Source organism: Corynebacterium sp. L4757 (genome assembly GCF_043673995.1).
Classification (GTDB): Bacteria; Actinomycetota; Actinomycetes; order Mycobacteriales; family Mycobacteriaceae; genus Corynebacterium.
In genome coordinates this window covers 115,344-173,014 of sequence record NZ_JBIMEN010000004.1, presented here as the reverse complement: position 1 = coordinate 173,014, position 57,671 = coordinate 115,344, and the positions used below count along the sequence as shown (strand labels likewise).

Here is a 57,671-nt window from a genome sequence, read left to right as displayed (position 1 = left end):
GCTATTGTCGCCGTCCTGGCTGGAGGAATCCTCGTTGCCCTCGCGGGAATCATCCTGGTTATCGCCATGATCATTATGGCGGGCGCGGTTACGGCGAGCACGACGAGCCTGCGAACGGGTCTCGTAACGGTGGTCCTCGCTGCCATCCTTGCTTTGGGCCGAATCACCATTGCCAGATGCCTGTGCATCCTGGTCAGAAGCGTCGTTGGATTCTGGCTGCTCGGAGCGTGCAGTGGAATTTGAACGGACTACACGACGGGTACGACGAGCCGGAGCCTTCGCTGTATCTTCGCTGTTATCAGCGGATTTCTGCGCAGACTGAGCACCTTCGGTATTCGCGGATGCGGAATCAGCATTGTCCTGCTCTGCTTTAGGAGCAGCTTTGGTGGCACGCTTAGTCGCGCGTGCCTTTGGCTTATCTTCTGCGGCTGCGGCTGGAGCCTTGCCTGGAACCTGGCCGGTGGTAATCGCGGCAATCAGATCGCCCTTGCGCAGACCTGAAATTCCCCGCAATCCCTTCTGTGCTGCCATTGCGCGCAGCTCAGTTAGCTTCAGGGAGGCCAAATCCTTTGCGGAATTGTTGTCCGTATCGCTCACGGATGTCCTTTCGTTGCCTGCAACAGTCAGGGAGACAGCTTCGCTGAACTGCGCCATTTATTGAGCAGGCCTTAACGGTACTTTTAAGCTATTTATATTCTCGCCCGAAATAGTAATCTTGCGGCGAAAGTTTCTTTATTCCCCCATGTTGGGACCCATAGAGTGACTTAAAATGCCAGGGGCCAACCATCAGGTAGGGTGACTGCTTCCCACGCTTTAACTGCGCTGGTAAATGGGTTTTGGACTCGACTAAAAAGTGAGTTTTTAACCAGTCACGCAATAGTATAACGCATCACCACCTGCACCGCTAAAGTGGGACACATGCTTTCGACCATGATGGACATCCCACTCTCAGTTTCACGGATCTTGACCTATGGCTCAACGGTCCACGCCAACACCAAAGTCACCACGTGGCACGGCGGCCCTAATGGTGAAGCTTCAGGTGAAAATCCCGCGGAAGAAACCACTTTTGCCGATATCGCCGCGCGTGCCGCCGCGTTTGCGCATGCGCTTCATGAAGACCTCGGCGTCACGGGCGATGAGCGCGTGGGCACCCTGATGTGGAATTGCGCTGAGCACCTAGAAGTCATGTTCGCTACCGCGTCTAAGGGTGCAGTATTTACCCCCTTAAATAAGCAGCTGATGAATGACCAAATTCGGCACATCGTCAATCACGCCGAGATTGAAGTAGTGGTTGCGGATCCGCGCTTGGCAGAACAGTTGGGAAAGGTACTTGCTGGCGCAGACACAGTGCGCGCAGTGGTATTCACAGGCATGGACGATCCACGGAAATTTACCCAGTATTTCGGCCGCAATGTGGAGGTCTACTCCTATGAATCACTGCTGGATGGCAAATCTTCTGTCTATGACTGGCCGGTCTTGGATGAACACACTGCCGCAGCGCTGTGCTATTCCACCGGTACCACTGGCGCGCCGAAAGGCGTGGTTTATTCCCACCGCTCTATCTATCTAGAAGCCATGATGCTGCGCACCACAGATAGCTTGGCCATCACCCACGGTGAGTCTTTCTTGTGCTGCATTCCGATTTATCACGTCTTGTCCTGGGGCGTCCCTTTCGCCGCTTGGATGACGGGCACTCCGTTGATCTTGCCGGATTCCAATGTGTCAGCGCCTACTTTGGCCAAGATTATCGCTGCCACCCACCCACGTGTTGCCCATGGCGTGCCTACACTGTGGATCCAGCTGATGGTTCATTACCTCAATAATCCTCCGGAGCGCATGTCCCTGGTGGAGATCTACGCCGGCGGCTCACCTGTTCCAGAACAGCTCATCAAGGTCTGGGAAGAACAATACGGCGTGGATGTCGTTCACGTCTGGGGCATGGTTGAAGTGTCCACCGTCGGCACAGTGGCACGCCCACCGCAGGGTGCATCAGGTGACGCCCGTTGGGCTTATCGCGTTTCACAAGGCCGCTTCCCTACTTCTCTGGAATACCGCGTGGTCAATGATGGCCAGGTTGTTGCCACCACGGACCGCAACGCAGGTGAAATTCAAGTGCGCGGCAACATGGTGACTAAGCACTACTATGATGCACCTTCCGGCCATGATGACGGTGCGGCGGCAGAATTCCGCGGCAAGCCAACTGATACGGCCAACGATAAATTTACTGCCGATGGTTGGTTGCGCACCGGCGATGTCGGCTACGTCAACGAGGACGGCTTCCTCAACGTCTCTGACCGCGCGCGGGATGTTATTCGCTCCGGTGGCGAGTGGATTTATTCCGTCCAGCTGGAAAACCTCATCATGAATGATGAGGATGTCGTAGAAGCTGCCGTCATTGGCTACCCCGACAAAAAGTGGGTGGAGCGTCCCTTGGCCATCACGGTTCTACGCCCGGGTGTTGCCCCCACTATCGAAACAGCCGAACGCCTCCGCGAAGGCCTGCGTAAAGAGCTACCAAAATGGATGCTGCCAGAGTACTGGACCTTTGTTAAAGCCCTAGATAAAACTTCTGTCGGCAAATTCGACAAGAAAGACATGCGCTCCCATCTTGCCGAGGGCGAGTACAACATCATCCAACTAGAAGGCCCCGGCTCCAATAAGCCCGAGGACCCCAAGGCCGTTACAGATGTCGAATCGGATATTCGTTAGCTCGGATCTTCGTTAGCACGGAGGTTAACGCCCTAGCGCGGTAGCCGCAGTTGCTTTCTCTGTGGAGCATTCCCGGAAGATATCGCTAATGAGCGGCAGGACAACGTCAAGGGTGTCACTCACCGCGCCACGAGAGCCAGCGGAGTTGATGATCAGCTTGGTCGGGTGACCAAAGTGAGTCACGCCGATGATTCCGCGACACAGGCCTGCTTTGGGGGATGACTGCAGGCCTTTAAGCAACACCTGGGTTTCCAAGCCATGCAGCCGTGCGGCAATTCGTTGCTCGGTAACTTCGGGGACCACATTGCCTAACCGGGTGCCCGTACCACCGAGGGTAATAATGATGTCTGCCCCAACACTTCCCTGGTCAAGCTGCGTATCCAGAGCGCTAGTAATCGCGCATTCCTCTTCCCGCACTACCTCGCGGTGAATGAGAGCAATATTCGCTTCACTTAAGAGTTTCGCAGCGGTATCTGCCGCACAATTTTCCTTGGTTCCATCCACAATTCGGTCTGAAACCACGATGAGGGCCGCTGTCGGGGGTGATGTTGTGGGGGACATTTTCCTACTTTTCCTTAGTTTAAGAACAAAGTGACCAAGCCAACACTTAACAGTACGAAAGTACTGCTTTTGCCCTGCGTAACCACTAGCTGCAGCGATACTTTTGGCCGGTGAATTACGCAATATTAGTGTTGTTTAATTAAACGGGTTTTTTCGTGTTTAACCGTTTAAACACGAGCTTAGCAAGCTAATCTCAGAAATAGGTACCCCGACCGTCTACTCCTTTCTAAGCGAGGATTCATGTCACAAACCAACACCTCCGGTACTCAATTGGATACGTCCGGAAGAATTCTTCATGGCTGGGATCCAGAGGATCCAGCCAAGTGGGACAAGGCAATAGCCTGGCGCACCTTAATCATCACTACCGCCACGATGGCCGTAGGTTTCAGTGCCTGGTACTTGGTCTCCGCTATCGCGCCATTGTTGAATCAAATCGGATTCGATCTCAGTGATAGCCAGCTCTACGCACTGACCGCAATCGCAGGTCTATCCGCCGGCCTCTTCCGCTTGGTGTTCATGTTCCTGCCTCCGATAGTTGGCACCCGCAAGCTGGTAACCTTCTCAGCAATTCTCTTCCTGCTTCCCATGCTCGGCTGGTTCTCAGTCGTACAACGCCCTGATAACACCCCATTCTGGGAATTGCTTGCAATCTCTTTCGCCTCCGGATTTGGCGGCGGCGTCTTCGCGGGATTCATGCCTTCGACTGGCTACTTCTTCCCCAAGCGCCTACAAGGCACCGCCTTGGGACTGCAAGCGGGTATCGGCAACTTCGGTATTTCCTTCATCCAGTTAGTCGCCCCATGGTTGATGGGTTTCACCCTTTTCGGTGTTGGCCTGGTCGCTCCACAGCGTCTGCCTGATGGTTCGGCAGTCTTTGTCCACAACCCGGCAATTTTCCTAGCACCGTGGACCATCGTGTGTGCGATCATCGCGTGGCTCATCCTGAAAGATGTCCCAGTCAAGGTCAATTTCCGCCAGCAGATCGATATCTTCTCAAATCCAAATACCTGGATTATGACGCTGGTTTACCTGATGACCTTCGGCGCTTTCGCTGGTTTCGCCGCGCAGTTCGCGCTGATTATTAACCAGATCTACGGTTCCGGCTCTTCCTTCGTTGACACCGTTGGAGTAGATAATCTGCCTAAGGGTGCCGCCTATGCCTTCCTGGGACCACTCATCGGCGCAGCCGTACGTGCAGCTTGGGGTCCACTGTGCGATAAGTACGGCGGAGCAATCTGGACTTTCATTGGCGGTATCGGCATGACCGTGTTTACTGCCGTGGCCGCACTCTTTTTGAACCCCACCGATCCAGATCAGTTCTGGTGGTTCCTCGGCGCCATGCTCGCGATGTTCTTCTTCACCGGACTGGGCAATGCCGGAACATTCAAGCAAATGCCCATGATTTTGCCCAAAACCCAAGCTGGCGGTGTCATCGGTTGGACTTCTGCCATCGCCGCATTCGGCCCCTTCATCGTCGGTGTCTTGCTCTCTTTCATTCCAATCCAGGCCTTCTACTGGGGCTGCGTGGTCTTCTTCACCATCTGTACCGCCCTGGTCTGGATCTTCTATGCCCGCCCTCGTGCTCCATACCCGGGCTAGATAAAGACGCACAAGCACTTCACTCCCCATCCCCAACAAAGGAATTTTTATCCCCATGACAAAGGCAACTACAGGCTCTTCACCAAAGGCCTCGAATTCTTTATTCGAAATGGGTTCCTACCTGCGTAAGGGAACCACTGGTTCTGATGGACAGCAGCTCTTTTTGCAGGGCGGACGCCAGGCGGATGTGTTTTATCGCAACCGCTGGGCATTCGACAAGATGGTGCGCTCCACCCACGGCGTAAACTGCACGGGCTCTTGTTCCTGGAAGGTATACGTCAAAGACGGCGTCATCACCTGGGAATCCCAGGCCGTGGATTACCCAACCAATGGCAATGACATGCCAGAATATGAACCCCGCGGCTGCCCACGTGGCGCATCCTTTTCTTGGTACACCTACTCCCCAACCCGTATTCGCTACCCATATGCACGTGGCGTCTTGGTGGACATGTACCGCGAAGCCAAAGAGCGTTTGGGCGACCCGGTTCTGGCGTGGCGTGACATCCAACAGGATCCAGAAAAGCGCAATGCATATATCAGCCAGCGCGGCAAGGGCGGTTTGATCCGTATCAATTATGAAGAGGCCATCGAGATGGCAGCGGCCGCACACGTATACACCATTCGCGAGTACGGCCCGGACCGTATTAATGGATTCACCGTTATTCCAGCTATGTCCCAGGTCTCCTATGGCGCAGGTACTCGCTTTCTGGAAATGATCGGTGGCGTCGCTCTGTCCTTCTATGACTGGTACGCCGACCTCCCGCCTGCTTCCCCGCAGACTTTCGGCGACCAGACGGACGTTCCTGAATCCGGTGACTGGTACAACTCTTCCTACCTGATGATGTGGGGCTCTAATATCCCCGTCACCCGTACCCCAGATGCGCACTTCATGGTTGAGGCTCGCTACCGCGGCACCAAGGTCGTGGTGGTCTCCCCTGATTTCGCCGATAACACCGTGCATGCCGATGAATGGGCACGCATTAACCCAGGTACCGACGCCGCCCTGGCATTTTCCATGGGCCATGTCATCTTGAAGACCTTCCATGTTGACCGTCAGGAACCATATTTCCTGAACTACATGCGGAAATTCACCGACTCTGCTTTCTTGGTGGCGTTGGAAGAAAACTCCGAGCACACCACGGAGCAATCAGCGGTCTATACCCCTGGCAAGTTCCTCACCGCCAGCCAACTGGAGGGCGATGAGTACGCCGCGCTGCGCGATTCAGCGAATGCGACTCACCGCACGTTGATGATGGAAACCGATGGCAAAATTGTGGATCCGGGCGGCACTGTTGCTGACCGCTGGGATGAGTCCACCTCCCGCTGGAATCTCTCACTCGAGGGCGTGGATCCAGTGATGTCTATCGCGGAGACCAATAGTTTCGGCACCGCCGAGGTCCTCTTCCCGCGCTTTGATTTAGATGCGAACCCGGAAGATGTCGGCTCCGGCGAACCGGTGGGCGCAGGCGTTGTTCATCGCGGCGTGCCTTATCGTGAGATCAATGGCGTCAAGTACACCACCGTCTTTGACCTCATGCTCGCCCACTATGGCGTGAACCGTCCTGATCTCAACCTGCCGGGTAGCTGGCCAAAGGACTTCCATGATGCAACGGAAGTTGGCACCCCCGCGTGGCAAGAAACCATGACCGGTGTGCCAGCTAATGCCGCTATTCGTATTGGCCGCGAGTTCGCCCAGAATGCAGCAGACTCACAGGGCCGTTCCCAAATCATCATGGGCGCGGGCGTCAATCACTATTTCCACGCGGATACCATCTACCGCACGTTCTTGGCTCTGACTTCGATGTGTGGCACCCAAGGCGTCAATGGTGGCGGTTGGGCGCACTATGTTGGCCAGGAAAAGCTGCGTCCGATGAATGGTTGGCAACAATGGGCGATGGCCACTGACTGGCAGCGCCCACCGCGTCACATGGTCACCACAGCGTTCTACTACTTCGGTACTGAGCAGTGGCGCTATGACAACACCCATGCCTCCCACTTGGGCTCACCTTTGGCGCAGCGTGATTCGATTGGCTCCAAGATGGTCTCAGACACCATGGCAGAGTCCATGCGTCGTGGTTGGATGCCGGCATACCCACAGTTCAACCGCAATTCGCTTTTGCTTGCCGATGAAGCAGCCGCCGCCGGCATGGACGTCAAAGACTACATTCCGCAGCAGCTGGAATCCGGCGAGCTCGGCTTTGCTTATGACGATCCATCTGCGGAGGAAAACTGGCCACGCATTTTGCTGAACTGGCGCACAAACCTCATGGGTTCTTCCGCCAAGGGCACTGAGTTCTTCCTGCGTCACCTGCTCGGCGTGGATTCTGATGCCACAGCAGAAGAACTTTCAGAAGACGAGCGCCCGCAGACGATCAAGTGGCGCGATGAAGCTCCACAGGGCAAGCTCGATTTGATGCTGACCACGGACTTCCGCAATACGTCCACCACCTTGGTCTCAGATATCGTCTTGCCGGCGGCAACCTGGTACGAAAAGCACGACATGTCTTCAACAGACATGCACCCTTACCTGCACTCATTCAATGCAGCCATCAACCCACCATGGGAAGCACGCACAGACTTCGAGGTCTTCCGTGACCTTTCCGCATCCTTGTCTGCGCTTTCCGTACGCTGGTTAGGCACTCAACGTGACGTGGTGACTCAGCCCAGCCACCATGACAGCCCGGATGAACTCGGCATGCCTAATGGCGTAGTGCCTGATGTGGAAAAGATGGGCTACATCCCTGGTGTAACCATGCCGAAGCTGGCGGTGGTCGAACGCGATTACACCAAGATTTATGAAAAGTGGACCCACCTCGGACCGCTCACCGCCAAGGCAGGCACCGCCGTGCACGGCACCAAGTTTGATGTCTCCAAGCAGGTAAAAGAGCTGGAACTCATCTGTGGCACTTCGGAGACTTCAATGGGTGATCTAATTGACCTGACCAAGGACACCAAGGTCATTGACGCCATCTTGCACCTTTCTGGTGTTTCCAATGGTGAAGTCGCGGCCAATGGCTTTGATTACTTGTCATCGCGCACTGGCAAGGATCTCACCCCGCTGGCTTCTTCTGACAAGGACGTCAGGATCAGTTGGGACTCCATTAAGGAACGCCCAACGCAGGTCATTACCTCTCCCGAATGGACTGCGGATAAGCGCAATAACCGCCGGTACACGGCCTTTTCCATCAACGTGGAATTTGATAAACCATGGCACACGCTCACTGGCCGCATGCACTATTACATCGACCATGACTGGTTCATGGACTATGGCGAATCGCTGCCGGTCTTCCGTCCACCGCTGGATCATCTGCATCTGCACGGTGAGTTCAATGCGGGTGAGACCTTCGACAAGAACGGCGAAGTCGAGATTTCTCTGCGCTATCTGACCACTCACAATAAGTGGTCTATTCACTCGCAGTACTTTGACAACCTGCATGTCTTGTCCATCTCCCGTGGTGGACAAGTGGTGTGGATGTCGAATAAGGACGCCGAAAAGATTGGTGTTAGCGATAATGAGTGGGTCGAAGTCTACAACCGCAATGGTGTAGTCAGTGCCCGCGCTATTGTCTCCCACCGCATCCCTGAGGGCACCATGATCATGAATCACGCCCAAGAACGCACCGTGGGCACCCCTCTCAATGAGCACACGGGCCGCCGCGGCGGCACCCACAACTCTTTGACGCGCATCCTCATCAAGCCCGTTCATATCGCTGGCGGCTATGGCCAGCTGACTTATCACTTCAACTACATCGGACCAACCGGTAATAACCGCGACGAAGTCACCCGTGTTCGTCGCCGCTCCCAGGAGGTGCAGTACTAATGAAGGTAATGGCCCAAATTTCCATGATCATGAATCTGGATAAGTGCATCGGCTGCCATACCTGCTCCGTGACTTGCAAGCAGGCATGGACCAACCGTGAAGGCACTGAGTACATCTGGTTCAACAACGTTGAAACCCGTCCCGGCGTAGGCTACCCACGCACGTGGGAGGACCAGGAAAAATGGCAGGGAGGCTGGAAGCTCACCAATAGCGGCAAGCTCAAGCCCAAAGCAGGCGGCCGCATCAAAAAGCTGCTCACGCTCTTCCACAATCCCAACTTGCCTACCATTCATGACTATTACGAGCCATGGACTTATCAATATGAAGATCTGATGGGTGCCAAGGCTGGACAAAAGACCCAGCCAACGGCAAAGCCGGTCTCGCAAATCGATGGCCGTGAGATCAACAAGATTGAGTGGTCCTCTAACTGGGATGACAACCTGGGCGGCTCCACCGCCACGATGGACAGTGATCCGGTGCTCAATAAGATGAATGTCGCGGTCAAGAAGCAGATCGAAGATTCCTTCATGTTCTATCTTCCGCGCATTTGTGAGCACTGCATCAACCCCACCTGTGTCTCTTCTTGTCCTTCCGGTGCGATGTATAAGCGCGCGGAAGATGGCATTGTCTTGGTTGACCAAGACCAGTGCCGTGGCTGGCGCATGTGTGTCTCGGGCTGTCCATATAAGAAGGTGTACTTCAACCACAAGACTGGCAAGGCCGAAAAATGTACTCTGTGCTATCCACGCCTTGAGGTCGGCCAACCCACCGTGTGTTCCGAAACCTGCGTGGGACGCCTGCGATACCTCGGTGTCATCTTCTATGACGCCGACCGCGTTGCTGAAGCTGCGTCCGTGCCAGATGAGAAGAATTTGCTCGAAGCGCAAAAGTCCATCCTGCTGGATCCTCATGACCCAGAGGTCATCGAGGGCGCCAAGCGTGAGGGTATTCCACACTCCTGGATTGATGCGGCACAGCAGTCTCCTATCTACGACATGATTTTCAAGTATGAAGTCGCGCTTCCGCTGCACCCGGAATACCGCACCTTGCCGATGGTCTGGTACGTGCCGCCACTGTCTCCAGTAGTCGATGAAATTACCGCTGCTGGCTATGACGGCGAAGACCACAAGCTGTTGTTCTCCACTTTGTCGAATATGCGCATCCCGCTGGACTACCTAGCAGGACTATTTAGCGCCGGTGACACGGTGCCGGTAGAAAAATCTCTGCGGCGCTTGGTCGCTATGCGCTCTTATATGCGTGATATCAACCTGGGTAATGAGCCCCAGGAGGAAATCGCCGAAGCCGTGGGCATGACTGGTAAGCAGATTCAGGAAATGTACCGTCTGCTGGCAATCGCTAAGTATGACGACCGCTATGTCATTCCAACGGCTTCCCCTGAGACCCCACGTGGCATTGCGGACTTGGATCCTTTCGGTGATACCGACCCAACCCGCGCCATGGATAAAGCTTTCGCGGATCTTGGTATGGGCGCGCCAGAGGCATGCTCGAGCCACGGCGGCGGTGAGTCCGGCAAGGTCTCGCTGCTGTCTTGGACAGGTGACCGCCCCGATGGCATGTTCCCACCCAAGCGCGATAAGATCTAGGAAGCGAAGGACAACACCATGAATTTCTTTTCTAAGCTCAAGCTGCGCCCGGGTGGAAGCAACACGCACACGCCCGATCCACCAGCAGACCATGACATGCTGGCAGGATTCGGAACACCGGCCGGTATGGGCTCATCCGGTGGCGCAAAGGATGTCGAGAGCACCAGCCGCGCGATATTAAGTGCCCGCGTTGGTGCTGCCAATCCTCGCCGCACCCACACCGGGCTTATTCCAGCTGAACTGATTTCCCCGGTCGAGGTTACTGAGCATCAGCGACGCACCATCGCCATGGCGGTGTCATTGCTGCTGCACTACCCCACCGCGGCATACCTTGATACGCTCGCTGCGGTGCGCGCACAGGTGAATGACCTCCCTGATGAGATTGCTGCGGATTTCACCGCATTTCTCGATTGGGCACAGCAGGCAAGCCTCCGCGAGCTCGAAGAACACTACGTGGAGACTTTCGATCAGCGTCGTCGTTGCTCCTTATTTCTGACGTATTACGCGGTGGGTGATACCCGCCAACGTGGCGTCGCAATTCTGGCCTTCGGCGAGCAGTTGCGTTCACTGGGTTTTGAATTCGACGAGAATGAAGAACTACCGGACCATTTGTGCGTGGTATTGGAAGCCCTCGGTCTATCTGAAGGTCACTCGCATGAACGCGCAGTGGAATTCGTTGCCAGCTACCGAGACGGTTTGGAGGTTCTCCGGGCTGCACTGCAGCAGACCGGGTCGCCTTATGTCTCCCTCATCATTGCCGTGTGTAAGTCATTGCCCGAGGTGGATGCTGACACCGCTCAAAAGTACATCGATCTCATCCGGACCGGCCCTCCCGCTGAAGTTGTGGGAATTGCCGATCTTCCATTCCCGACCGTCCAACCTGACGATCTTTAAAGGATTATCATCATGGAATACTTTGAAAACTTCCTCTGGGGTGCCTTCCCGTGGCTGGCCATCGTTGCATTTTCCGTTGGCATCTTCTGGCGCTGGCGCACCGACCAGTTTGGTTGGACCACGCACTCCACCCAAATCTACGAATCCAAACTGCTGCGTTTGTCCTCCCCACTCTTTCACTGGGGCATGGTCTTCGTCGTCGTTGGCCACCTCATGGGCCTTGCCATTCCAAAGTCCTGGACGCGATCAGTCGGAATCTCTGATGAGTTCTACCACTTGATTGCCACATATCCCGGAGCGCTGGCCGCGATTGCTACGTGTTTGGGACTGGCGGGGCTGATCTATCGCCGCGTGGTAAACCGTTCGGTATTTTTGGCAACCTCCCGCTCTGACAAAGTCATGTATGTCCTTTTGGGTGGCGCCATTTTGACCGGCACGATTGCAACGTTGACGCTGCAACTTTTCGATATCCAAGGCACCCATGGTTATGACTACCGAGAGACGATCTCCCCATGGTTGCGTAACCTATTGATCTTCAATATTCAGCCTGAGCTGATGTCTGAAGTTCCGTGGCCATTTAAGCTGCATGTCATTGCCGGATTCACGTTGATGGCAGTGTGGCCATTTACCCGCCTGGTGCATGCGTTCTCCGCGCCAGTTGGTTATGTCAACCGTCCGTACGTGGTCTACCGCTCCCGTGACTCGCGCACGACGGATATGCGCTCCCATGTTGCGTGGGAGCCAGTACGCTCACCGCATTCCCAGCTGGACCGCGACACTGACAGCCGCAAGCAAGCCGATAAGACACGTCCGCCACGCTCGACCTAGTTCCACTAGGAATCTGTCACCACAATTGACCCGCTCTGACCTTTCTCAGCGCGGGTCATTACGTGATTAACAAAGGTATATGTGCCTGGCTCATCGAAGGTCATCTCCACGAACCCTCCTTGTGCTGGCAACAGTGAGAGTGCTTGGGAACCAGTGTCTTGAGCGTCTCGGACTGTATAGGCACCTTCAGTAAACACGGTGTCGAAGACCTCACCGACCACGTGAAAGCTCAGGGGCTCATCGGGACCCACGTTCAACACCCACATGCGGATGGTGTCTCCGACCTTCGCACGCAGTGGCTCATGGGTATATTGCGATGGGTAATAGTTAAACGCCATGAGGTCGAATTGGCCGTTGGCTACTCGCTGCGGGTCTGCACCTACTTCACGTTCTCCGAGGAATATCTCAGAGGCAATCATCTGATATTCGGCATCAACCTCTGACAAAGCCAGCTCAGAGTCCGCTGGTGGATCAATGATGACTGCTCCCGCCATGCCATTGGCAATGTGCAGGCTCATCGGCATTGTCGCGCAGTGATACATCCAAATACCAGCCCGGCGCGGTGTGAATTCATACACGATTTCCTCACCCGGTTGAATGGTAGCCATCGCATTATCAGGACTAATCTCTCCCGCGTGGAAATCGAGGGAATGCCCCATGGTGCCTTCATTGCGCAAAGTAATTCGGAACGTATCACCCACTTTTCCGCGAAGTGTCGGACCGGGTGCCTGGCCATTAAATAGCCATTGGAGCTGTTCTACTCCGGGTGCTACTTCCCGAACCTCCTCAGTCGCTACCCACGTGTATTCGTGCACCGTATGGCTTGGGGCAGGATCTAGGCTGGGATCGAAAGCTTCGAAGCCTTCGCGATTTAATCCAAGTTCGGCCATACTCGGCACCGCCACATGAGGGTTTTCTCCCGCCACGACCTCATGATCATGTTCTAGCTCGTCACTTCCAGTGGCATCAGAAACCTTGACGTCGAAGACCATCCCTTGGGAGAAGTGCCCAACGATCGTGCAATAGCCCTGAATGTTTTGATCAATGGCCACTGTTTCCAGCACCGCTGTTTCACCTGGATTAACTCGCCCGGTTTCATCACCACCAATTTTCAAGTCATGGACTTGGTCGCCGGTATTAGTGAAAGTGATCTTGAGACTTGCTCCCGCAGGGATCTCCACAGAGTTAGGAACAAAAGCCATGCCATCGACTTCAACGTCGAACTCCACAACTTCACTGGCTGGCGCGATAGCTCGATCCTGAGGTGCTACTTGACTCTGATTCTCACTGTCTACGGTGGAGGAAGACGGAGCCATAGTGGTGACAATCAAAATAACAACAGCAGCGATTGCTAATGCGATGACTAGCCACGCGGCCCATTCAGCCTTCTTGCTGTCTCCAGAGCCCCTCGGCCCTGCTGGTCCATGTGGTGAAGGGCCGGCCATGAGGTTGTGAGTCATGATGTCTTCCTTAACTGTTGAGCTCTAAATAGCGTGATGATGAGAACAGCAACTTGTCCTGCAATGCCTAAGGCGATGAGTATGAGTCCGGCTTGAAATGCCGACGTTGCGTGGACCGCTGGTGGGTCTGCCAAGGTCAGCAGCGCTCCAAAATTGATGAGGCCGATTCGTGCCCAGCCGCCAAAATCAGCGAACTCGCGTGCCGCTGTCACCACGTGGTTTCCTCCGCCACGCAATGTAGGCAACAGGTGTAATAACACGCCTGTAACGAGTTGTAATAGGCCTGCGCCGAGGAATGCCGGTGCAAGGGCGCGGGTGATATCCCTAGTCTCGGCTCCAATGGTGACCGCAATAGCATCAGCGGCGCACAGCGAAAGGAGCCAAATGATACCAGTCATCACGGAAATTGACGCGGTACGAAGACCCTTGTGGCCTGCAAAGACACTGGACAGCAAAGGTTGCATGATCAACACTGCGCTAATGACCATGCTTAATTGAGATAGTCCAGCCCAGCTATTCCAACCAATTGTCAAAAAGCCACTCCCCGCAATCAATCCTCCACTGTGCAAAGCCAATGCTCCAGTACAGCGTTTTACTACTGCTGGCGGGATTGTCGTCTGTGTCAAGGTGGGCAGCAGTGTCACGATTGTCCCGAGTACTGTGAGCCATGCAAATCCCCAGATCGTCAACCGGGAATAGATGGAGATCATGACGGTGTAATCCCCGATGCCGTGGCTGGCGATGATAGCTACTACTATCGCAGCAATGAGAAATCCGAGTGCAGTCAGATAAAACGGCACCGTGGCTGCGAATTTCGTGGAAAGTGAAGTCTTCAGCATCCGGTAGAGCACCCAGCAGTGCCAACCCACTACGATGGTGATCGCACTCGCACCAATATCAGATAGCACCGACCATCCTGCAGAGTTCGTGTCAAAGAGCAGAAGTATTAACCCAATTTGGACAATGCTGATGCGCACCATGATGGGCCGGTACGTAGAGGTAGGTTGACGAGTCAACGCCTCGGTAAAATGCAGCGAATAGGTCAGGATGGCCGTGGTGACAACTCCAAGTGTGAAGGAATGAACGAGCGCCCACCAAGCAATTCTGGCTCCAAAGGTGCTAGCAATTATCGAGCCCAAGCCACACACCAACCACGTGCTAATGAGTCCGAATACCATCGTGTGCCACCGCCCACGGGCGATTAAGGACATGTCGGTAACACCAACGACGCCATGACTCGGAGCACGATTTATTCCGCTTCTTAGCTCACTTCCTGCTGGGCCAACATTAGGTCCGACGGGAACTCCATTAGGGCCTGCTATCTGCATGTTGCCTGCCCCTATCTTTCAGATTCTTCCGCTTTTTCATTCCAGCTCGCACCGCCAAAATGACGGCGGTGATAAGGAATCCGAGAACCCCCACTACGTTGACGACTCCACCGATTTGATGCCCGGGTACGAAATTCTGAGTGTCGGAAACAATACGGAGAATAAGTCCCAGATGAACGGCAACCACGGGCACATAAAGCGCTGAGTGGTACGGCAGCGCACGGTGCAGGACAGCAGGAAGAATGACGGGTGCATGCGCGAAGATCATCGACAACGTAAATCCGATAAACACTGCATGAACAGCCGCGTCATAAACCAGGTCGCCAGGAAGAAATTCAGAAGTTAGCCATAAAATTCCCGCGACAGCGAGCCACCCATAAGCAGCGAGCATGCAGGCTGCTGAAAACCGCGGCAAACCTTTCGAGCGGATAAGGTTTATGGCCACGTCAACGCGCCCGGCGACACCTGCAATGACGAGAAATATCGCGCCTATAAGCGCAAGTCCGAAGTCATCTACAGCCATGTAGGCCAAACTGGCCGCCACCAGAGCCAGTACCAACGCCGTCAAAAGGACATCAGCATTCGACTGGGAAATTTTAAGGCGTGCAAGTTCAACGCGCTCGCCAATAATCGTAGCGATCACAAATACCGCAGCTAAAGGCATAGCAGGTGCAAAGTCACCAGCGACCGCCCACTGCACAACCGCACAGACAATCCCAATGGTGCCCGAAGCTTGAATGACGACTTCTAGCGTGGGTTGTCTGCGATAGATCAGAACGTAACTGACCCCCAGAGTCATAAACGACAAACAGAAGGCCACGGCCGTAACTACACGCGGTGCGCCAGCGATCAAGGAAACAACGCCAACCACGTGACAGACGGGTGCGGCCCACGCCCATAAGACCTTCGTAGCGACGGTGCGTTCCATGACAATCGCCCCAGCCACAAATCCGAAAACCATAAGCGGACCATGCTCAATCGCCTTTGCTTCGAATAGGCGCGGAACTACTAGTCCCAGAAGGGACAAGCCCGCACCGAGGCCAATAAGCAGTGAAATGCCAGCAAACGCCAGAGGAAGCGCGCGATGGGCAACCCATTTCTTTTCCACGGGTTTTATAGTACTTATTAAGTTCTAAACATAGGAGCCGCATCTCCAAATGTCACAGTAAAAGACTAAAATCGAAATCAGCTGGGATTGTTTCCCCTGCTGAAGTACCCACAACATCGAAGGGCTGGTTATTTAATTCACCGCATGACGCGGTAGCATCGACCCAATAATGACTCACTCTGCAGACATATCTTTTTAGTTATCAACATTGGTTCTGCGATATGAGCATTACAACTCCACACTCTTTACTCATTATCACTCTTCTCAAGAAAGGACGCTGGTTCAGATGAATAGCGGTAATGCGAAGCCTTCCTCGCAGGTCCCCCGCTCAAGCTCTGATCTTTTTCCAGAGTCCCTGGGCTTATCCCCTAAACAGCGCAAAGTCTTAGACGCACTGCACGAGTTTCCGCAGGGCGCCAAAATCTCTGAAATCGCAGAGATGCTGGACTCTCATGTCAATACTGTACGCAGCCACCTGGATGAACTTATTGCCAAAGACGCAGTCCAAGTCATGCCCGCACCCATTAAAGGTCGCGGACGTCCTTCTTTCATGTTCCATGTCCGCGCACCCAAGACTGAAACCATTGCGGAAGAATACGTCTCCCTCATCGGCGTGCTCACCAGCATGCTCGTTGAGCAAGAGCATCTGACTGATGAAGCCTATTCCCGCGCGCTTGACGTGGGCCGGAATTGGGCTCAGACCATGGAGAAGAAGGATCCGGCTGGAGCAGCTCCCGTTGGGGTGGGCACCGACAAAGACGCGTTGGAAGCCCTCTTTGCGAAGCTGCGTGATCTAGGTTTCGACCCATCAGCACCAGCTGGCGAGCTCGAATCCGAAGGTGGCACGGAACTCGAATTGCATGCCTGCCCGCTGACCGTTTATGGCAACCGCCCACACCCCTTTGTCTGTGCGGTCCATGAAGGCTTTCTCGGTCACATCACCGACGCCGATGTTGACCCACACCTGCGTCTAGAACTGCAGCCACTGTCCCGCCCGGGCGTATGCTCTATCAATCTCAAGACCCGCCCTGCAGCAACAGATAGTCAGCCAGACCCCGCGAACGCAGATGACAATGCAGACTCTGAGCCAGAAAAATCACAACCCGGTTCTGATCCAGCATCATAGGAAGAATGCACCTGCGAGTACGTAGTGCCCTCTGGGGTTTTCACAGTTAAACGCCTAGAATGGAAAGGACATGACTACTCAGATTCCTTCCCCACAGACCCACGCAGGGCAAGCGGCTGAGAACAATTCTGTGCCTCTCGGCCTTCCCCAACTGGGACTAACCCCTGAATCGACACACGCTGCGCCTTATCTGCCGGACGATTTGCCGCCGGCAGCTGAAGATGGCACTCGGCGCCTGAAGGATAAATACGGCCGTGTTGCACGCGACTTGCGCGTTTCCCTCACAGATCGCTGCAATCTGCGCTGCACCTATTGCATGCCAGCAGATGGCCTGGAATGGATGGCAACAGAGCAGACTTTGTCCGATGAGGAAACCATCCGACTCATTGCCTTGGCTATTACCAAGTTAGGAATCCGCCAGATTCGCTTTACCGGCGGTGAGCCCCTATTGAGGAAGTCTCTTGAGCACATCATTGCGGAGACGAAGAAATTACGTACCGATGAAGGTCTGCCGCCATCAATCGCAATGACTACCAATGGCTTGGGTCTGGACCGTCGCGTCCACAAGCTCAAAGAAGCAGGTCTTGACCGGGTCAATATATCCCTCGACACCATTGATCATAAGCGCTATGCGCAACTCACCCGCCGTGATCGCTTTGACGGTGTCCTTAAATCAATCGATGCCGCCATCGATGCTGGACTTAATCCTGTAAAGATTAACGCCGTCGTCATGCCGGGCATCAATGAAGATGACATCGTTCCGCTTGCAAAGTTCGCATTACTCAAGGGCGCACAGCTACGTTTTATTGAGCAAATGCCACTAGGCCCGCGTGAGCAGTGGAAGCGCTCTGACATGGTCACCGCTGAGCAAATCCTCGAGCGTCTTTCATCAGAGCTGGATCTGACGCCGGCTGAAGAGCCCCGCGGTTCTGCACCAGCACAGCTGTGGAACGCCGTTTTATCCGAAGACCAACCCGGTGAAAGCACAGCTACATTCACCGGAAGCATTGGCGTTATTGCATCTGTCACCAGACCATTTTGCGGCGATTGTGACAGAACCCGGCTGACCACAGATGGCGCTGTCCGCAATTGTCTTTTCGGTAATTCTGAGACATCCCTACGCGATCTCATGCGTGCCGGTGCCAGCGACGATGAATTAATGGCAGCGTGGGCTGGTGAGATGTGGCGCAAGAAACCCGGGCACGGAATGGATGATGAAGGGTTCCTGCAGCCTGACCGACCAATGTCCGCCATCGGCGGCTAAAGTCGATCCTTATGAGTCACGAGGATTCCTCTGCGCCTAAAGCCACACAATCTAAGCATCTTGGCTCAGAGCAGCGCACGATTGAACAGCATCAACATGCCATTGTGGCTTCAGCGCTTTCACCTGCGGTGGAGACCATCCCAGTCGACATTGATGCCGTCAACCGTGTGCTCGCAGCCGGCCAGAGGGCGGTCAACGCGATCCCACCATTCAATAATTCTGCTGTCGATGGCTTCCTCGCCCATCGCGCTGATTTAGATTCCTCAGGTAGCGCTACGTTGTCGGTGACTGGGGACGTTGCTGCCGGAGATACTCCCCTTACCCCCGCGCGTGGCAGCGCAATTCGAATCATGACTGGTGCCCCGGTGTCAGATTCGGTAGACGGCCTTGTGATCGTTCCTGTGGAGTACACTAATATCGCGCCGGGGCCGCAACCACTGCCACGTGAGGTCGAGGTCCGCAACTTCGATGTTAACCGTCTGCACATCCGGTTCCAAGGTGAAAGTCTCACAGCCGGCGGTCACTTTGCGCAAGCCGGCCAAGTTATTGATATTGGGCTGCTGTCGACGCTGATCTCAGCAGGTATTCAACAAGTTGAGGTCTTTGCCAAGCCACGGGTAGCTGTCATTTCCACGGGAAGTGAACTACAGCCAACTGGTCAGCCTTTAAGCCCCGGACAGATCCCAGATTCCAATAGTCCGATGGTCGCCGCACTCATTCGTACCTGCGGCCCCGTTGCGGTCACCCTGGCTCGTAGTGCTGATACCCCTGCGGATTTACGCGCGCTTTTTAATGACTTGGCGGGTGAACACGATGTCATCATCACCACCGGAGGTATTGCAGTGGGCGCATTTGATGTGGTGCGGGAGGTTCTAGTCAACCACGCGGACTACTCATGGTTTGGCAAGGTCAATCACAAACCTGGTTCCCATCAAGGACATGCAGTATGGAAGAGGCCTGCCGGCAAGAGCGTGCCAGTGGTTTCTCTCCCAGGTAATCCCGTCGCAGCGTTTGTCTCTTTCTACCTTTATGTCCGACCGCTATTAACCCGGTTCAGCGGCCGCACAAACCCATCTGCTCAGGCACACGTGCAGGCGAAAGTTGTCGGTCATTTACCGGTTGCACGCGACCGCGATGTGTTGGTTCCGGCGATTATTGATTTCACGACGCAGCCCGCCCAGGTGACTCCCTTTAACGGCCAGAAGGTGGGCTCACACATGATTGGCGCTTTAGTCGGAGTCAATGGGCTACTGCATCTACGAAGTAGCGAAAAACCAATAAGCGAAGGCGATACTGTTGAATTACACCTCATCCCTTCGACTACGTGGTAATTCCCTTTAAGAATCTCGATCAACCTCCAAAGCCGTGTGCTTAATGCACAGCAGACCTATAAACACACCAGAGCCAGTCAAAAGAGAAAGTTGGTTTAAAACAATGAAGTTCACGCACCTAGATAATGTCGGTGATGCGTACATGGTGGACGTTACGGAGAAGACCCCCACGGTGCGTGCTGCAACCGCCCAAGGTGAGGTGGCCTGTTCCCCTGAGATTCTGCAAGCACTAAAAGATGGCACGGTGCCCAAAGGAGATGTGCTTGCTGTCGCACGTATCGCGGGTATCGCCGCAGCAAAGAAGGTCCCTGAATTGTTGCCGCTAGCGCACACCATTGGTGTTCATGGTGCGAAGGTGGATGTAGAAATCAAAGAAGACCACGTATTCATCGAAGCAACGGTGCGCACTGCAGACCGCACCGGCGTGGAAATGGAAGCACTCACGGCGGTCAATGTCGCAGCATTGGCTGTTATTGACATGGTCAAAGGAGTCGACCGCAGCGCGTATATTCGCGGATGCGCAATCACCGCCAAATCCGGCGGCCGCTCCGGTGATTGGTCACGCGAGTTCCCACGTTAGGTAAATATCAAGCTCAGTCGGCAAGTACACGAACAGAAAGATGAGACGCCATGTCGGATGCGGCAAGAGAAAAGCTCGCCACGATCATCGTCGCTGGCGGTCAGGGCACCCGCATGGGTGGAGTCGATAAAGCGAGCGTGAAAGTCCATGGCATACGTCTAGTAGATCGCCTCATCGCGCAATTGCCGACAGACACTGACTTTATTGTGGTCAGCCCACGTGAGCTGGGAGTCCCCACGACGTCCGAGGAACCACCATTTGGCGGTCCAGTGGCCGGAATTCACGCGGGATATGAGTACCTCATCCGTCGATATTCCAATATCGAGTATCTAGCAATCCTTCCTGTGGACGCCCCAGATTCGCCGCAGATTCTTCCGCGGCTCTATCAAACGATGGAGACTGAGCCTGGCGCATCTGTGGCGCTAATCCGCAGTCATGACGGAAGCCTCCAGAATCTATGCGCCCTTTGGCGAACTGATACACTCGCGAAGGCATTCGCTGCCCTTGGAAGCCCGCGGAATCAATCCGTTCGGCGTTTACTCGCGCACGCGGAAAATATCGTGGAGGTCCCAGGTACTGGCCAAGAAAAGGACTATGACACCCGGCAAGAAGCCGAGCAGTACCAATCATCAGCGCCGGCGGAGTTTACACGCGCGCAACTAGATTAAGGCTAGGACTAGGGTTCAATAAACACGATTAGACCAGTTTTTAATGTTCGTTCTATGATGGAACCACCATTTCATTTGAGAAAAAGGATTCATCATGGAACTTCCACTGACTGACGCCAACCGTGCCCAGGACACCCCTACTCTGCTGGCGAATCTCATTCCACACGCCATCCGCCACGGTGCGATCCATGGCGCTTTGGACACCCGCCAGGTAGGTGAATCCCTCCTCTTGGTTGCACCTCATAACCCCATTCCATTGTTGAAAGAGGTGGAGGCACGCGAGGAGAAATTTGAGCTGGAATATCTGAAAGAAGATCCGCAGGACTATCACATTAAATTCACCCGCATCTCTTAGTACTCAGCGCCTGACGCTTTGTTGCGCATTCCAGAACTCGGACGGTTTCTGGTTGCTCATCTGCACTAATTGCATGGGTTCGCATAGCAAACATCATGTTAAGATAATCACTGCTAGAGATTAATTCTAAGAGGTTTAGAGAGAGGCCCTTCCGCTATGGACGCAGTATTTTCAGCACCTCCATCAACAACGCGTCTATTCCCAGGCTCGCTTCGCCTCTCTGCTAAGCAGCGTGACGTCCTTGAGGCTCTGAGCGCCTATCCACATGGAACTGGTGCGGCTGAGATCTCCACTGACTTAGGCGTACACATCAATACTGTGCGGGGACATTTGGAAGAGATGGAAGAGCTCGGATTGGTTCGAGTCTCCTCGACTCAAACCGGTGGCCGTGGCCGCCCCACGTTGGTCTTCCAAGTGCGCATGCCCGATATCGTCGGGGTTTCGCAAGAGTACCTCTCACTCATTCGTACCTTGGTCGAAGGCTTGGAACCTGAAGGTGAAATGACCGCTGAGGACTATGAGCGTGCCCGCAAGATTGGACGTTCTTGGGCACAAAAAGTGCCTTCAGTCGTGGGAGATACGCAGAGCACGGACAATGCCATTGCTTCCCTGCTCACCCTCTTTCGAGAAATGGGGCTGGATCCTTATCAGGAGCGCGCCCCACACCCAGTTGATGAATCCACCGCAGCAAGCGTCATCCAACTCAACGCCTGCCCGCTAGTCAATGCAGGCGAGCAGCCTTCGCCATTTATTTGTGCGGTGCATGAGGCCTATCTCCATGAGACTCTCGATGCTCAGCTGGAAGGCAAGATTCGTCTGACCCTCTATCCGCGTAACGCCCCGTCTTCGTGCGATATTGTGGCAAGGCCCTGCGCATCAGGCCAGTGCCACTCAGACACACCCGCTAGCGCCTAGTCAACTAACGCGTAGCTAGTTCCACAATCTCTAATACATGCCGGTAGGGCTTTCCAGTTGCGCGCGTCATCCCCAATTCGCAGGTGCGATTGGAGGACACGTGGTGCTGCCCGTCAATGCCTTTCACCTCTGATGCCTCGCGCGCGGTCGCACTAGCCGTCAGTTCTGGGTGCAACATGCCGCGATCTCCGGCGTATCCGCAGCATCCCCAGCTATGCGGAATATCGACATCTGTGGCGATTGCTCGTGTAAGGGTTTCAATTGCTGGCATAAGTCCCAAATGTTGTGCCGAACAGGTGGGGTGAATAGTCACCGAATCTTGCTCCGTGGTGATGGTCAATTTATCCAATAGGTGCTCGGCCGCAAAGGTAATGGAATCAACCACCGTGATGCCCGACTCTTTTAACATCGCGATAAATCCCTCGGTACAACTGGATGCATCCACGATGACGGGGAGCTCTCCATTGCTGGTGGCATCGGCAAGCGCCGTGCGAACCCTGTCCTGCATCACTTCATGGCCTTGAGCCATGCCCTTGGACGTCCACGGCGTGCCACAGCACAATGAATCAATGCTCTCCGGCACTGTCAATGCCACCCCGGCGCGCTCGGCAAGGCGAATGAAGGCTTCGGTGACACCGATGCCGCCCTTTTGCTCGCCGAACATCGCGTTGACGCACGCTGGAACATACACGGCCTCAACGTGTGCTGAGGTATCGCCGACAATGCCTTGAAGCTTTGAGCGCCGATGACCGCCACCGGGAAGCTCCGGCTGGTATTGCGGCATCGTTTCTTCGCCGACGAGTTTGCGACCGACATCGGTGACGGCTTTGACCAGGCCTGTGGGCAGGCGGTGCGCACCACTGAGGGCAATGGATGCACCCAGGTTGACTGCGGACCAGCCATGCGCAGCGCCCTTCCACACTTTTTGCTCAAGCGGCCTGGAATCTTCAGTGCGCAAACGCTTAATAAACTTGCCGGTATCGATGCCCACGGGGCAGGCCCGCACACACATGGAATCCACGGCGCAGGTTTGTTTGCCCATGTATTCGTAGTCTTTATCCAGCTCCGCAACCACTGCCTCATCGCCGTGCTGCTGTGCTGTGGCGCGTGCACGACGCACCACAATGCGTTGGCGTGGGGTCAGCGTGAGATCCTTCGACGGGCACACGGGCTCGCAATAGCCGCATTCGACGCAGGTATCAATCTCTTCTTCCACCGTGGGGTTGAGTTTGACGTTGCTGATGTGCGCCGTTGGGTCTTCATCCAAAATGACGCCCGGGTTAAGAATCCCGCGTGGGTCAATGGCCTTCTTCAGCTCCTGCATGACGTCATAGAGTTCATCACCATATTGGCGACGTACAAATGGCGCCATCGCGCGTCCCGTGCCGTGCTCAGCCTTGAGGTTTCCTTCTGCACCCAGGATCAGATCCACCATGCCATCGGTGAAGCTGTTGTATCGGGCCAGGTTTTCCTCGCCCTCAAAGCGGTCAGTGAGAAGGAAGTGGATATTACCGTCTTTAGCGTGGCCAAAGATAACAGCTTCCGCATAACCATTGGCATCAAAGAGTTCTTGCAAGCCTGCGCACGTATTGGCAAGGCGCTCAACGGGTACTGCCACATCTTCCAAGAGTGCTGTGGTGCCAGATGGCCGTGCTTTGGCCACCTTGGCATAGAGTCCTTTGCGGAATTGCCAGGCGCTATTCCGGTCAGCTGCCTGGGTAGAAAACTCCGATGGTTGAAAAAGCTCTAGGTTCCGCAGCAACTTCTGCCCGACTGCTTCGCGCTCGGCGAGTTCCTCCGCGCTTTGGGCATGGTATTCAACGAGCATCGCTGCTTGGTTATCCACCTCAAAACCCATAATCGACTGCGGTGCATCATCAAATGTTTGCCCGACTCTGATGGAAGCAGCGTCCATTAGCTCCAAGGTCGCAGCCCCAGTGCTCACCAACTCTGGCAGCGCTGAAGTCGCGCTGTGTAGGTCAGAAAATACCGCAACTGTGGTCGTGGCAAGCTTGGCCACCGGGATGGTTTCAAAAACGGCTTCGGCTACGAACGCCAACGTGCCCTCGGAGCCCACCACCAGGTGTTCTAGAATCTTCGCCGGACCTTCAAAATCAACGAAGGAATTCAAGCCATAACCCATGGTGTTTTTGATGGAAAAGTGCCGTTGAATAATCTCCACCGACTTCGGGTTATCTTTCACCCGGCGCTGCAATTCCAGCAGCTTCTGAGCTAACTCCGGTTCCAGCGCATGCAACTGTTCATCAGCATCCTCGGCACTGGTGTCGATGATCGTGCCTGAAGGCAGGACCAGCGTCAGCCCACGCAGGGTCTGGTAGGTGTTGAACTCGGTACCGCAAGCCATGCCAGAGGAATTATTATTAACCACCCCGCCGATAGTGGCTGCGGATTCACTCGCCGGATCAGGGCCCAGTTTGCGGTTATACAACGACAACCGGGCATTGACCTGCGCCACGGTCATTCCAGGTTGCACACGAATAATGCGTCCATTGTCCTGAACGCTCATATTTCTAAAGCCACGGCGCACGTCCACCAAGAGGCCATCGCCCGAAGCCTGCCCGGATAATGACGTACCACCGGAGCGCAGCGTCACCGACAAATCATGTTCCTGAGCCACTGCGAAGGCATGGGCAACTTCCGTGGCATCGGACGCCAGAATCACTGCCTTGGGCACGTTGTAATAGTGCGATGCATCGCTTGCATAAGCCACCCGGTCAATCAAGCGGGTGCGGACATCAACCTCCTCAATGACATCACGCAAGCTTTCCACCACCTGGGCTTCCACCGAATCCTGTGCACCAGGATGATGCACAGGATGTCCAGAACGAGAGTGTGATGCAGAGGGGGACGCAGTAGTCATGAGGAAAGGTCCTTCTTCTTGTCTAGCCCGACGGAAATCACCGCTGTACAACCAAGCCCTCCAAGATGCGCAGTCAGAGCTTAGTTAGATAAAAGTGAGTTTACTCACCACCGAATTCCCGGCAATCAAGGTCAACCTAAGTTTCAACCACTTTTACCCCCTTTATGCCTGATAAACCCACACTTAATAAAATTGCGGCGTGTTAGCCTGAAAGGGTATCTAAACACCAAAATTCCCGTTTAATTTGGAGTTGGCATGAAGACTCGCATTCTCACAGGTTTGGCTATCGCGGCAATTGCCGCCACAATGACGGCCTGCTCAGATTCCGTCGAAACCACAGGCTCCACTGAAGCCTCCGCTGCGGGCGTGGAGCTGAACCTGCTGGCGGCATCATCCACCCGAGTCTTCAATGAAGAACTGGAATCTCAAGCAGCAGAACTTGATCCCTCTGCGTCCTTGCTCATCAATAACGCTGGTTCCTCTACCCTGGTGCAGCAGCTTGTCGATGGCGCGCCGGGCGATGTTCTGATTACTGCCGATGAAAAGAACATGACGGATGCTCAAGACGCTGATGTGGTTGAAGATCCTGTGCGGTTGGCCTCCAATGTCATGGTCATGGTGGTTCCAGCAGGCAACCCCGCCGGCTTGAAGTCCGTAGAAGACATCACGGAAGACACCACTTTCGTGCTATGTGATCCACAGGTTCCTTGCGGCAGGGTTTCTGAATCCATCATCGGCGCCAAAGGACTCGATGTCACCGCCGATTCCCTGGAGCACCAGGTGGCAGATGTCTTGGGCAAGGTCACCTCAGGTGAGGCAGACGCCGGCTGGGTCTATGCCACCGATGCCGCCGCTGCTGGTGATTCTGTTGAGGTCATTGACATCAAAGGCGCTGAAGAGTTCACCAATAGCATCTATGGCGCTGTAGTGTCTGAGTCCTCCAACCCTGAATCTGCTCAGCAACTGCTAGACCTTCTGGCTGATGACTTTGATGCCATCTGGACCGACTACGGTTTTACTCCAGAAGACTAATTTTTCTAGCTCCCTTCGGTGAACAATGACTTCCTCCCGCTTCCGCCCCGCTGGTTCAACATCGGATTCGGCCGCTGATTCTTCCTCGGTCTCATCCTCTAAGCTGCAATCGGTCACGCACAAGGTGCCGGTGCTTTTTGTAGCCATCGGAATCATTGCGGTTGCATATATCGCCCTGCCGGTCATTGCATTGGCGCTGCGGGTTCCGTGGGGAGATTTCACCGAAATTGCCACGGCTCCAGAGACCGCAGAGTTCCTCAAGACCACGTTGTCAGCAGCAGCTTTCTCAACGATCATCGCCACTGCCTTAGGTATTGGGCTGGCTCTGTGGCTATCACAGCTGCGGCGGGGTGCTTCCGCGGTACGCCTACTAGTGTACTTGCCGCTGGCCATGCCACCGGTGGTCTCCGGTCTAGCACTCACTGCTTTCGTGGGACGCCGGGGTTTGCTGGCACCCGTGCTGGATTTCTTTGGTTGGCAATTGGCTTTCGCTTTTCCCGGAGTGGTTGCCGCACACGTATTCGTAACGCTCCCCTTCGTGGTGGTGGCGGTTGATTCCGCTCTACGGCAAATCGATTCTGAAATCACCGCCTCCGCCCGCGGCGTTGGCATTGGGCAATGGATGATCTTAGGGCGCATCACGTTGCCCACCATTGCTCCAGCCATTGTGACTGGTTTGGGTCTCGCTTTCGCACGTTCATTGGGTGAGTTCGGAACCACCATTACTTTCGCTGGCTCCATGCCCGGGGTCACGCGCACTTTGCCTTTGGGGATTTATCTGGAGCGTGAGGTCAGTGCGGAGAATGCCTATGCGCTCTCTGCCATCTTGATTGGTATTGCGGTGCTCAGCCTCATTGTTGCTGGGCTGCCGATGTTCTTCTCGCGTCAGAAACCGCAAAAGGCACACGTGCTTGAGGCAATGGATGTAGAAAAGCTGCGTGCACTCACCCAGCCGGGCGCTGCTAGCCCTGACATCACAGTCACGTCCAATGGGAACACCACACGCTTTCCATCTGGTCAGACCAGTGCGGTCATTGGCATGAACGGCTCCGGAAAATCCACGTTGATGAGCTTGATTGCTGGGCGTCTGACATCTCATAGCTTTACACTGCACGAGAACGTGGTCGTTGTTTTGCTTACGCAGAATCCAGGGCTGCCGAAAAATACCAGCGTCAATCAAGCCATCACGATGGTGACCAAGAATTCCACGCGCACAGCAGAGCTTCTGAACGCAGCTGGGCTTTCTGCGTTGAGTGATATTCAAGTAGCAACGCTCTCCGGTGGACAGGCCGCCCAGGTCGCACTCGTGCGCGCGCTTGCTGCACGTCCCCAGGCGTTGATTTTGGATGAGCCGCTCGCTGCGATTGATGTGTCTTCCGCTGCACGCTGGCGCCGCTTCCTGCACGCCACTGCTACTGACCGCACCACCTTGCTGGTCACGCATAATGCGCTCGATGTGGCTGGTCTGTCGCACAATATTGCGGTGATGGAAGCAGGCCGCGTCGTCGCGTTTGGGCCCACACAAGAAATCTTGAGCGTCCCACCGACAGCATTCGTTGCTGATATTGCAGGCCTCAACCGATTGACCGGAACCATCCAAGCCGTCAATGAGCAGGGCACCGCCGTCATCAACTCGCATAATCAGGATATCCACGGTGTCCTTGAAGTCCAGCCGAGCGCTCCCGGAGACTCCGCAACGGTGGTCTTCTCCCCTTATGATGTGAAGCTGCATGTAGAGCCCTTAGGTGTAAGTCCCGGTACCACCACGCTGCACGGCACGGTGCACTCAGTGACTGCTGACTCCTTATCGCAGCTGCGCGTGAGCGTGCGAATTGGTGATGAACTCATCACTGTCCCAGTAGATGCCTCACACGCATTTAACGCAGTCATCGACTCAATTAAGGAAGTCGATTGCACGATCGAAACTTCTAAGGTGCGCGTGTACAAGCACTAGGTTGATACGGCAAAAGCTCCATTCCATAGCAAATTGTCGCTGTATGGAATGGAGCTTTGATGTTATAGCGATTAAGCCTGGGTGACCTCAACCGTGACAGGTCCTGCAACTTCGAGTTCAATAACACGAAGTTCCTGGGAACGTGCGTCCTCGAGAATCTCGGTGTCGATTGGTTCGGTGTGCAACACCATGACGGTCGGGCCAGCGCCAGAAAGGTATGCCGCATAACCGCGGTTACGCAGACGGTTAACCCACTCAGCGGTTACTGGCAACACATCTGAACGATAAGGCTGATGCAGGCGATCGCGCGTGCCTTCCCACAGCAGCTCCGGGTAGCTTTGTAGCGCTGCTACCTGAACCGCAGTGCGGGAGACATTGAATGCGGCATCACCGTGCGTCACGTGCGATGGCAAAACGCGGCGCACAGCCTGGGTGGAGGCATGGAAATCAGGTACCAAGGCGGTGGCCCGAATATCCTTGTGCACTTTAATCTGTGCCGCGTTGTATTCAGGCTGGGAACGGCCGTCGACCGGGATATTAGTCCAGGAAACAACCGCCTGGCCCAGTACAGATGCCGCAGCATTATCAGGGTGGCCCTCAAATGCGGAAGAAAGCTGCACTACTTGCGCATCATCCAAAGGAAAACCTGCCAACGCATTAGCAGCAACGACACCCGCGACCGCGGCAGACGCGGAAGAGCCCAAACCACGCGATTGCGGGATGTTATTGGTGGAAACAATCCGTAGACCCGGCACCTCAACATCAGCTGCCTTCAGACCCGAGCGGATTGCCTTCACCACCAGATGGGAACCATCACGCGGAAGGTCCTGCTCACCCTCACCGAAGATTTCCACCTCCAAGCCAGATGGAATGATTTCAACTTCGACGGTGTCATAGATGGACACTGCCATGCCCAAGGTGTCATAGCCTGGGCCCAAGTTCGCGGTGGAACCGGGGACGGAGACTACAGCCTTGGCACCAACTTCTAATTCAGTACTCATAATAGGACTATCTTAACTGTGAAGTGTTCACTAGCTATCAAGACGTAGGACAGACTTCACTTCCTTGACCACATCAAGGTTGCTCAAGGAATCAACGATGCTGCGCAGAACTGCCTCACGCGCGGTATGGGTCACCACGATCAGGCGTGCGTCATCCTCAGAGCCTTCCTGGCGAACGGTACGCAGGGATACACCATTAGCAGCGAACTCAGAAGAGATAGCAGCCAGAACACCGGTGCGCTCGTCCACCTGCATATCAATGTGGTAGCAGGTCAAAGCTTCGCCCGCATCAGCGATTGGCAGGTTGGCGTAAGTGTTGTCCTCAGGTGCACGGCCACCGTGGACAATGTTTCGGCTCGCACCCACGATATCGCCGACTACTGCCGAAGCGGTTGGGTTACCGCCAGCACCATTGCCATAGAACATCAAGGAGCCCGCTGCCTCTGCTTCAACGAAGATGGCGTTGTAGGACTCAGAGACTGTAGCCAATGGGTGCTCCTTAGGTACCAAGGTTGGGTGAACGCGCGCATTAACAGCTTCAGTGCCGTCCTCGCGGGTCAGACGCTCACAGATAGCCAATAGCTTGATGGTGTAGCCAGCTTGGTTGGCTGCAGCGATATCTTCAGCAGTGACATCGGAGATGCCCTCACAGTAGACATCTTCAAAGTTGACGCGGGTGTAGAAACCGAGAGATGCCATGATCGCTGCCTTCGATGCGGCGTCGTGGCCCTCAACGTCAGCAGTTGGGTCGGCTTCTGCGTAGCCCAAGCGAGTCGCCTCAGCAAGAGCGTCATCATAGGACGCACCAGTTGATTCCATTGCGTCCAAGATGAAGTTGGTAGTGCCGTTGACGATGCCGGAAATGCGCTGAACGTGGTCACCAGCCAAAGAACGGCGCAGCATACCGACTACTGGGATAGCTGCGGCAACAGCTGCTTCGAAGTAAAGGTCAACGCCAGCAGCATTTGCTGCCGATGCAAGCTCATCAGCGTGCGCTGCAACCAAAGCCTTATTAGCGGTCACAACAGACTTACCAGCATTCAGCGCGGTGAGAACAAGCTGACGTGGGTAGTCGATGCCGCCGATGACCTCAACGACTAGGTCGACGTCTTCGCGCTCAATGAGTGCACGGGCATCATCAGTAATGAGCTCTTCTGGAACACCTGGGCGCTTCTTAGCCAGGTCGGATACAGCAATGCCGCGCACCTCTACTGGTCCACCGATACGCTGATTGTAATCGTCTGGGTACTCAGTCAGCAGACGGAAAACCTCTGCGCCAACGGTGCCAAAGCCCAAAAGCGCAATTCCTACTGGCTGACCGCTTCCCTTGCCGGTACGGATGAGTTCTTGGACATTCGAAGACATGCGTGTTCCCCTACTTTACGTGTTGCGTGGTGTGAATTTCATACCCTCCACATCATACAGAACAAGCTGTCTATTTCTGCCGGAAGGCCTATCTCTTTCGCCATGGACTAACCCCCTTGTAGGGCCCGCAATGGCGATACCAGTGACTATGCAACTGGTTGAGCGACAGATAAAGAGAATATAAGTTTTCCTAAAGCCACATTAGCCAGGCTTATGCGTCAGAAATCTTGCCAAAGTTGAATAAAACCCCCACCACTTGGCGGTTCATGCTTTTAAAGCCGAACTTTAAGTAGTGGGGGTTGGATGTCACTTTCCGCTTACCGCTTGGTACTAGTCCACTTCGAGTGAAAGGAGGTCTGCAAGGGTTTCGCGGCGCAGCATTGGCTTAGTCAACCCGGCTCGCACCGCCACCACAGCTGGGCGAACTGCAGCGTTATAGCGGGAACTCATGGAGTAGCTATATGCACCAGTCGCGGCAGTAGCGAGGAGGTCACCTGCGACAACGTCCTGCGGGATGTCGATATTCTCAATGAGGATATCGCCGGATTCACAGTGCGAACCCACAATTCGTGCCGGAATGGCTTCACCATCGGTGTAGCGGTTGATAACGCGCGCATCATATTCAGCGCCATAGAGCGCTGGACGAATGTTATCGCTCATGCCACCATCCACGGCAACGTAGCGGCGTTGAGGAACTGCCGGGTCACCGGTGGTGACATCCTTGATGGTGCCAACCTCGTACACGGTGGCAGCTGATGCGCCCACCAGCGCACGACCTGGTTCTACCAAAACAGTTGGTGGTTCAATACCAAGCTCATCTGCAGTATTGGAAACAGCGTTAAGCAAGTCTTGAGATACTGCTTTGATGTCCAGTGCGGACTCATGAGCGGTATATGGAATGCCATAGCCACCGCCCAGGTCAATCTCTTTCAGGGAGTAGCCCAGCTCGTTGTGAATCTGGCGGTACAGCCCCATGATGCGCTCCGCAGCTAGCTTGAAGCCTTCTGCGTCGAAGACTTGCGAACCCACGTGGCAGTGCAGACCAACCAGAGTCAGGTTCTCTGCGCGCAGACAAGCCTGCGCCGCCTCAAATGCTTCACCGGTCGCCAGGGAGATACCGAATTTCTGGTCCTCGTGTGAAGTTGCAATGAACTCATGAGTGTGGGCATCCACGCCCGGAGTCACACGAATCAGAACGGGCTGGATGCGTCCAGCCTTAGCTGCAATGAACTCCAGCAACTCCAGTTCCTGTGCGGAGTCGATGACCATGTGACCGACTTGTGCTTCTACGCAGGCCTGCAAGAATTTCGCGGACTTATTATTGCCGTGCACGGTGATTCGATCCGCAGGAAAATCCGCAGCGAGCGCGATTTGCAGCTCACCCAAAGAAGCTACGTCCAGCGCTAGTCCTTCTTCGTTGACCCACTTGGCGATCTGCTTAGACAAAAATGCCTTGGAGGCATAATGCACACGCTCCGGAGCACCAAAAGCCTCAGCCATATCCCGGCAGCGGGAACGGAAGTCATCCTCATCAAAGACCATGACTGGAGTGCCGTATTCTTCAGCAATTTCAGACAGCGGCACACCGGCGATGGTTACTTCACCATCTTCTTGACGCTGCGCGTTGCGTGGCCAGACTTGAGCTGGGAGTTCATTGAAATCAGCCATAAATTTACATCTTCTCCGGGGCGGATACGCCCACCAAGCGCAGCGCATTAGCGAGGACCTGACGGGTTGCTTGAGCAAGGGCAAGGCGTGCCGAGTGGATTGGAGCTGGCTCTTCGCCAGCCTTAGGAAGAACCTGGCACTGGTCATAGAAACGGTGGAAGACAGCTGCCATGTCTTCTGCATAACGAGCCACGCGGTGTGGCTCACGCAGCTCAGCGGCTTCAGCCACGACTGCAGGGAATTCACCGAGTGTACGGATGAGGTCTCCCTCACGCTCATGAGTCAATAGCGACAGGTCAGCACCTTCTGCAGAAGCGCCAACTTCTTCTGCCTTGCGCTGGATAGAGCACAAGCGCGCGTGACCATACTGCACGTAATAGACCGGGTTATCCGAAGACTGAGCAGCCCACAGGCCCAGGTCAATATCAATGGACTGGTCAACAGAAGAACGAACCAGCGAGTAGCGGGCTGCATCCACGCCGATTGCTGCCACGAGGTCATCCATAGTGATAACTGTGCCAGCACGCTTGGACATCTTCACAGCTTCACCATTGCGCAGAAGATTCACCAACTGGCCAATGAGGACCTCAACGGCATCAGCGTTATATCCCAATGCCGCTGCCGCAGCCTTCAGACGAGGGACATAACCGTGGTGGTCTGCACCCAACATGTAGATGTTCAGGTCATGACCGCGGTCGAACTTATCCGCCACATATGCAATATCGCCAGCGATATACGCCGCATCACCATCAGACTTGATGACCACGCGGTCTTTGGAATCACCGTAATCGGTGGACTTGAGCCACCAGGCGCCCTCATTTTCATACATCTGACCAGAAGATTTCAGCGTCTCCAAGGCCTTGTCTACTGCACCAGAATCAAAGAGTGAGTTCTCGTGGAAGTACACGTCAAAGTCCACGCCAAACTCATGCAGGTCCTGCTTAATCTGCGCGAACATCATCTCTACACCCTGGGCGCGGAAAGTCTCGCGGATTTCATCCTCGCTGCCTTTCAACGCATCAGGTGTTTGTGCCAGGACATCAGCAGCAATCTGCTGGATGTATTCGCCGCCATAGCCATCTTCCGGAGTTGGCTCACCCTTGGCTGCAGCAACCAAAGAATTTGCAAAGCGGTCAATCTGGCGACCATGGTCATTGAAGTAGTACTCGCGGGTTACTTCTGCGCCACTTGCTTCAAAAACGCGACCCAAAGAGTCGCCCACAGCAGCCCAACGGGTACCACCCAAGTGGATTGGCCCGGTTGGGTTCGCTGAGACGAACTCAAGGTTGACCTTAACCCCGCCCATGGCATCACCATGGCCGTAGCTCTCACCCGCGGCAGCAATCTTGGCAACAATTTCGCCCTGCGCTGCAGCAGCAAGACGGATATTCAAAAAGCCCGGTCCGGCAATCTCAGCGACATCGATTTCATCGGATTCGCCCAAAGCATCAGCCAACCAGGTAGCCAATTCGCGGGGATTCACGCCAGCCTTCTTCGCCACCTGCAGAGCAATATTGGTGGCATAATCACCGTGTTCTGGGTTGCGCGGACGCTCCACCGTCACGGTCTCAGGCAGGATTGATGCATCTAAATCATGGCGCTCAAAGACCGTCACAACGGTGTCTTTAATTAAAAGGGCTAAATCAGCTGGAGTCATAGCACAGTAGTTTAACGCACTACCCTGTCCCCGACTCAGACGAGTTCCACCCAACGCGCGCCATGAACATTTTTGTCATAACATTAGCCCTCAGATAGCGATACCTAATATGGCCAAAAATTAATACACAGCAGGAAATTAGTTAATAAAAAACATTAAATAAATAGCACATAATCGTACGTCAAACACTATTTTTTGTTAACTTATCCACATTTATTGGGAAGTTTATGATCTCAACTCACATTCTTTGGAAATATGATCTCAGTCAACCCCACATTGAAGCATTCACAGCTTGACTGCGAACCGCGCTTCCTGAAGTTAAAGGGATTTCCTCATGGAAAGATTCACTGTTGATACAGCCGCCATCGGTGGAAGCCTCGGGCTCACCGCACTAATCTCCACCATTCCCCTGCTGACATTTTTCGTCATGCTGCTGGGTGTCAAGGCCCGCGCTCACACCTCCGGCGCTGTCGCGTTGGTGGTATCCATCATCGTTGCGCTCATCGGCATGGGCATGCCAATCGATCTTGCGCTTTCCTCGGCCGGCCGCGGTGCACTGTTTGGATTGCTGCCTATTGTCTTCGTGATTGTCATGGCCATTTGGTTCTATGAAATCACCGTCGCTTCTGGCCGTTTTGAAGATCTTCGCCGTACCTTCGACATCTTGGGTGAAGGCGATATCCGCATCCAGGCCATCTTGATTGCGTTTTGCTTCGGTGGACTGTTGGAGGCGCTAGCAGGTTTTGGCGCTCCAGTTGCCATTACCGCCACCATGATTTTGGCGCTCGGTGTTCCACCGCTGCGCGCAGCCACGGTCGTTTTGATTGCTAATACCGCACCTGTAGCTTTCGGTGCAGTCGCAATTCCTATTACCACCGCGGGTGAGGTCGGCGGCCGTACCCTGGAGCAGACCGAAAATATCGCTGCCATCGTTGGTCACCAGGCGCCATTTTTGGCATTCATCGTTCCTTTCATCATCTTGTTCATTCTCGACGGCATGCGCGGCGTGAAAGAAGCAGCGCCAGCAGCCTTCGTAATCGGCCTGTCCTTCTCCGTTGCCCAGTGGGCAGCATCCAATTTCTTCGCATACCAGCTCACCGATGTCGTGGCGTGCATCGTGTCCCTCGGCGCCGCCTTCGCTTTCTTGCGCGTGTGGAATCCCAAGGGTGTTCCAGCACTTCGTGAGCGCATGGGCGTCGGCCCCCAGGAAACCAACATTGACCTGCCGGGTCGCCGCATTTGGATGGCCTTGATGCCTTATGCCGTGGTCACCGTCATTTTCGGCCTCGCCAACTTAGGTACCTGGTTGCCAAATCTGCTGGCACAAGCAACTATTAGGTTCGATTGGCCGCTGCTTAATGGCACGCTTGCCGATGCCCAGGGTGCAGAAGTCAACACCGCCTATTCCATTGCGGTTTTGAGCAACCCAGGCTCCCTGCTGCTCATTTCCGGCATCATCGTGGCAATCGTCTACGGCATCTTTAATGACAATGGCACCTACCCACTCAAGGCCAAGCAGGTGTGGGATGCATTTACCTCTACTGCATACCGCATGCGTTGGGCAGCACTAACCATCGTTTTAGTGCTGGCACTGGCTTATGTCATGAATTACTCCGGTCAGACCGTCGCTATGGGCGAATACCTTGCTGGTCTCGGTGGTATCTTTGCATTCCTCGCACCGGTCTTAGGCTGGATTGGCACGGCCGTTACTGGCTCCGATACCTCGGCAAATGCACTATTTAGTAAGTTGCAAGTCACTGCGGCCAATAACATTGGTATTAACCCCGACCTTTTGTTGGCGGCGAATACCACTGGTGGTGTCACCGGCAAGATGATTTCACCGCAGTCATTGGCGATTGCCGCGACCGCCGTGCAGATGGAAGGCGAGGAATCCAAGATTTTCAAGGCAGTTGTTGGATACTCTTTGTTCTTCCTGCTCTTGTTGTGCGTCTTGGTGTTCTTACAGACCAACGTCTTAAGCTTCATGGCGCCTGTTGTCTAAAGCTAAAACCGCCAAGACGCCCCCCTCAATCTCATCTAGACTAAGAACTAGATTTCACTTCACGCACTCCGCATGCATGTCCCGCATATTTCCCCCACCCCCCCATGTCCATGCAGGCGGAGATTGACAAGGAGAAGAAGTTTTGCGCATCGCACTATTTTCCACATGCATTGGTGACTCTCTGTTTCCAGATGCTCACAAAGCCACCGCTATCATTTTGGCCCGACTGGGCCATGAGGTGGTCTTTCCCGAACAACAGACCTGCTGCGGACAAATGCACATCAATACTGGCTATCAAAAGCAAGCCTTGGGCATGATCCGCACCTATAACGACGCCTTCGCGGATCCATCTATTGACTACGTGGTGGCGGCATCAGGTTCTTGTGTCGGCGCAGTCCGCGAACAGCACCGCCGCTTGGCTGACCGTTTCGGTAATGCAGCCGACGTCGATGGATCAAATAAATCCGCTGCTAAGACCTATGACCTGCCAGAGTTCCTGATCGATATCGCAGAAGTCACCAACGTGGGAGCATTCTTCCCGCACAAGGTCACCTATCACTCATCCTGCCACGGCCTGCGCTTCCTCAAGCTTGAAGACCGCCCCTACCGTTTGCTTCAAGAAGTCGAAGGCTTGGACTTAGTGGAGCTCAACAACGCCGAAGAGTGCTGCGGCTTTGGCGGTACCTTCGCGCTGAAAAACGCCGAGGTCTCCCAGGCGATGGTCTCCGATAAAGTCCGTCATATTAAAGACACTGGCGCAGAATATGTCACCGGTGGTGACTCCTCCTGCCTGATGAATATTGGCGGTTCTCTATCACGCCAGCAAACCGGCGTGCGAGCAATCCACATGTCAGAAATCTTGGCGTCCACCAAACAGCACCCATGGACTCCAACCTCCGCTATCTACTCCAGGGAGAAGATGCTCTAATGGCTACCTTTCTAGACACCACTCCACCGCGCGCACCGAAAGACTATGGCAATCTGCGTGGGGACCGCAGCTTCGTTCCCGCAGCGCATGATGGACTCAATAACGCCACGCAGCGCCGCAACCTGCTGCATGCCACCACGACCATTCGCAATAAGCGCGCCAATGTCATCCAAGAAATTGATGACTGGCAGGCACTGCGTGATGCCGGTTCCGCCATCAAGGAAGATGTCGCTGCCCACATGCCCGAATTACTCGAACAATTTGAAAAGGCCGTAACCGAGCGCGGCGGTATCGTGCACTGGGCACGTGATGCACGTGAAGCCAATGAGATCATCACTGAGCTGATCCGTGAAACCGGTGAGACCGAAGTAGTCAAGGTGAAATCCATGGCGACTCAAGAAACTGGTCTCAATGAGCACCTCGAAGAAGAAGGTATCCACGCTCAAGAAACCGACCTCGCTGAGCTCATCGTCCAGCTCGGTGACGACAAGCCATCGCATATTCTGGTCCCGGCTATTCACCGCAACCGCGCAGAAATCCGCGACATCTTCGTCGACAAAATGCCCGACACCGATGATTCACTGCCAGCTAATCCCCCAGAGCTTGCCGAAGCCGCACGCCTATTCTTGCGCGAGAAATTCATGAAAGCCAAGGTTGCTATCTCCGGTGCCAACTTCGGTATCGCCGAAAATGGCAACGTCTGCGTCGTCGAATCTGAAGGCAATGGCCGCATGTGCCTGACCATGCCCGAGACTCTGATTACGCTCATGGGTATCGAAAAGCTCTTGCCCAAATTTGAAGACCTTGAGGTATTCCTGCAACTGCTGCCACGTTCTTCCACCGCAGAGCGCATGAACCCCTATACCTCGCTGTGGTCAGGTGTGACCGAAGGTGATGGTCCACAAAATTTCCACATTGTGCTGCTTGATAACGGACGCACCGCCGCGATGGCCAGCGAGATTGGTTCGCAGGCACTCAAATGCATTCGCTGCTCGGCATGTCTCAATGTCTGCCCGGTATATGAACGCGCTGGCGGCCATGCATATGGTTCTGTGTACCCAGGCCCCATTGGTATTGCGCTGACCCCACAGTTGACGGGGATTAAGGATCATAAGGATCCATCGGCAAGCTTGCCTTATGCCTGTTCCTTGTGCGGACGCTGCGATGAAGTCTGCCCGGTGAAAATCCCACTATCTGATGTCATTTTGGAAAACCGCTACCAAAAGGTCACCCATGCAACCCCACCGGTGGAATCCAAGCTCTTCAAGGTAGTGGAAATGGCGTGGAAGAACCCCTTCTTGTGGAATCAAATCACGCGTATGGTCTTCGCCGGGCGTGTCTTGGGCGGATTCAATGGTGTCATCGAATCCCTGCCGCTATTCATGAGCGGCTGGTCCGATGGTCGAAACACTGCGGTACCGCCGAAGAAATCTTTCCGTCAGTGGTTTGAGTCTGAGAGCGCGCAAGACTTGTTGGAGCAAGCCCGCTCTGAGGGCATTCCCTCCAATGGTTTAAGCGGCAAGGAGAACTAAGGCGATGGCTTCTGCAAAATCTGAAATTCTGTCACGTATCCGGACCGCGCAAAAATCTGCTGGCCTGCCAACGTCTGTGACCGCGCCGCGTGAATACCAGCGCCACGGCACCACTGATGCTGAGCAGTTGCGTGAGATGCTGATCGACCGCCTCGAGGACTACAAGGCTGATGTCTTCGTCTGCGATGAAGCCGATCTTGCTACCACCGTGGTGGACATCCTAAACCAGCGCAACTGCCGCGTTATCCGTTATGCGCCGGGCATGGATGCTTCCCTCTTCGCAGGCTTCGACGGTGATGCAGCTGCCGATGATGTTTCTGTGGACCCGCGCGAGCTGGACTTAGTGGATGCGGTAATCACCGAATCAACGGTCTCTTGTGCCCAAACTGGCACGATCGTGTTGGAATCGGGTGAGACTAATGGCCGCCGTTCATTAACCCTGGTCCCCGATCGCCATGTGTGTATCGTTCGCCGGGAGGACATCGTGTACGGCGTACCAGAGATGGTCGCGCGAATTAATCCTGACCGTCCGGCAACGCTAGTCTCTGGCCCTTCGGCAACCTCCGATATCGAGCTTTCCCGCGTCGAGGGCGTGCACGGTCCCCGCGACCTTATCGTGGTCATTGTGAAATAACTCTAAACCCATCGGGGTTGACAAAGGCACTGCTAGATGCGTTCTGGCAGTGCCTATTTGTGTTATTTGAGAATTATTCCCATTTGGGGTTATCCGCCCTCCATAGGCGCATGGGAACTGCTAGGGTTTCTTAAGGAAACATATTTTAATTTAAGCAAAACCACAGTCTATGTTGAGGAGACATTGCGTGAAAGCCCAACGTCTAGTGGTCGCTGCCGTCGCAGCGCTCACCGCAATGCTTGCGCCGCCAGTCGCAGCGAATGCACAACAATCTTCCCCAGAAATTGCGTGGGAAGACTGTCCCCCACAGGTCAACCAACCCGGCGCTGAATGTGGCCGGATTGACGTGCCAACCTACTATTCGGATCCTTCCCTCGGTTCGATCAGCGTGGGCTTTGTTCGTGTGCCCGCCACCGACCAGGCAGCAAAGCGCGGCGTACTCTTTGGCAACCCCGGTGGTCCCGGCGGTGACGCATATTCCTACGCCGCCAGCGATTCCGTGGAGTGGCCGGAAGAAATCCGTCAGGAATGGGACTTCGTGGGCGTTCAACCTCGCGGCATGGTCGGCTCCACCCCAGTAGATTGCACCGCACCAGGTGGTGACACCATGGACGCAATGCTCAACATGGGCGCGTATATCCGCAACTCTTGTGAGCAGGCCACCCCTGGCTACACCAACTCTTTGACCACCGAAAACACTGCGCGCGACTGGGAAATGGTCCGCCAGGCACTCGGTGAGGAAAAGATTTCCATCATGGGCTTGTCCTATGGCACTTTCCTCGGTTCTACTTACGCCACCTTGTACCCGCAGCACACCGACCGCGTGGTCTTGGACTCCGCGATGAAGCCTTCGGCTGCATGGAATGGCATCTTGGCGTCCCAGGAGGCTGGCTACAATAACGCGCTCGATGATTTCTTCACCTTCATGGCGGATAATAATGCCACCTACCGCGCGGGCAGCACCCCACTTCAGGTGTATGAGCGTTGGTCCCGCGTGGTTGCACGCGAAGCCGGTGCACGTCCGACTGCGCTTCCACCAGGAGCAAAAATCGGCGACCTTCCACCTGGATTGGAATTCGCTGGTCAGGCCGGCGCCGATGTGATGACCGCTACCGGTCCACTGCGTGTGCAGGCAGAAAACTTGCGTGATAGCGCCGTGAATCCGGGCGCTAACCAGGCATACTCCGTCACCTTGTCTCTCACCCGCGGCTTGGTTCCCCTGCCTCAGGAATGGGATGCATTGGCAAAGCACATCACCGGCGCTGAACGCCTAGACCAGGGTGAAAGTGAGCTAAGCGCAGAAGAAATCGAGCAATATCAGTCTCAGATGGCTCAAGGCCAGTCCTTCCAAAACCTGATCATCTGCAATGAGAACACCGTTCCTGCCGACTACGCAGCTATCCCGACTTACGTATGGTCCAACTATGTGACCGGCGATATTTTCGCTGCTCCCCCAGCGCTCTTCGCCTCCGGCGCAGCCTGCAATGGACGCGGTCCGGTAACCAAGAACCCGACGCTGAATGGTTCAGCACTTGAGGTTCAACCATTGCAGATCAACGCCACCGGTGACCCACAGACCCCTTACCGTTACCACGGTGAAATGGCCCGCCAGATGGGTGCCCACGTAGTCACCGTAAATGGTCCTGGCCACGGGCATGTCGCCGCAGGCAATGAGGTAGTCGATGACATTGTGGTTGACTACCTGCGCACCGGTACCACTTCTGCTACCAGCGCACCTGGCCTGCACTCCTAAACCCACACCTCCCGCGTTGGGCGCGCTGAAACCCTGGGTCGGTTTCATTGCACCCCACCACATGGGCTAGAATTACATCGTTGCTTGAAACATCAGGCAACGATGTTTTTGTCTCCGTAGCTCAGCGGATTAGAGCATCGGTTTCCGGTACCGAAGGTCGCAGGTTCGATCCCTGTCGGGGACACAAATTCCCACCCCCGCCCACCAGCATTATTGCTGTTCGGCGGGGGTTTGAACTTTCACCTTAAAGTGAATTTTCAGGCAATTACCCTTGTTTCACCACTTGCATCGTGGAAGGTCATGGACTTCCAGGTGCAACGACGAGCTCAATTAGAGCTTCGCGTTCGGGATCAAAAAATCCCAGTACGACAATAAGCGCACTGGGATAGAAGCAGCGACTAAAATGCCGCTGAAAATTTAGCCTGGGTAGGAGGGATCGAGCATCCACATACCGTAGAGCAGGGCTGCGAGAAGAACAGTGACACCAGCTGCTGCTGGGATCCATGCTAGGAACTCGCTCATCAAACCGTCCTGAGCATCACGAGCTTCAGCTTCGCGTGCATCAGACTCATGACGTGTAATTTCAGACATTTCCTCATCCTCCGACTCACCTGAGCGCTATTGAACTTCACATATTGTAACAGGAATTCTTTAAATAAATACTTTACGCAGCTGCGAGGGTACCCGCAGTTTAGGGCAAAGTTGGTGCCACTAATCAGACTCGAGCACCCGTGCGGAGCCATCATCTGATTCCAGAGCATCAACGAAGGCGTCTCGGTCAGCGAACATGGCCTCCACATCATCCTCTTCCCCAGCAATCCACAGGCCAGTGGCCTCATCAAAAGTCAGCGCCGCCTCAGGGTGGGCCTCCAGGATGGATTCCATGGCGTCTGACTGGGCATCGCTCAGCTCAGCTTCATCGAACTGCGCTGGGTCACCGATAATTGCGGTCTGCTCAGGGAAACTGGTGATGTTGTACTTTTGGTACTGCTTTTCAGGACGCTCAAATAGCTCTTGGCTCATCATGGGCTTCATTCTACGCACCCTCGTTACGCAGCCTCAGGTGGCGTCAGCCGACGGCGCCAGCTAATAGCTTTACCTGTAGTACTCCAAGAACTCAAAGGAGCGCGACTTCATGCACCAGTCCTGGTGACACGAAGTCGCGCTCGAGGCGGGTTTTAAGGATTGTCTACTAGCCTCAAATCTCCCATTAACTTTGTCCCAAAGTTAATTTCCGGCGGGAATTACTACCCACAACACTAGGTAGAGCAGCAATTGCGGTCCTGGAAGAAGGAAGGACAGCAGAAATAGGACACGTACGAGTGTCACATCGATATTGTAGGTTTCTGCGATGCCTCCCAAAACGCCCGCAACATACTTGTTGGTGGGAGAACGGCGCAGGCTGCGACGGTGGGCAGGCTGTTCGGAATAGTTGCTGTATTGACTGCTCATGATGGATTTCATCTCCTGATGATGACGCTTGGGCTACTTGCTTCTTGCTATATCCATCATTAAACGCGGGATTCATTCCCAGCACATCAGGGAATCACCCTGATCTTTCAAGGATAAATTCCCCTGAGTCCCCCTGACCAGTACATCAGGGGGACTCAGGGGAATCTAACAAGTCAATTAACCTTCGCCGAACCCAGGGACATTGTTAACCTTCAAAATGCCTTCAAGAAAACGCTTGAGGGAAGGAACATCTTCTTCCTTCAAATGATCAAAGACCAGTCGGCGGACGGATTCCACGTGGTCTGGCGCCGATGCTTCCATACGTCGCATACCCTCGTCTGTCATGGACACCATGACACCACGGGCATCACCCTCGCTCTTACACTTGCTTAGCAGACCGCGACGTTCCATGCGGGTGACCTGGTGAGACGTGCGTGAGCGGTCCCAACTTAAGATATTGCACAGCTCGCGCAGGCGCATCTCCTTATTGTCAGCATCCGACAACGTAGCCAAGACCGAGAATTCCGGCATGGTCAACTCTCCCCCGTATTGGAGCGTATTTTCCATGCCTCGGTCTAGCTTCCGTATCGCAGCAAGAATTAGCTGCCACAGCTCTTGCTCATCCTTTTCTAACCACCGCGGCTTGTCATTCATAGAAGTTAACTTACCCTAATTTCCTTCAAGACCACCATCCAGAATCACCCACAGCCCCTGTAAAAGGTGACGATCACCCCCAAGCGGAATGACGTTTCCCCCTGTTTGATAGGGACATCACCACCCCGTTTGAATCCCATCACGGGAGGCCTGCGGTGTAAGGGCTTCAGCCCTTACACCGCAGGCGTGGATTTGAGCTGATCAATATCCAACAAGTTACTTCCAGGCACGCGGTCATAACGCGAAGGTTCACACGTGAATACGAGAACCTGCGACTTTTCACCAATATCTGCAAAAAGCGTTGCCATGAGTTTGATACGGCCAGCATCAGTACTACCCAAAGCATCATCGACCACCACGGGAGCACCTTGCTCACCGTCTTTGGACAAGAGTTCCGCAATGGCAAACCTGGTCAAGATGGCCATCTGCTCACGTGCTCCCCCAGATAGATCCTTCAAGTTGACGGTCACGCCGTCCAGAGTGCGCTGTTCCACGACAAGGTCCTCATTGAGATGGAATTGCACATCACCATCAAAAACACGGCCTGCAAGCTCACCAAGTTGTTGTGCAAATGGCCCAGCATAGCGCTCACGCGCTTGGCTTTGGTGACGCAGTAACACCTCACGAAGATGCTTTACTGCGTGCGCACGCTGCTCAACGGATTCTAGAATATTACGCGCCGACTCATGTGCAGCAGCTGCCTTTTCTACGCGCTCCGCAGCACCTGCCTGCATACGAATCTGACCGGTTAATTCCAATTGGCTATTTTCCGCCAAACGTAATTGCTCACGTAGACGCTTCAGCCTTGTGTGGGCTCCTTCTGCGAGCTTTTCCGCAAGCTCTGGCTGAGCCTGCGCTAATTCAGCTTCTGCAAGCTTCGTTTTTGCATCAACATCTCCAAGTGCAGCTTGATGTTCCTCGTCCGCCTTCTCCAAAGACTCATCTGAATCCTCTTCACCGATGTTCGCTACTTGTTCCTCCAGCAGCTGCTGTTGCTTAAGGGCATGCTCATGGTCCGATTGCACTCGAATCAGGGCATTTCGCGCGGGGCGTTCTGCCCAAGGCTTGAGTTGTGCCTCAGTATTTTCAACTTCCCGGTTCGCTTCATCCGCAGCTTCTTCAGCTGCTTCAAGTTCCTCATGTGCCTGGGTAATCGCTGATTGTTGAGGTGCTTCTTTAACGGCAGTGCTTGCCGCTGCGCGGATTCGAAGCTGTTCTAATTCTTCCCCATCCAGCATGCGCCTTAACTCACGCTCAAATTGTTCACGTTCCTGTAGCAATGCGTTGAGAGCATCGCGCTTCTCCCGCACTTGCTTCACGTTCTCGCACGCAAGCTTTTCCAGAAATTCTGAAAGCTGCGTAGTGAGGTCCTCTATCGTAGCGTCGAGTTCCTCAGCAGAGTTAGTCCCGATACCAGGTTGATAGCGGGCCGTGACATCCCCAATCGTCAACGACAACCCCTCATGGAGTTCCACATTGACCTCAGAGTCCGAGACATTAACTTCTTCCCCATCAATGGTGATGGTTTGAGAAGTCGGTGAGTTCAATACCAATTTGGCGACGGCAACATCACGCAGGCGACGGTTGAGTTCGAGGTCTTGCTCTAGCTTTTCCACACGGGTGACATCAGCGTCGTTGACGTGAGGGCCAAACTTTTCGATAGCCGTGCGTACATCAGCAAGCTTGCCTGCCACTTCCTCCACCTGCGCAGCTTTAGTGCGAAGCTGAAACGCTTTTTGCTTCTGCTCCAAGTCATTGAGGTTAGCGCGCGCTTCCTTGGAGCGTGTTCGTGTTTCCTGCTGCTTGGTCTTTGCCAAACCGGCCAGTTCATTAAGCTTGTCTATCTCTGCTTTTTCAGCCAGCTCTTTATCTTTGGCCGCCTCCAAAGACTTGTCTAAATCAGCGACAGCACTAGTTGCCTGAGCAATATCAGCCCGTAGCTTTTGCCGCGTAGTCAGACGGTTCTGGGCAAGCTCCGCATCTCGCTGGGCCAATTCCCTGCTCTTGGCAAGCGCATCTACCTGTGCTTTGAGTCCTTCAATCGCAGTGAGCTTCTCATCCGCTTCAGCCGCCTCAACCTGAGCTTGTGGAATCTCTTTCTCAGCCCTTTCCTGCTCCAGCTGGGCCTGTTCATATCTTTGAACAAACTCCGTTAATGCGTTCAAAGCCGATTGAGCCTGGGTAAGTTCCGTTTCGGTTTCGTGAAAGCTACTGCGCGCGGCTTTGAGCTCATTGGTCTCATTGCCGGATTTTAGTGTGTAGTAACGCTCATAAGTTTTATCCACTTGCTTCATCAACGCGGTACTTTGCTCCGCATCATCACCAGATTCGCCTTCAGCGCCAGACTGATTACTGAGTACACCAGCGACGCTGGCGATACCAGCGGCTTTAATGCCTTCGTGCATGTCATCTTGACTCATAAATAATGCACTAAAGAGGTTCTTATCCAAGTGCTTACTCAAAATGTCTTGCAGCTGTGACTCAGCTTCTTCTCCCGTGTAAGGCTTCGAGTGAGGTGTAATAACCTCTAGCAGGGCGGACGCTTGTTTAATCCAATTTTTACTGATGCGGAGACGATAAGGGCCAACGCTAAACTCCATTTGGGCTTCGGGGCTGACATCAGCATTAGCTGTCTGCAGTGCCTTAACTGCGGCGGCCTTACTGTTGTACTTGAAATTAAACAGCGCTTCAATGGCCTTGAGAATGGTGGTCTTGCCGGCCTCATTGCGGCCGTGGATGACCGTTACTCCAGTCTCTGGAATGTCTGTGACTTCTAGGTTTTTGATTCCCCGGAAGTTCTTGAGCGAAATGGCATGAATTCGCATTTAGGACGCAGCCTTTCGGGTCAGGCGAAAAAGGAGATTCGCAGCATCGCGGGCAACGGCGTCAGGGTTTTGGCTCATATCTTCTAAAAGCTCATCCAATGCGCTTGCGGCAAATCCCGTCAGGCCAAGGTTCTCCAGCTCATCTGCCTCTGGCGCCAGGTGCAGATCCATCACACGAGGCCGTGGCTTTAACGAAGCAAAGACAGGTTCCAAATCCTCTATCGCAGCATCCAGTATGCGCTGGGTCTTGATATTGATGGTGCCACGCAGACCGTACTTGATCACCGTGCGATGTTTATCTGAATAGTCTTTGAGCTGCTGCACGAACCGCTGGATATCTTCTTCGCTGTTGATATCCGCCTCAATGGATTCAAATACCCACTGCCCAATTGGTTCTTTAACTACCTGCACGCTCGCGCGTGAAGTGCCTTCCTTCTCAATGCTCACTACCAATGCGTTGCCGGAATCAGCCTCACCGCCACCGCCGGGAAGATGCTTGAAGTCTGTGGTTTCTGGTGAACCCGAAAACCATACGGCACCCGTGGAGCCAAGCTCCATCGTTGAGTGGGTATCCCCTAATGCCAAATAGTCAATAGTTCCTTGCCGGATATTATCTTCAGCATTCGCTAAATCAATGGCATCACGCTTATCTGAATCACCCCAGCCATGGATTTGCCCATGGCCAATTGCCACCCGAATACTGTCCGTGGGTTCTAGCGGTTCAAGCATCGATTCCACTAAGTCATGCGTGGCAGCACGCGCCATCAGCGGTGCACCGACGATCTCCACGCCCTCAGACACTGCAATAGGCACAGAATCTGCAATAACGTGCACATTCGGTGTGTCTTCCTTATTCACGGCTTTAAAGAAGATGGAGTCTGCCACCAGCGGATCATGATTGCCGGGCAAGAGATATACCGGAACCGGCAGCTTAGACAACGCCTCCTTAGCACGCCCGGTGACTTGGCTGCTTAGAGAGTTGTGCTCAAATACGTCACCGGCGACCACAATAAATTCTGCGCCCGTGCGTGTAGCTAATTCTCCCAGGCGAGTAATGGACTCCTGCCGGGCGTCATCAAAGCGGGCTTGAGCTTCACCACCCAGAAACCATCGCTGCATTCCCAGCTGGAAGTCCGAGGTATGGATAAACGTCGTCTTTGTCATATCACCGTTCTATCATGTGCACCGGACAGCCGTGCTCAACAGCAGCGATGCTAGTTTTTGCTGGTCATAAAGTGGTATAGATCTTCCACATCGCTGACCGCGCGAAGCAAATCCACGTTGGTGTGCGAGACCGCGCGCATCGCTTTGCGCAATAGGTCTGGGTCGGAGTCATCTAATGCAGGCGCCACTTTTGGACGCGGCATATCTGGCAGGGCCCGCCCATTCCAATACAGCTCATTGCTTTGTGCCTTCGCCACGGCATCGGCGCTGTCCGAAACTAATGAGTCCGAGCCCTCCGGCATCGTCGCAGATGGTGCGCCGGCCTTATCATCTGGGGATTCCCCCGCAGATTCCTGCGCAACCTTATCGGCCGCCTCCATAACCATGGTCTGCAGCGATAAAATATTGATACCGCGGAGTGCAAAAAGCTGCAGCGGATCAGCATCAATGCGCATAGATAACCGGTCCGCAACCGCCACAATATGCTTACACACATGCCCGTGGTCAGGACACGTGCAATCAAAACGGATATCCTCACCGGTTGGTGCTAGCAGCAGGTCAAGCGCCTCACCCGTAAGTTCGCCGCGGATAGCGCTACTGATGGACCCGGCACTTCGTGCCAAAAGGCCAGTGAGCTTTTCGATGTCTTCTTTGTCCCGATAAGGCAGCTGCATCAGCACCGCAAAAGGCTGATTCTGCGAGCCTGCGACTTGTCCGTGAACAGCTCCATCACGAATGTCCAGATCCACAACGTGACCACTACGCGCGTATTGACGGCCGCGGGCTAGACGCCCAGAATCCGTCATGTTGGTGACAAGCTTCATCACGCGTTCCGCAGCGGGGTTAAAGATACTATCGCGTGGCGTATCCGACTTCACGCGCTCCGACCACACCGGCGACTGCCGCGCACGACTTCCCTGCCCGCGGTACTCCCTGGTCAGCTGTTGCGAAATATCGAGCTCGGAATTTTCATCCTGGCTTTCTTCAGAAGAGCGCTCATCGCTGTGCTGTGTCGGCGGTTCATTCTCCCTTGGAGAAAGCGACGTCTGGCGGGATGGATGCTCGTTTCCCGGCAGCGTTTCTTCAGCCGAGCTCACCTTGCGGCGCTTGCCGAAGTTCACATAGGTGACATTGTCTTCGTCGCCGCGGCCAGGAACGCCTTTCGCGCGTTCTTTGTCGCGGTCATCCGGGGTATCTCGAGGTGACATGTTGTTTTAGCTCTCCCTCTCCCGATAACTCATCAATTGCGCCAGCTGCTCTGGGTTAAGCTCAGTGATCCAACCTTCGCCTTCACCCACCACAGCACCAGCCAGTTGGGTCTTGCCGTCCAGAATATCCTGGATAGATTCTTCCAGCGTACCTGCAGTAATCATCTTATAGACCTGCACGTTCTTGCTTTGACCAATGCGGAAAGCACGGTCAGTAGCCTGGTTCTCCACCGCGGGGTTCCACCAGCGGTCCATGTGCACCACGACGTTTGCGGCAGTCAAGTTCAAACCAGTACCGCCGGCCTTCAGCGACAGAATCATCGCTGGTGCACCATCAGCAGCCTGGAAATCATTGACCATGGCATCACGACGATTCTTGGGCACACCACCGTGCAAGAAAGGAATCTTCGCTCCCAGCTGAGCTGAAAGATAAGGCTGCAAAATATCACCGAACGCCTTGTACTGGGTAAAGATCAGCACGCGCTCATCATGGGTGACCGCTGAGTCAAGAATCTCCATCAGCTTTTCCACCTTGCCCGAACGGTGACGCCCCTTCGAGGTCACCGGTGAGCCATCACCCAGATAGTGCGCCGGGTGATTACAGATCTGCTTAATACGAGTAAGCGACGACAGAACCAGCCCGCGCAGCGCCATGCCTTTAGGCGTATTTTCCATGCGCGTTTGAATATCATCCACCAGCGCCTTATACAGCGCAGCCTGCTCAGAGGTCATGGTGACCGTGAGAATCTCCTCAGACTTCTCAGGCAAATCATCAATGATGGAAGAATCGGTCTTCAAACGACGCAAGATGAACGGCGCGGTCAGCTTCCGCAGGCGCTCCGTCATATCTTCATCCTGATATTTCTCAATGGCCGACGCAAAGTGATTGCGGAAGAAAGACGCCGAGCCCAGCACACCGGGATTCACAAAATCCAGGATGGAACGCATCTCCGACAAGCGGTTTTCCACCGGCGTACCAGTAAGCGCTATCCGATGCCGCGATGGCAAACTCCGCACAGCCTTCGACGAACGCGTCGAAGAATTCTTAATTGCCTGCGCCTCATCCAGCACCACTCGGTCCCACGCAACATGTCCTAGGACCTTGAAATCACGAGAAATAGTGCCATAGCTGGTGACCACCAGATCATGGTCCGATGCCTGTTTAATAAGCTCTTCCTCGCGCGCACGATTGGAGCCATGGTGCACCATCACTTTGAGATCTGGCACAAACTTATGTGCCTCGCGCGCCCAGTTCCCCACCACCGACGTCGGTGCAATCACAATCGTCGGACCAGTAGATTCACCACGGTCCTTTTCAATTGCCAGCAGCGTGAGCAGCTGCAGGGTTTTGCCTAGGCCCATGTCATCGGCAAGCACTGCCCCGACATTGTTTCGTGACATCCAGTACAACCAATCCACGCCGCGACGCTGATAATCACGTAACTCCGCGTGCACGGTTGCCGGCAAATCGACCCGGGTCGGTGCAGGCGTCTCCATGCCACCCAGCATCGACGCATGCCACGAAGAACCAGTAAATTCGATGGGCTCCTGCGCCATCGCTTCTAGCGCAAGTTCGCGCAATTCCGACAAGGTGGCCACACCAAAGTCTTCATCGCCTTCGTCGACTTGCTCCTTGAATTCTTCCAGGCGACGCTCAACCTCAGCCAGCTTTTCTTCCCAGCCCGGCTCTTCCAAAATGCGCATACGCTCAGCTTCACGCGCTAAAGCATCCAGCTCTTTGCGCATTCGGGTCTTGGAATTTGCCGCCAGCTGGTCCATATACTCGGTGATTTTGCCCAGTGCGGAGCGGTCCGCCATCACCCACTCACCGCGCAGACGAATCAGCCCGGACTTGGATGTGACCAGCTGTTCCATCTCTTCGTCTGTCAGCTCTTTGTCACCGACAGATAACTTCCAGTCATACTGCACCAGCTGGTCCATGCCCAGTTTCTTCTGCAATGGTGAATCCGCAGCGATGTCTTTGGTCACCAGTTTGGCGCGTGCCGCCATGTGCGTCCACGCCTTCGGAAGCATGACTGTGTAGCCTGCCGCTTTGAGCGCCGCCGCATCCTCGCTGACAAATTCCACCAAAGCACTGGTATCGAGGTAGATATCCCAGTCACCGGCGCCTTCATCAAAATAGGCAGGCGTCTTGGTATGCCGCGGATCCACCCGCGGGCTAATCCCAATGGCGCGGCGGCGGGACTCTTTGAGCTTTTCTAGGCTGCTGCGGTCCAGGCGGCTTTCAATAATGGGGCGCGGTGAATCCGCACCTGAACGCACGCACACGCGCACCGGCCATAACGCCGAATCAGAACTTGGTGCCGCCTGCGGGGAGTCATCGACTTCCATCTCGGTCTCAAATGGTTCTTCAACAATAAAGACCAAACCCAGATCGACAGCGGTAATGGAGTCTTTCCACTCATTAAGTCCCCGCAGCAGCTGCGCACGCCCGCGTGTAATCGGCGTGGTCTGCAATAGCGCTTTGGCAAAGTCATGCCAAGGATAAGGCCGCGGTTGCTCCATTAAGTCGGACAGATGCGTATATGCAATCCAGTGCGTGAGGTCGTCAGCGAGGTCTTCAGATAAAGAACGGTTATTAATGGTCAGGATTCCTGGCGCCGCCGCCACCATCTCTGCTAGCCAGCCACGTTCCCCCAGCCCGGATGCCAGCTGCCACATGGGGAACCACTCACCCGATTGATAGCTGAGACGAATAGTCACGCGCCCCGCCTTCACAAAACGAGTGAGCCCGCGGTACGCACGAATAATCCACATCAAGTCCGGCGCTACCGCAGCACGCTGTTCAGCCGGAATCGCACTGGATTGCTCTTCATCATCCAGATACGCCAACTGCGCGAGCGCCTGGACGGCATCGGCAGGCCCAAAGCGCGCCATCGGCGCCATCAGCTCAACATTCTTACCCTTGGGGGTACGCAGGTAAACCCGGGAGCGTGTTCGAAACGATTTTTTCTCAAGCATCTTCTCAATCGTCGCCGGGAAAGTCCCCTCCGGCACCGACTGCGGCGTGATGATTTTATGCCCTTCTACCTGCTCAATCCATAAACTCAAGCCCGAAACGGGCAGCCAGAGTCCATGAATAAGGTAAGAAGCCATAAGGGCCAGTATAGAACACCTTCGCTGATTACTCAGCCTTAGTTTTCATCACCATAGTTAGCATTCGCGCCATTTCCCCCGCCCATCGCCATTTCCTTCTCCAAACATGGTTTAATTGTGTCACACCTCACTTTTAGCCGGGATGCAATCATTCTGAACTGAAATTTTTTCACTCACACAGGCGATCGTTACACCTTCGTTATAAGTCCAGTGCACTGTGTTATTTGATGCACATTAAGTTAATTATTACCTGTGAAATCACGGCTAATAAGTTGGGTAGAGCACATATGCTCGTTACAGTTGCTCTGTTCCACGAACCGCATTACGTGGTGACCTGCGAATATTACTTAATTTAATCAGTCACACTTTTACCAACCCTGTCTTAACGGTCTAAGGAGACCATTATGCAAACATCAACGTGGTACATCATTGCCATCGTTATCTATCTGCTTGCCATGGTTGCCATTGGCTTCTGGAGCTACAAGCAAACCTCCAAGTATGACGATTACGTTCTCGGCGGCCGCGGCCTCCACCCATTCGTCGCAGCCATGTCCGCCGGCGCCTCCGATATGTCCGGTTGGCTGCTGATGGGCCTTCCTGGCGCGCTCTTCCTCACCGGTATGTCAGAGCTCTGGATCGCCATCGGCCTTTTGGCCGGTGCGTGGGCAAACTGGAAGTGGGTCGCGCCTCGCCTGCGCTCCTACTCTGAAGTTGCTGGCAACTCCATTACGGTGCCGTCCTTCTTTGAAAATCGCTTGCGCGATCACTCCCGCGCCCTGCGCATTATCGCTGCAGTTATCATCATCTTCTTCTTTACTTTCTATGTATCTTCCGGCATGGTCGCTGGTGGCCGCTACTTCGAGTCCACCTTCGACGGTGATTACTTCACCGGCTTGCTGATTGTTTCTATAGTGACCGTGCTATACACATTGATCGGTGGCTTCCTCGCGGTGTCCTACACCGACGTGGTCCAGGGCCTGCTCATGTTTGCTGCCCTGCTGCTTGTTCCGATCATGGCACTGGTTGCTTTGGATAACCCAAGCGAAATTTTCTCCTTCGCTTCTGAAAATCCATACGGCACCACCGGCATCGAAAACCCGAACTATTTCAATATGGTCGCAGGTGTTTCTGCCACCGTTATTATTGGTAACCTGGCATGGTTCTTCGGCTACTTCGGCCAGCCGCACATCATCGTTCGCTTCATGGCAATGCGTAAGCCTTCCGATGCCAAAGCCGGCCGCTTCTACGGCATCTCCTGGATGTTCCTGTCCATTGTGGGCGCTGTCTTTGTCGCCATCATTGGTACGGTCTTCTTCACCGAGAGTGGCTACTCCATCACGGACCAAGACTCCTTCGAGACCATCTTCCTCGATATGGCTCAGGTGCTCTTCCACCCACTGATTGCGGGTCTGGTTCTTACTGCTGTTCTGGCAGCGATCATGTCCACCATGTCCTCCCAGCTGCTGATCGTTTCTTCCTCCCTCATTGAGGACCTGTGGAAGATGATCTCCAAGAAGGAGATAGGTGAAAAGACCCTTATCAACCTATCCCGTGGCGCAGTTCTGGCCATCGCTATCTTGGCTGGCGTACTCGCCATCAATCCTTCCGATTCCATCCTGGGTCTGGTTGGCTTCGCATGGGCCGGCTTCGGTTCATCCTTCGGCCCACTGGTTCTGCTGTCGCTGTACTGGAAGCGCCTCAACTCCACCGGCGCTATCGCCGGTATGGTCACCGGTGCTGTCGTCTCCCTGGCTTGGGGCATGATCCCAGCTACCTCCGCCCTCATCTACGAGATGGTTCCAGGCTTCTTCTCCGCTCTGATTGTCACTGTCGTTGTCTCCCTGATGACGAAGGAGCCTTCTGAAGAAGTCAAGGAAGAGTTCGACCGCGCAGCAAAGCTTGCAAGCATCGCTGCGAAGGACGAGAACATCGACTTCGAGGAAGCAGCCGATAAGGTTTAAATCCTTATTACCTTCCGCTTTCAGCCCTTCTGCTTCGGCAGGAGGGCTTTTGCATGCGCGGAAACTTGGGAACCTTGCGCCCCTCGACTGGGTCTAAGACTTTATGGCCAATCAGCCCTATCGCGTCACTGTTTTTAGCACGTCCACCACGCGTGCTCGACCGATCACGACCTCCGAAACTCCCGCGACCATTGAGGACGCGGCGGTGCTTGCGCGCAAAGCGGCCATCGTTAAGCGGATGCGCTCCAGCTTTCTTGGGATCTTAAGCATCACAACCATCATCTATGCCACGGCAAATGCTGTTCCTTATCTCAATCCCGTGCGCCAAGAAGGACTCGCGCCGCTCAGCGAAACCCTCCCGCGCGTAGTGGGCGTCGAAGACCGCACCAAGGTACCTGGCTATAACCGCGACGCATTCGGAAACTGGGCACCCGTCGCCGGTACCTGCACCACCCGCGACATGGTCATCTTTTCCCAATCCCCTAATGCTGCCGATTGCACCGAGAAAATGCCCACCGTCTTTGATCCCTACGCCCAAGAGGCCATCAACGCCGATGACATCGAAGTCGACCACATCTTTCCACTCTCCGCTGCCTGGGACCACGGCGCGCATGCGTGGGACTCCGCAACGTTGAGACAGTTTGCCAATGACCCACTCAATCTCGTGGCAACCTCGCGTGCAGAAAATCAAGATAAGTCAGATGCGCTCCCCAACGAATGGCTACCCCCTCATCCATCAGCACGCTGCTGGTATTCCGAACGGGTTGCGGCTGTTGCCACCGCATATGAACTCACACTTTCTGAAGAGACCATTGCCACCATGCACCGTCAATGTCAGTTGGGAATTCTATTCACTCGGTGACTAGGCTTGATGGTTGAGCGCGGCCAAAATGGGCGGCGTATATACAAAACAGAAAGGCAGCGAAGTTCCCCCATGACTTCACTACTAATCGCAATTCACGTTTTGGCTGCAGTGCTTTTGATGGGCCCAACCATGATTGCAGTCTCTTCCTACCAGGTCCAGATGCTCAAGGCTAAGGATGGCGATGCTAAGGCTCTTGGTGCAGCAAATTCTCTGCACCGCCTAACCGCACAATACGGTCCGCTGTCCGGCATTGTCCCAATCGCTGGTATTGCGGTGTTCTTGTCCAACATGGAAGCTTTCGGAACCCAGGGCCGCTTCCACTTCTCCATCCTGCTGTCCCTCATTGCCTGGGGCATCCTCATCGGACTCATCATCCCACGTCAGAAGAAGTCCATGAAGGCGCTAGAGAACGGCGATTCCACTGTTGACTTCCAGAAGGAAAAGAAGCAGCTGTCCATGTTCGGCGGCATCTTCAACCTTCTGTGGATCATCACCGCAATCTTGATGTTCATCTAACAACTGCTTTTCACTGCGCAAGCTCCCGCCGGACGTCCCCGTCCGAGTGGGAGCTTTTTGATCCCCGGGGTTCTCTAGGGTTCCGGCAGCTTCTGTTCCAATGAGCCCTTCGCGGCCACAATCACGCACCGCCTCCCGAGAACCAGGCTTTCCGTGAGCGCGAAGGGCGCACCCACCGAACAACACCAGCCGGCACCTGCCGATGAACCCTTCGCGGCCACAATCTCACACCACCTCCCGAGGAGCAGTCTTACCGTGAGCACGAAGGGCGCACCCACCGAACAACACCCGCCGGCACCAGCCGATGAACCCTTCGCGGCCACAATCTCACACCGCCTCCCGAGAACCAGACTTCCGGTGAGCGCGAAGGGCGCACCCACCCAACAACACCAGCCGGCACCAGCCGATGAACCCTTCGCGGCCACAATCACACGCCGCCTCCCGAGAACCAGACTTTCCGTGAGCGCGAAGGGCGCAGCAAGTGTGGCAGAGCATGCAGAACCACCCGACTGAGATACAAGACCGGGCAAATGATGGAAGAAAACTAAAAAAGCTTCCGCCCAACGAAATGCTGGAGGGAAGCTTCTTAAACTTTGAGGAGCGAGGAATTAGTCGCGCCAGCGGCCACGGCCGCCACGATCGCCACCACGTCCACCACGGTCACGGTCGCCGCCACGGAAATCGCGTCCGCCACGTCCGCCGCGACCACCACGGCCACCGCGGTCATCGAAATCGCGGTCGCGAGGTGGACGACCGGTGTCCTTCTTAATGTTGATCAGCTGACCGGAGATGCGAGTATCGCTCAAGCGGTCCAGGACGGATGGGTCCATCTTCTTCGGCAGGTCAACCAGGGTGTGGCCAACTGCGATGGTGATGCGACCGAAGTCCTTTGCTGACAGGCCACCTTCATTCGCGATGGCGCCAACGATGGCACCAGGGCGAACGTTCTGACGCTTACCAACGTCCAGACGGTAGGTCTCAAAGTCACCATCGGAACGGCGCTCGCCGCGTCCGCCGCGATCATCACGATCGAAACGGTCACGTCCACGTCCACCGCGGTCACGGTCACGTCCGCGTCCACCTCGATCATCGCGGTCAAAGCGGTCGCGCTCACGACGGTCACGCTTAGGAGCAGGCATATCCTTGACCAAGAACTCCTTGCCGCCCTGCAGCTTGACTGCGAGAGCTGCAGCAATGTCATCCATTGCTACGTTGTTGGTCTCAGAGTACTTGCGCAGCAGGCCGCGGAAGAGTTCCATCTGGCCATCGCCGAGGACCTCGGTGATTTGGGATGCGAACTTTTCCTTACGCTTCGCGTTGACTTCATCAACGGTCGGCAGTTCCATCTCTTCCAAACGCGCGTTGGTTACGCGCTCGATGGAACGCAGCATACGGCGCTCACGTGGGGTGACAAACAAAATCGCCTCACCAGTACGTCCTGCACGGCCGGTACGGCCAATGCGGTGGACATATGATTCGGTGTCATTTGGAATGTCGAAGTTAACCACGTGGGTGATGCGGTCAACGTCCAGGCCACGGGCAGCAACGTCGGTTGCCACCAGGATGTCCAAACGGCCATCCTTGAGCTGGTCAACGGTGCGTTCACGCTGGTTCTGCGCGATATCGCCGTTGATGGCAGCAGCGTTGTAGCCGGCATCGCGCAGCTTTTCAGCAACTTCTTCCGTCTCATGCTTGGTGCGACAGAATACGATCATTGCGTCGTAGTCAGTTACTTCCAAGATGCGAGTGAAGGCATCCAGCTTCGCGCGGTGTGGGGTCAGCAGGAAACGCTGCTTGATGTTGTCATTCGTGCGACGTTCAGTCTTGACCGTCACCTCAGCTGGGTTGTTGAGGTAGTTCTTGGACAGGCGACGGATACCGTTCGGCATGGTTGCCGAGAACAGTGCGACCTGCTTTTCTTCCGGAGTGTCAGCGAGGATTCGCTCAACATCTTCCTGGAAGCCCATGTTCAACATCTCATCTGCTTCGTCGAGGACCAGGAAACGCAACTGGGAAATATCCAGAGAGCCCTTTTCCAGGTGGTCAATGACACGACCTGGTGTACCCACGATGATCTGTGCGCCACGACGCAGGCCGGACAGCTGAATGCCGTAAGCCTGGCCGCCGTAAATTGGCAGCACTTCAATGCGTCCCAAGTGATCTGCAAATGACTGGAATGAATCTGCGACCTGCAGCGCGAGCTCACGAGTTGGAGCTAGCACCAATGCCTGCGGATGGCGGGCATTGATATCGATTTGGGACAAGACTGGCAGCGCGAATGCTGCGGTCTTACCGGTACCAGTTTGTGCGAGGCCGACTACGTCGCGCCCTTCCATCAAAATTGGGATGGTTTCGGACTGAATTGGTGAAGGGGTTGTGTATCCAACCTTGGCTACGGCATCCTGAACGTTGTCAGGAAGGCCCAAATTGGCGAACCCCTGGGGATTGTCGTTGGCTGAGTTCTTGTCCTCAGCGCCGGCGTCCTCAGAAGTATCCGCAGCCCCGGTGACCTGTGCAGTATCTACTGCGTCACCTTGCGTTTTATCCTGAGATTCCGACTGGCTAATATTATCTTCCGGCTCCATTGCGCCGCCGGTGGCGTTATCGGTAATGCTCATTGCTTTGTTCACCTTACGCTAGGTCAGAAGCTTTTACTATTAATTTTGAGCTTAAACCGTCAATGGTGTCCGCAAACACAGACTTTCACAAAAGTGCCCTCGCCTCACCGCCACAGCCGAACGATAGCACCGCGTCACACAAACTGCAGGTCACATGCCCTAAAAGCGAACATTAAGACTTTGTAATAATTAACTCATCGTAGTTTCACGCACGGGTTTCATACTAGGAATTGTCCAGCTGAAGAAGGCTTCAGCCGTGACAAACGCGCAAGGCAGTTGCTTTCCGATGCCGATGGCTTCTGCATCCTCACCCGACCAGCGGCAAATCCGCACGGTTGAGTACAAAAGCATGCTATTTTTTGACCATAACTTTTGAAAGAAGGTTTGCACCATGTCCGAGGCACCGAAGACCCCGAACACTTCCACCTTTGATTCCGGCGACGATGCCCAGCCATCGAAGGTTCGCCGCTATGCGCCACTGGCTGGCGTTGTGGCTTTGATGGGCACCATCGTTGTTGCTGGCACCGCACTAGCAAGCACCCGTACTGCACCGGAAATTGATCCTTCTGCAGTAACAGTGGAGGCTTCAGTCCCTGCAACCAGCTCTTCCCCTCAAGAAACCACGACGTCTTCGACCACCACCTCGCGTGCGCAGGATGACGATCGCGACGATCACGTGGAAGACAACGTTGATGACAGGGTGGATGACGACACAAACTACTCCACCCCTACTG

The 57,671-nt window shown here is 54.7% G+C and carries 43 protein-coding genes and 1 tRNA gene (2 of these 44 cut by a window edge); 25 read left to right on the top strand and 19 right to left on the bottom strand.

Annotated features, from left to right (window positions below; genetic code table 11):
- Positions 1–597: the start of a transcription termination factor Rho gene (gene rho, locus ACG98I_RS06915; protein ID WP_394719470.1), read on the bottom strand. It extends 1,566 nt beyond the left edge of the window; only the first 597 of its 2,163 coding nucleotides appear in the window; it begins with the start codon at positions 595–597; the stop codon falls past the left edge of the window.
- A gap of 321 nt (positions 598–918) precedes the next feature.
- On the opposite strand from rho, the gene ACG98I_RS06910 reads away from it, so the two are divergent.
- Positions 919–2,709, top strand: a complete 1,791-nt coding sequence (locus ACG98I_RS06910) for a long-chain fatty-acid--CoA ligase (RefSeq protein WP_394719379.1) — start codon at positions 919–921, stop codon at positions 2,707–2,709.
- A 24-nt stretch (positions 2,710–2,733) separates the two neighbouring features.
- On the opposite strand, the gene ACG98I_RS06905 is transcribed toward ACG98I_RS06910, so the two are convergent.
- Positions 2,734–3,270, bottom strand: a complete 537-nt coding sequence (locus ACG98I_RS06905) for a molybdopterin-binding protein (RefSeq protein WP_394719381.1) — start codon at positions 3,268–3,270, stop codon at positions 2,734–2,736.
- 240 nt (positions 3,271–3,510) lie between these two features.
- On the opposite strand from ACG98I_RS06905, the gene ACG98I_RS06900 reads away from it, so the two are divergent.
- Genes ACG98I_RS06900 through narI form a run of 5 tightly spaced genes read left to right on the top strand, consistent with a single transcriptional unit; the run spans position 3,511 to position 12,015 of the window.
- Positions 3,511–4,869, top strand: a complete 1,359-nt coding sequence (locus ACG98I_RS06900) for an MFS transporter (protein ID WP_394719383.1) — start codon at positions 3,511–3,513, stop codon at positions 4,867–4,869.
- A 55-nt stretch (positions 4,870–4,924) separates the two neighbouring features.
- Positions 4,925–8,689 (top strand): nitrate reductase subunit alpha, encoded by a 3,765-nt coding sequence (locus ACG98I_RS06895; protein WP_394719384.1) that lies wholly within the window; start codon positions 4,925–4,927, stop codon positions 8,687–8,689.
- Positions 8,689–10,293 carry a nitrate reductase subunit beta gene (gene narH / locus ACG98I_RS06890; protein ID WP_394719386.1) on the top strand — a complete coding sequence of 535 codons (1,605 nt, stop codon included), beginning with the start codon at positions 8,689–8,691 and terminating at the stop codon, positions 10,291–10,293. Before ACG98I_RS06895 ends, narH begins: the two co-directional genes overlap by 1 nt.
- An 18-nt stretch (positions 10,294–10,311) precedes the next feature.
- The gene (narJ, locus tag ACG98I_RS06885) at positions 10,312–11,187 is read left to right on the top strand and encodes a nitrate reductase molybdenum cofactor assembly chaperone (protein ID WP_394719387.1); all 876 of its coding nucleotides are present in this window, start codon (positions 10,312–10,314) and stop codon (positions 11,185–11,187) included.
- A 12-nt stretch (positions 11,188–11,199) separates the two neighbouring features.
- The gene (gene narI, locus ACG98I_RS06880; protein ID WP_394719388.1) at positions 11,200–12,015 is read left to right on the top strand and encodes a respiratory nitrate reductase subunit gamma; all 816 of its coding nucleotides are present in this window, start codon (positions 11,200–11,202) and stop codon (positions 12,013–12,015) included.
- Positions 12,016–12,020: 5 nt separating this feature from the next.
- On the opposite strand, the gene ACG98I_RS06875 is transcribed toward narI, so the two are convergent.
- From ACG98I_RS06875 to ACG98I_RS06865, 3 genes are all read right to left on the bottom strand, one after another.
- Entirely contained in the window at positions 12,021–13,475 is a 1,455-nt protein-coding gene (locus ACG98I_RS06875; protein ID WP_394719390.1) for a multicopper oxidase domain-containing protein, read from the bottom strand.
- Entirely contained in the window at positions 13,472–14,686 is a 1,215-nt protein-coding gene (locus ACG98I_RS06870; protein ID WP_394719391.1) for a beta-carotene 15,15'-monooxygenase, read from the bottom strand. The genes ACG98I_RS06875 and ACG98I_RS06870 overlap by 4 nt, the downstream gene beginning before the upstream one ends.
- 97 nt (positions 14,687–14,783) lie before the next feature.
- Entirely contained in the window at positions 14,784–15,911 is a 1,128-nt protein-coding gene (locus ACG98I_RS06865) for a hypothetical protein (RefSeq protein WP_394719392.1), read from the bottom strand.
- 286 nt (positions 15,912–16,197) lie between these two features.
- On the opposite strand from ACG98I_RS06865, the gene ACG98I_RS06860 reads away from it, so the two are divergent.
- From ACG98I_RS06860 to ACG98I_RS06830, 7 genes are all read left to right on the top strand, one after another.
- Positions 16,198–17,037 (top strand): helix-turn-helix transcriptional regulator, encoded by an 840-nt coding sequence (locus tag ACG98I_RS06860; protein WP_394719394.1) that lies wholly within the window; start codon positions 16,198–16,200, stop codon positions 17,035–17,037.
- 70 nt (positions 17,038–17,107) lie between these two features.
- Positions 17,108–18,301, top strand: a complete 1,194-nt coding sequence (gene moaA / locus ACG98I_RS06855) for a GTP 3',8-cyclase MoaA (protein ID WP_394719396.1) — start codon at positions 17,108–17,110, stop codon at positions 18,299–18,301.
- A gap of 11 nt (positions 18,302–18,312) precedes the next feature.
- On the top strand, positions 18,313–19,632 hold the full coding sequence (locus ACG98I_RS06850) for a molybdopterin molybdotransferase MoeA (protein ID WP_394719398.1): 1,320 nt from the start codon (positions 18,313–18,315) through the stop codon (positions 19,630–19,632).
- A gap of 103 nt (positions 19,633–19,735) precedes the next feature.
- Complete coding sequence (gene moaC, locus ACG98I_RS06845) at positions 19,736–20,212, top strand: cyclic pyranopterin monophosphate synthase MoaC (protein ID WP_394719399.1); 477 nt, start codon at positions 19,736–19,738, stop codon at positions 20,210–20,212.
- Between the two features lie 50 nt (positions 20,213–20,262).
- Positions 20,263–20,880, top strand: coding sequence for a molybdenum cofactor guanylyltransferase (locus tag ACG98I_RS06840; RefSeq protein WP_394719401.1), 618 nt, complete (start codon positions 20,263–20,265; stop codon positions 20,878–20,880).
- Positions 20,881–20,974: 94 nt separating this feature from the next.
- A complete protein-coding gene (locus ACG98I_RS06835; RefSeq protein ID WP_394719403.1) occupies positions 20,975–21,235 on the top strand; it encodes a DUF2249 domain-containing protein in 261 nt (86 codons plus the stop codon).
- 156 nt (positions 21,236–21,391) lie between these two features.
- On the top strand, positions 21,392–22,150 hold the full coding sequence (locus ACG98I_RS06830) for a helix-turn-helix transcriptional regulator (RefSeq protein ID WP_394719405.1): 759 nt from the start codon (positions 21,392–21,394) through the stop codon (positions 22,148–22,150).
- 4 nt (positions 22,151–22,154) lie between these two features.
- On the opposite strand, the gene ACG98I_RS06825 is transcribed toward ACG98I_RS06830, so the two are convergent.
- Complete coding sequence (locus ACG98I_RS06825; protein WP_394719407.1) at positions 22,155–25,031, bottom strand: FAD-binding and (Fe-S)-binding domain-containing protein; 2,877 nt, start codon at positions 25,029–25,031, stop codon at positions 22,155–22,157.
- A 255-nt stretch (positions 25,032–25,286) separates the two neighbouring features.
- Between ACG98I_RS06825 and modA the strand changes: the two genes are divergently transcribed.
- Positions 25,287–26,063 carry a molybdate ABC transporter substrate-binding protein gene (gene modA, locus ACG98I_RS06820; RefSeq protein ID WP_394719409.1) on the top strand — a complete coding sequence of 259 codons (777 nt, stop codon included), beginning with the start codon at positions 25,287–25,289 and terminating at the stop codon, positions 26,061–26,063.
- Between the two features lie 25 nt (positions 26,064–26,088).
- Entirely contained in the window at positions 26,089–28,017 is a 1,929-nt protein-coding gene (locus tag ACG98I_RS06815; protein ID WP_394719411.1) for an ATP-binding cassette domain-containing protein, read from the top strand.
- Between the two features lie 71 nt (positions 28,018–28,088).
- On the opposite strand, the gene thrB is transcribed toward ACG98I_RS06815, so the two are convergent.
- From thrB to argS, 4 genes are all read right to left on the bottom strand, one after another.
- Positions 28,089–29,018 carry a homoserine kinase gene (gene thrB, locus ACG98I_RS06810; protein WP_394719412.1) on the bottom strand — a complete coding sequence of 310 codons (930 nt, stop codon included), beginning with the start codon at positions 29,016–29,018 and terminating at the stop codon, positions 28,089–28,091.
- Between the two features lie 30 nt (positions 29,019–29,048).
- A complete protein-coding gene (locus tag ACG98I_RS06805) occupies positions 29,049–30,383 on the bottom strand; it encodes a homoserine dehydrogenase (RefSeq protein WP_394719414.1) in 1,335 nt (444 codons plus the stop codon).
- A 330-nt stretch (positions 30,384–30,713) separates the two neighbouring features.
- Positions 30,714–32,051, bottom strand: a complete 1,338-nt coding sequence (lysA, locus tag ACG98I_RS06800; RefSeq protein WP_394719416.1) for a diaminopimelate decarboxylase — start codon at positions 32,049–32,051, stop codon at positions 30,714–30,716.
- Between the two features lie 4 nt (positions 32,052–32,055).
- Entirely contained in the window at positions 32,056–33,708 is a 1,653-nt protein-coding gene (gene argS, locus ACG98I_RS06795; protein WP_394719418.1) for an arginine--tRNA ligase, read from the bottom strand.
- Between the two features lie 334 nt (positions 33,709–34,042).
- On the opposite strand from argS, the gene ACG98I_RS06790 reads away from it, so the two are divergent.
- The 6 genes from ACG98I_RS06790 (at position 34,043) to ACG98I_RS06765 (ending at position 40,741) form a co-directional block, all read left to right on the top strand.
- Complete coding sequence (locus ACG98I_RS06790) at positions 34,043–35,710, top strand: L-lactate permease (protein ID WP_394719420.1); 1,668 nt, start codon at positions 34,043–34,045, stop codon at positions 35,708–35,710.
- Positions 35,711–35,852: 142 nt separating this feature from the next.
- Complete coding sequence (locus ACG98I_RS06785) at positions 35,853–36,638, top strand: (Fe-S)-binding protein (protein ID WP_394719422.1); 786 nt, start codon at positions 35,853–35,855, stop codon at positions 36,636–36,638.
- Positions 36,638–38,170 carry a lactate utilization protein B gene (locus tag ACG98I_RS06780; protein ID WP_394719423.1) on the top strand — a complete coding sequence of 511 codons (1,533 nt, stop codon included), beginning with the start codon at positions 36,638–36,640 and terminating at the stop codon, positions 38,168–38,170. Before ACG98I_RS06785 ends, ACG98I_RS06780 begins: the two co-directional genes overlap by 1 nt.
- Positions 38,171–38,174: 4 nt before the next feature.
- Entirely contained in the window at positions 38,175–38,804 is a 630-nt protein-coding gene (locus tag ACG98I_RS06775) for a lactate utilization protein C (RefSeq protein ID WP_394719425.1), read from the top strand.
- 235 nt (positions 38,805–39,039) lie between these two features.
- Positions 39,040–40,557, top strand: coding sequence for an alpha/beta hydrolase (locus ACG98I_RS06770; RefSeq protein ID WP_394719471.1), 1,518 nt, complete (start codon positions 39,040–39,042; stop codon positions 40,555–40,557).
- A 110-nt stretch (positions 40,558–40,667) separates the two neighbouring features.
- Positions 40,668–40,741 (top strand) — tRNA-Arg (locus tag ACG98I_RS06765).
- Positions 40,742–40,974: 233 nt separating this feature from the next.
- Here ACG98I_RS06765 and ACG98I_RS06760 read toward each other — a convergent pair.
- From ACG98I_RS06760 to ACG98I_RS06725, 8 genes are all read right to left on the bottom strand, one after another.
- Entirely contained in the window at positions 40,975–41,148 is a 174-nt protein-coding gene (locus ACG98I_RS06760) for a hypothetical protein (RefSeq protein ID WP_394719426.1), read from the bottom strand.
- A gap of 120 nt (positions 41,149–41,268) precedes the next feature.
- Positions 41,269–41,583: a molecular chaperone GrpE gene (locus ACG98I_RS06755; RefSeq protein ID WP_394719428.1), complete on the bottom strand. Its 315-nt coding sequence runs from the start codon at positions 41,581–41,583 to the stop codon at positions 41,269–41,271.
- A 201-nt stretch (positions 41,584–41,784) separates the two neighbouring features.
- Complete coding sequence (locus ACG98I_RS06750) at positions 41,785–42,009, bottom strand: PspC domain-containing protein (RefSeq protein WP_394719429.1); 225 nt, start codon at positions 42,007–42,009, stop codon at positions 41,785–41,787.
- Positions 42,010–42,186: 177 nt separating this feature from the next.
- The gene (locus ACG98I_RS06745) at positions 42,187–42,663 is read right to left on the bottom strand and encodes a MarR family winged helix-turn-helix transcriptional regulator (RefSeq protein ID WP_394719431.1); all 477 of its coding nucleotides are present in this window, start codon (positions 42,661–42,663) and stop codon (positions 42,187–42,189) included.
- Between the two features lie 173 nt (positions 42,664–42,836).
- Positions 42,837–45,488 (bottom strand): AAA family ATPase, encoded by a 2,652-nt coding sequence (locus ACG98I_RS06740; protein WP_394719432.1) that lies wholly within the window; start codon positions 45,486–45,488, stop codon positions 42,837–42,839.
- Positions 45,489–46,652, bottom strand: a complete 1,164-nt coding sequence (locus ACG98I_RS06735) for an exonuclease SbcCD subunit D (protein ID WP_394719433.1) — start codon at positions 46,650–46,652, stop codon at positions 45,489–45,491.
- Between the two features lie 50 nt (positions 46,653–46,702).
- Entirely contained in the window at positions 46,703–47,860 is a 1,158-nt protein-coding gene (locus tag ACG98I_RS06730; protein ID WP_394719434.1) for an SWIM zinc finger family protein, read from the bottom strand.
- 6 nt (positions 47,861–47,866) lie between these two features.
- Positions 47,867–50,977: a DEAD/DEAH box helicase gene (locus tag ACG98I_RS06725; RefSeq protein WP_394719436.1), complete on the bottom strand. Its 3,111-nt coding sequence runs from the start codon at positions 50,975–50,977 to the stop codon at positions 47,867–47,869.
- A 404-nt stretch (positions 50,978–51,381) separates the two neighbouring features.
- Here ACG98I_RS06725 and putP point away from each other — a divergent pair, with 404 nt between their 5' ends.
- From putP to ACG98I_RS06710, 3 genes are all read left to right on the top strand, one after another.
- Complete coding sequence (gene putP, locus ACG98I_RS06720; protein ID WP_394719437.1) at positions 51,382–52,938, top strand: sodium/proline symporter PutP; 1,557 nt, start codon at positions 51,382–51,384, stop codon at positions 52,936–52,938.
- Between the two features lie 103 nt (positions 52,939–53,041).
- Positions 53,042–53,800, top strand: coding sequence for a DUF1524 domain-containing protein (locus ACG98I_RS06715; protein WP_394719439.1), 759 nt, complete (start codon positions 53,042–53,044; stop codon positions 53,798–53,800).
- Between the two features lie 72 nt (positions 53,801–53,872).
- Positions 53,873–54,319, top strand: coding sequence for a DUF2269 domain-containing protein (locus tag ACG98I_RS06710; protein ID WP_394719441.1), 447 nt, complete (start codon positions 53,873–53,875; stop codon positions 54,317–54,319).
- 608 nt (positions 54,320–54,927) lie between these two features.
- Here the strand turns inward: ACG98I_RS06710 and ACG98I_RS06705 are convergent.
- Positions 54,928–56,937 carry a DEAD/DEAH box helicase gene (locus ACG98I_RS06705; RefSeq protein WP_394719442.1) on the bottom strand — a complete coding sequence of 670 codons (2,010 nt, stop codon included), beginning with the start codon at positions 56,935–56,937 and terminating at the stop codon, positions 54,928–54,930.
- Positions 56,938–57,328: 391 nt separating this feature from the next.
- Here ACG98I_RS06705 and ACG98I_RS06700 point away from each other — a divergent pair, with 391 nt between their 5' ends.
- On the top strand, positions 57,329–57,671 hold the 5' portion of the coding sequence (locus tag ACG98I_RS06700) for a hypothetical protein (protein ID WP_394719444.1). 167 nt of this gene lie beyond the right edge of the window; only the first 343 of its 510 coding nucleotides appear in the window; the start codon lies at positions 57,329–57,331; its stop codon lies off the right edge, out of view.

Bases quoted from the DNA above. Each gene is read 5' to 3' on its own strand.
- ACG98I_RS06910 (WP_394719379.1), top strand. From the start codon at position 919: ATGCTTTCGACCATGATGGACATCCCACTCTCAGTTTCACGGATCTTG.
- ACG98I_RS06905 (WP_394719381.1), bottom strand. From the start codon at position 3,270: ATGTCCCCCACAACATCACCCCCGACAGCGGCCCTCATCGTGGTTTCA.
- ACG98I_RS06900 (WP_394719383.1), top strand. From the start codon at position 3,511: ATGTCACAAACCAACACCTCCGGTACTCAATTGGATACGTCCGGAAGA.
- ACG98I_RS06895 (WP_394719384.1), top strand. From the start codon at position 4,925: ATGACAAAGGCAACTACAGGCTCTTCACCAAAGGCCTCGAATTCTTTA.
- narH (WP_394719386.1), top strand. From the start codon at position 8,689: ATGAAGGTAATGGCCCAAATTTCCATGATCATGAATCTGGATAAGTGC.
- narJ (WP_394719387.1), top strand. From the start codon at position 10,312: ATGAATTTCTTTTCTAAGCTCAAGCTGCGCCCGGGTGGAAGCAACACG.
- narI (WP_394719388.1), top strand. From the start codon at position 11,200: ATGGAATACTTTGAAAACTTCCTCTGGGGTGCCTTCCCGTGGCTGGCC.
- ACG98I_RS06875 (WP_394719390.1), bottom strand. From the start codon at position 13,475: ATGACTCACAACCTCATGGCCGGCCCTTCACCACATGGACCAGCAGGG.
- ACG98I_RS06870 (WP_394719391.1), bottom strand. From the start codon at position 14,686: ATGTCCTTAATCGCCCGTGGGCGGTGGCACACGATGGTATTCGGACTC.
- ACG98I_RS06860 (WP_394719394.1), top strand. From the start codon at position 16,198: ATGAATAGCGGTAATGCGAAGCCTTCCTCGCAGGTCCCCCGCTCAAGC.
- moaA (WP_394719396.1), top strand. From the start codon at position 17,108: ATGACTACTCAGATTCCTTCCCCACAGACCCACGCAGGGCAAGCGGCT.
- ACG98I_RS06850 (WP_394719398.1), top strand. From the start codon at position 18,313: ATGAGTCACGAGGATTCCTCTGCGCCTAAAGCCACACAATCTAAGCAT.
- moaC (WP_394719399.1), top strand. From the start codon at position 19,736: ATGAAGTTCACGCACCTAGATAATGTCGGTGATGCGTACATGGTGGAC.
- ACG98I_RS06840 (WP_394719401.1), top strand. From the start codon at position 20,263: ATGTCGGATGCGGCAAGAGAAAAGCTCGCCACGATCATCGTCGCTGGC.
- ACG98I_RS06835 (WP_394719403.1), top strand. From the start codon at position 20,975: ATGGAACTTCCACTGACTGACGCCAACCGTGCCCAGGACACCCCTACT.
- ACG98I_RS06830 (WP_394719405.1), top strand. From the start codon at position 21,392: ATGGACGCAGTATTTTCAGCACCTCCATCAACAACGCGTCTATTCCCA.
- ACG98I_RS06825 (WP_394719407.1), bottom strand. From the start codon at position 25,031: ATGACTACTGCGTCCCCCTCTGCATCACACTCTCGTTCTGGACATCCT.
- modA (WP_394719409.1), top strand. From the start codon at position 25,287: ATGAAGACTCGCATTCTCACAGGTTTGGCTATCGCGGCAATTGCCGCC.
- ACG98I_RS06815 (WP_394719411.1), top strand. From the start codon at position 26,089: ATGACTTCCTCCCGCTTCCGCCCCGCTGGTTCAACATCGGATTCGGCC.
- thrB (WP_394719412.1), bottom strand. From the start codon at position 29,018: ATGAGTACTGAATTAGAAGTTGGTGCCAAGGCTGTAGTCTCCGTCCCC.
- ACG98I_RS06805 (WP_394719414.1), bottom strand. From the start codon at position 30,383: ATGTCTTCGAATGTCCAAGAACTCATCCGTACCGGCAAGGGAAGCGGT.
- lysA (WP_394719416.1), bottom strand. From the start codon at position 32,051: ATGGCTGATTTCAATGAACTCCCAGCTCAAGTCTGGCCACGCAACGCG.
- argS (WP_394719418.1), bottom strand. From the start codon at position 33,708: ATGACTCCAGCTGATTTAGCCCTTTTAATTAAAGACACCGTTGTGACG.
- ACG98I_RS06790 (WP_394719420.1), top strand. From the start codon at position 34,043: ATGGAAAGATTCACTGTTGATACAGCCGCCATCGGTGGAAGCCTCGGG.
- ACG98I_RS06780 (WP_394719423.1), top strand. From the start codon at position 36,638: ATGGCTACCTTTCTAGACACCACTCCACCGCGCGCACCGAAAGACTAT.
- ACG98I_RS06775 (WP_394719425.1), top strand. From the start codon at position 38,175: ATGGCTTCTGCAAAATCTGAAATTCTGTCACGTATCCGGACCGCGCAA.
- ACG98I_RS06770 (WP_394719471.1), top strand. From the start codon at position 39,040: ATGCTTGCGCCGCCAGTCGCAGCGAATGCACAACAATCTTCCCCAGAA.
- ACG98I_RS06760 (WP_394719426.1), bottom strand. From the start codon at position 41,148: ATGTCTGAAATTACACGTCATGAGTCTGATGCACGCGAAGCTGAAGCT.
- ACG98I_RS06755 (WP_394719428.1), bottom strand. From the start codon at position 41,583: ATGATGAGCCAAGAGCTATTTGAGCGTCCTGAAAAGCAGTACCAAAAG.
- ACG98I_RS06750 (WP_394719429.1), bottom strand. From the start codon at position 42,009: ATGAGCAGTCAATACAGCAACTATTCCGAACAGCCTGCCCACCGTCGC.
- ACG98I_RS06745 (WP_394719431.1), bottom strand. From the start codon at position 42,663: ATGAATGACAAGCCGCGGTGGTTAGAAAAGGATGAGCAAGAGCTGTGG.
- ACG98I_RS06740 (WP_394719432.1), bottom strand. From the start codon at position 45,488: ATGCGAATTCATGCCATTTCGCTCAAGAACTTCCGGGGAATCAAAAAC.
- ACG98I_RS06735 (WP_394719433.1), bottom strand. From the start codon at position 46,652: ATGACAAAGACGACGTTTATCCATACCTCGGACTTCCAGCTGGGAATG.
- ACG98I_RS06730 (WP_394719434.1), bottom strand. From the start codon at position 47,860: ATGTCACCTCGAGATACCCCGGATGACCGCGACAAAGAACGCGCGAAA.
- ACG98I_RS06725 (WP_394719436.1), bottom strand. From the start codon at position 50,977: ATGGCTTCTTACCTTATTCATGGACTCTGGCTGCCCGTTTCGGGCTTG.
- putP (WP_394719437.1), top strand. From the start codon at position 51,382: ATGCAAACATCAACGTGGTACATCATTGCCATCGTTATCTATCTGCTT.
- ACG98I_RS06715 (WP_394719439.1), top strand. From the start codon at position 53,042: ATGGCCAATCAGCCCTATCGCGTCACTGTTTTTAGCACGTCCACCACG.
- ACG98I_RS06710 (WP_394719441.1), top strand. From the start codon at position 53,873: ATGACTTCACTACTAATCGCAATTCACGTTTTGGCTGCAGTGCTTTTG.
- ACG98I_RS06705 (WP_394719442.1), bottom strand. From the start codon at position 56,937: ATGAGCATTACCGATAACGCCACCGGCGGCGCAATGGAGCCGGAAGAT.